General features: G+C 57.8%; 48 protein-coding genes and 1 tRNA gene. 22 read left to right on the top strand and 27 right to left on the bottom strand.

What is annotated here, in order from left to right:
* Window positions 1-76 precede the first annotated feature (76 nt).
* The 4 genes from FJ145_19230 to FJ145_19215 form a co-directional block, all read right to left on the bottom strand.
* Window positions 77-1,198, bottom strand: a complete 1,122-nt coding sequence (locus tag FJ145_19230; protein MBM4263549.1) for a site-specific integrase — start codon at window positions 1,196-1,198, stop codon at window positions 77-79.
* Between the two features lie 7 nt (window positions 1,199-1,205).
* Window positions 1,206-1,724: a helix-turn-helix domain-containing protein gene (locus tag FJ145_19225; protein ID MBM4263548.1), complete on the bottom strand. Its 519-nt coding sequence runs from the start codon at window positions 1,722-1,724 to the stop codon at window positions 1,206-1,208.
* Window positions 1,721-1,915 carry an AlpA family transcriptional regulator gene (locus tag FJ145_19220; protein MBM4263547.1) on the bottom strand — a complete coding sequence of 65 codons (195 nt, stop codon included), beginning with the start codon at window positions 1,913-1,915 and terminating at the stop codon, window positions 1,721-1,723. Before FJ145_19220 ends, FJ145_19225 begins: the two co-directional genes overlap by 4 nt.
* A gap of 163 nt (window positions 1,916-2,078) precedes the next feature.
* Entirely contained in the window at window positions 2,079-3,188 is a 1,110-nt protein-coding gene (locus FJ145_19215; protein ID MBM4263546.1) for a hypothetical protein, read from the bottom strand.
* Window positions 3,189-3,284: 96 nt separating this feature from the next.
* On the opposite strand from FJ145_19215, the gene FJ145_19210 reads away from it, so the two are divergent.
* The 3 genes from FJ145_19210 to FJ145_19200 are packed head-to-tail and all read left to right on the top strand — an operon-like array spanning window position 3,285 to window position 9,248.
* On the top strand, window positions 3,285-6,164 hold the full coding sequence (locus FJ145_19210; GenBank protein ID MBM4263545.1) for a DEAD/DEAH box helicase: 2,880 nt from the start codon (window positions 3,285-3,287) through the stop codon (window positions 6,162-6,164).
* A complete protein-coding gene (locus FJ145_19205) occupies window positions 6,161-7,741 on the top strand; it encodes a type I restriction endonuclease subunit S (GenBank protein MBM4263544.1) in 1,581 nt (526 codons plus the stop codon). Before FJ145_19210 ends, FJ145_19205 begins: the two co-directional genes overlap by 4 nt.
* Window positions 7,742-7,754: 13 nt before the next feature.
* A complete protein-coding gene (locus FJ145_19200) occupies window positions 7,755-9,248 on the top strand; it encodes an SAM-dependent DNA methyltransferase (GenBank protein ID MBM4263543.1) in 1,494 nt (497 codons plus the stop codon).
* Between the two features lie 300 nt (window positions 9,249-9,548).
* On the opposite strand, the gene FJ145_19195 is transcribed toward FJ145_19200, so the two are convergent.
* The gene (locus FJ145_19195; protein ID MBM4263542.1) at window positions 9,549-9,848 is read right to left on the bottom strand and encodes a hypothetical protein; all 300 of its coding nucleotides are present in this window, start codon (window positions 9,846-9,848) and stop codon (window positions 9,549-9,551) included.
* Window positions 9,849-10,083: 235 nt separating this feature from the next.
* Between FJ145_19195 and FJ145_19190 the strand changes: the two genes are divergently transcribed.
* The 3 genes from FJ145_19190 to FJ145_19180 are packed head-to-tail and all read left to right on the top strand — an operon-like array spanning window position 10,084 to window position 14,835.
* Window positions 10,084-10,728 carry an SAM-dependent DNA methyltransferase gene (locus FJ145_19190; protein MBM4263541.1) on the top strand — a complete coding sequence of 215 codons (645 nt, stop codon included), beginning with the start codon at window positions 10,084-10,086 and terminating at the stop codon, window positions 10,726-10,728.
* Window positions 10,725-12,305, top strand: coding sequence for a restriction endonuclease (locus FJ145_19185; protein MBM4263540.1), 1,581 nt, complete (start codon window positions 10,725-10,727; stop codon window positions 12,303-12,305). The genes FJ145_19190 and FJ145_19185 overlap by 4 nt, the downstream gene beginning before the upstream one ends.
* Window positions 12,298-14,835 carry a restriction endonuclease gene (locus FJ145_19180; protein MBM4263539.1) on the top strand — a complete coding sequence of 846 codons (2,538 nt, stop codon included), beginning with the start codon at window positions 12,298-12,300 and terminating at the stop codon, window positions 14,833-14,835. The genes FJ145_19185 and FJ145_19180 overlap by 8 nt, the downstream gene beginning before the upstream one ends.
* A gap of 439 nt (window positions 14,836-15,274) precedes the next feature.
* Here the strand turns inward: FJ145_19180 and FJ145_19175 are convergent, their stop codons facing one another.
* The 10 genes from FJ145_19175 to FJ145_19130 form a co-directional block, all read right to left on the bottom strand.
* Window positions 15,275-16,507, bottom strand: coding sequence for a DUF4102 domain-containing protein (locus FJ145_19175; protein MBM4263538.1), 1,233 nt, complete (start codon window positions 16,505-16,507; stop codon window positions 15,275-15,277).
* A gap of 165 nt (window positions 16,508-16,672) precedes the next feature.
* Window positions 16,673-16,748: transfer RNA gene (locus tag FJ145_19170), tRNA-Ala, on the bottom strand.
* Between the two features lie 211 nt (window positions 16,749-16,959).
* Window positions 16,960-18,657, bottom strand: coding sequence for a DNA repair protein RecN (gene recN, locus FJ145_19165; protein MBM4263537.1), 1,698 nt, complete (start codon window positions 18,655-18,657; stop codon window positions 16,960-16,962).
* Between the two features lie 3 nt (window positions 18,658-18,660).
* Window positions 18,661-19,530: an NAD(+) kinase gene (locus tag FJ145_19160; protein MBM4263536.1), complete on the bottom strand. Its 870-nt coding sequence runs from the start codon at window positions 19,528-19,530 to the stop codon at window positions 18,661-18,663.
* A 135-nt stretch (window positions 19,531-19,665) separates the two neighbouring features.
* A complete protein-coding gene (phnE, locus tag FJ145_19155; protein MBM4263535.1) occupies window positions 19,666-20,607 on the bottom strand; it encodes a phosphonate ABC transporter, permease protein PhnE in 942 nt (313 codons plus the stop codon).
* A gap of 130 nt (window positions 20,608-20,737) precedes the next feature.
* Window positions 20,738-21,517, bottom strand: a complete 780-nt coding sequence (phnC, locus tag FJ145_19150) for a phosphonate ABC transporter ATP-binding protein (GenBank protein ID MBM4263534.1) — start codon at window positions 21,515-21,517, stop codon at window positions 20,738-20,740.
* Window positions 21,514-22,458, bottom strand: coding sequence for a phosphate/phosphite/phosphonate ABC transporter substrate-binding protein (locus FJ145_19145; GenBank protein MBM4263533.1), 945 nt, complete (start codon window positions 22,456-22,458; stop codon window positions 21,514-21,516). The genes phnC and FJ145_19145 overlap by 4 nt, the downstream gene beginning before the upstream one ends.
* Window positions 22,459-22,527: 69 nt before the next feature.
* Window positions 22,528-23,271 (bottom strand): hypothetical protein, encoded by a 744-nt coding sequence (locus FJ145_19140; GenBank protein ID MBM4263532.1) that lies wholly within the window; start codon window positions 23,269-23,271, stop codon window positions 22,528-22,530.
* An 11-nt stretch (window positions 23,272-23,282) separates the two neighbouring features.
* Window positions 23,283-24,764: an MFS transporter gene (locus FJ145_19135; GenBank protein MBM4263531.1), complete on the bottom strand. Its 1,482-nt coding sequence runs from the start codon at window positions 24,762-24,764 to the stop codon at window positions 23,283-23,285.
* Between the two features lie 382 nt (window positions 24,765-25,146).
* Window positions 25,147-25,332 (bottom strand): hypothetical protein, encoded by a 186-nt coding sequence (locus FJ145_19130; protein MBM4263530.1) that lies wholly within the window; start codon window positions 25,330-25,332, stop codon window positions 25,147-25,149.
* Window positions 25,333-25,584: 252 nt separating this feature from the next.
* Here FJ145_19130 and FJ145_19125 point away from each other — a divergent pair, with 252 nt between their 5' ends.
* On the top strand, window positions 25,585-25,869 hold the full coding sequence (locus FJ145_19125; protein ID MBM4263529.1) for an SPOR domain-containing protein: 285 nt from the start codon (window positions 25,585-25,587) through the stop codon (window positions 25,867-25,869).
* Between the two features lie 16 nt (window positions 25,870-25,885).
* On the opposite strand, the gene FJ145_19120 is transcribed toward FJ145_19125, so the two are convergent.
* The 8 genes from FJ145_19120 to FJ145_19085 form a co-directional block, all read right to left on the bottom strand.
* Window positions 25,886-26,905: an LLM class flavin-dependent oxidoreductase gene (locus tag FJ145_19120; GenBank protein MBM4263528.1), complete on the bottom strand. Its 1,020-nt coding sequence runs from the start codon at window positions 26,903-26,905 to the stop codon at window positions 25,886-25,888.
* A gap of 189 nt (window positions 26,906-27,094) precedes the next feature.
* Entirely contained in the window at window positions 27,095-28,165 is a 1,071-nt protein-coding gene (locus FJ145_19115) for a hypothetical protein (protein ID MBM4263527.1), read from the bottom strand.
* 20 nt (window positions 28,166-28,185) lie between these two features.
* On the bottom strand, window positions 28,186-29,205 hold the full coding sequence (locus tag FJ145_19110; GenBank protein ID MBM4263526.1) for a hypothetical protein: 1,020 nt from the start codon (window positions 29,203-29,205) through the stop codon (window positions 28,186-28,188).
* 98 nt (window positions 29,206-29,303) lie between these two features.
* A complete protein-coding gene (locus FJ145_19105; GenBank protein ID MBM4263525.1) occupies window positions 29,304-30,173 on the bottom strand; it encodes an NAD(P)-dependent oxidoreductase in 870 nt (289 codons plus the stop codon).
* Window positions 30,174-30,302: 129 nt separating this feature from the next.
* The gene (locus tag FJ145_19100) at window positions 30,303-30,635 is read right to left on the bottom strand and encodes a redoxin domain-containing protein (GenBank protein ID MBM4263524.1); all 333 of its coding nucleotides are present in this window, start codon (window positions 30,633-30,635) and stop codon (window positions 30,303-30,305) included.
* On the bottom strand, window positions 30,636-30,836 hold the full coding sequence (locus FJ145_19095; protein MBM4263523.1) for a redoxin domain-containing protein: 201 nt from the start codon (window positions 30,834-30,836) through the stop codon (window positions 30,636-30,638). It abuts the gene before it with no gap.
* Window positions 30,837-30,960: 124 nt separating this feature from the next.
* Window positions 30,961-31,983, bottom strand: coding sequence for a hypothetical protein (locus FJ145_19090; protein MBM4263522.1), 1,023 nt, complete (start codon window positions 31,981-31,983; stop codon window positions 30,961-30,963).
* A 151-nt stretch (window positions 31,984-32,134) separates the two neighbouring features.
* The gene (locus FJ145_19085) at window positions 32,135-33,016 is read right to left on the bottom strand and encodes an alpha/beta hydrolase (GenBank protein ID MBM4263521.1); all 882 of its coding nucleotides are present in this window, start codon (window positions 33,014-33,016) and stop codon (window positions 32,135-32,137) included.
* A 637-nt stretch (window positions 33,017-33,653) separates the two neighbouring features.
* On the opposite strand from FJ145_19085, the gene FJ145_19080 reads away from it, so the two are divergent.
* Window positions 33,654-33,935, top strand: coding sequence for a hypothetical protein (locus FJ145_19080; GenBank protein ID MBM4263520.1), 282 nt, complete (start codon window positions 33,654-33,656; stop codon window positions 33,933-33,935).
* Between the two features lie 34 nt (window positions 33,936-33,969).
* Entirely contained in the window at window positions 33,970-34,245 is a 276-nt protein-coding gene (locus FJ145_19075; protein MBM4263519.1) for a hypothetical protein, read from the top strand.
* 265 nt (window positions 34,246-34,510) lie between these two features.
* Here FJ145_19075 and FJ145_19070 read toward each other — a convergent pair whose 3' ends face one another.
* Together FJ145_19070 and FJ145_19065 are read right to left on the bottom strand one after the other, a co-directional pair.
* The gene (locus FJ145_19070) at window positions 34,511-35,404 is read right to left on the bottom strand and encodes a DUF1566 domain-containing protein (protein ID MBM4263518.1); all 894 of its coding nucleotides are present in this window, start codon (window positions 35,402-35,404) and stop codon (window positions 34,511-34,513) included.
* 646 nt (window positions 35,405-36,050) lie between these two features.
* Window positions 36,051-37,274, bottom strand: coding sequence for an epoxyalkane--coenzyme M transferase (locus FJ145_19065; protein ID MBM4263517.1), 1,224 nt, complete (start codon window positions 37,272-37,274; stop codon window positions 36,051-36,053).
* A 370-nt stretch (window positions 37,275-37,644) separates the two neighbouring features.
* On the opposite strand from FJ145_19065, the gene FJ145_19060 reads away from it, so the two are divergent.
* From FJ145_19060 to FJ145_19040, 5 genes are all read left to right on the top strand, one after another.
* Window positions 37,645-38,880, top strand: a complete 1,236-nt coding sequence (locus FJ145_19060; GenBank protein ID MBM4263516.1) for a cupin domain-containing protein — start codon at window positions 37,645-37,647, stop codon at window positions 38,878-38,880.
* A 277-nt stretch (window positions 38,881-39,157) separates the two neighbouring features.
* Window positions 39,158-41,383, top strand: a complete 2,226-nt coding sequence (locus FJ145_19055; protein ID MBM4263515.1) for a xanthine dehydrogenase family protein molybdopterin-binding subunit — start codon at window positions 39,158-39,160, stop codon at window positions 41,381-41,383.
* A 147-nt stretch (window positions 41,384-41,530) separates the two neighbouring features.
* The gene (locus tag FJ145_19050; GenBank protein MBM4263514.1) at window positions 41,531-42,550 is read left to right on the top strand and encodes an amidohydrolase; all 1,020 of its coding nucleotides are present in this window, start codon (window positions 41,531-41,533) and stop codon (window positions 42,548-42,550) included.
* Window positions 42,551-42,594: 44 nt separating this feature from the next.
* The gene (locus FJ145_19045; protein ID MBM4263513.1) at window positions 42,595-43,632 is read left to right on the top strand and encodes a hypothetical protein; all 1,038 of its coding nucleotides are present in this window, start codon (window positions 42,595-42,597) and stop codon (window positions 43,630-43,632) included.
* Between the two features lie 9 nt (window positions 43,633-43,641).
* Complete coding sequence (locus FJ145_19040; protein MBM4263512.1) at window positions 43,642-44,757, top strand: hypothetical protein; 1,116 nt, start codon at window positions 43,642-43,644, stop codon at window positions 44,755-44,757.
* A 79-nt stretch (window positions 44,758-44,836) separates the two neighbouring features.
* Here the strand turns inward: FJ145_19040 and FJ145_19035 are convergent, their stop codons facing one another.
* Window positions 44,837-45,916, bottom strand: coding sequence for an LLM class flavin-dependent oxidoreductase (locus FJ145_19035; GenBank protein MBM4263511.1), 1,080 nt, complete (start codon window positions 45,914-45,916; stop codon window positions 44,837-44,839).
* Between the two features lie 58 nt (window positions 45,917-45,974).
* Window positions 45,975-47,063, bottom strand: coding sequence for a hypothetical protein (locus FJ145_19030; protein ID MBM4263510.1), 1,089 nt, complete (start codon window positions 47,061-47,063; stop codon window positions 45,975-45,977).
* Between the two features lie 127 nt (window positions 47,064-47,190).
* Between FJ145_19030 and FJ145_19025 the strand changes: the two genes are divergently transcribed.
* From FJ145_19025 to FJ145_18990, 8 genes are all read left to right on the top strand, one after another.
* Window positions 47,191-48,273, top strand: a complete 1,083-nt coding sequence (locus FJ145_19025; GenBank protein MBM4263509.1) for an ABC transporter substrate-binding protein — start codon at window positions 47,191-47,193, stop codon at window positions 48,271-48,273.
* Window positions 48,274-48,358: 85 nt separating this feature from the next.
* Window positions 48,359-50,107 (top strand): iron ABC transporter permease, encoded by a 1,749-nt coding sequence (locus FJ145_19020; GenBank protein MBM4263508.1) that lies wholly within the window; start codon window positions 48,359-48,361, stop codon window positions 50,105-50,107.
* Window positions 50,108-50,158: 51 nt separating this feature from the next.
* Window positions 50,159-51,136 (top strand): ABC transporter substrate-binding protein, encoded by a 978-nt coding sequence (locus FJ145_19015; protein MBM4263507.1) that lies wholly within the window; start codon window positions 50,159-50,161, stop codon window positions 51,134-51,136.
* Between the two features lie 62 nt (window positions 51,137-51,198).
* Complete coding sequence (locus tag FJ145_19010; protein ID MBM4263506.1) at window positions 51,199-51,408, top strand: hypothetical protein; 210 nt, start codon at window positions 51,199-51,201, stop codon at window positions 51,406-51,408.
* Between the two features lie 162 nt (window positions 51,409-51,570).
* The gene (locus FJ145_19005) at window positions 51,571-52,980 is read left to right on the top strand and encodes an FAD-dependent oxidoreductase (protein ID MBM4263505.1); all 1,410 of its coding nucleotides are present in this window, start codon (window positions 51,571-51,573) and stop codon (window positions 52,978-52,980) included.
* A gap of 77 nt (window positions 52,981-53,057) precedes the next feature.
* Window positions 53,058-54,170, top strand: coding sequence for a zinc-binding dehydrogenase (locus FJ145_19000; protein MBM4263504.1), 1,113 nt, complete (start codon window positions 53,058-53,060; stop codon window positions 54,168-54,170).
* Window positions 54,171-54,288: 118 nt separating this feature from the next.
* Entirely contained in the window at window positions 54,289-55,431 is a 1,143-nt protein-coding gene (locus tag FJ145_18995; protein MBM4263503.1) for a zinc-binding dehydrogenase, read from the top strand.
* A gap of 18 nt (window positions 55,432-55,449) precedes the next feature.
* Entirely contained in the window at window positions 55,450-56,475 is a 1,026-nt protein-coding gene (locus FJ145_18990; GenBank protein ID MBM4263502.1) for an ABC transporter substrate-binding protein, read from the top strand.
* Window positions 56,476-56,648 lie beyond the last annotated feature (173 nt).

Below are 56,648 nucleotides of genomic sequence, written 5' to 3'. Positions count from 1 at the left end.
AACATCTTAATATCTCATTAGATGTTGAGTTCAAAAAAACAGTACTGCCCCCAAAGTTGCCCCCACACTCTCGGTATCACTCACGATTTGCGCTCACAAGATCGATTTTATGATTCGCCATCTCACGTGCGAGCTCTTTTGCTAATTGCGAAACGTGCGGTGCGTCCAACTGTCGCGGCTTGCCAAGATCACGGATAATCTCACCCTGTCTCGCAGTCGCGACCTGGCCATAGCTGCAAAACGTCGTGAGCACTTTCTCGTGTCCGAGGTTCTGACTCCACGCCTTGAATTCTTCGGGGGTCTTACAAAGTTTCTCACCTAGCTGAACCAAGGTATTACGCAGGCTGTGCGGATGAAAATAAGACAAGCCGACCGCCTCAAACGCCGCACGGAATATTTTGCGGATCGCCGTCGCGTTGCTCCAATGGTTGCGCTTTAGGCCCGCCACCTCGAAGCGATTCCCCTCACCCACGATAACCTTGGTTGCCGGGAACAACGGATCGTCGTTCCCCCATAACTTTTCTTGCCGCAAATGAGTCACCCAGTCCTCGACAATATGCACGATTTCCTCACCAACCGGGAAAAAGGCAGTCGTGAAGGTCTTACTGAATTTGGTTTTCACATCGCGGGCATCCTGATTGACGCTACTGGCTGCTAAATCCACATGCTTCAGGCTCATGGACGCAATGGCGCTGTCCCGTGCACCGGTGAGTAGCGTGAAAGCCACCACAGCCCGATCACGGCGTTGGATTTCCGTGTTGCTTGGCATGGCGGCAATGACGTGCTTGACCTGTTCAATCGTCGGGAATGGTCTTTCGCGGCGTGCCGTTGCGATTCGGGTGTCCTTTTCTGATGGATTGAAAAAGTCAGCGTCCGAATACTTAAGTCGCGACTTGTAGCCGGGCTGTCCAGCAAGCCATTGGAAGAATCGTTTCAGCGCAGTCAACGTGGCGTATATCGTCGCCTTGCTCCATTTCGCGCCCGTGACGCTGCTGGTTTGCTCTGCAAGGTGCCGTTTGAAATTGACCGCTTGCTGATGATGGAAGGCTTTGAAGTCGCGATAGCCCGTATAGCCTTCAAACCGGGCCAAGGCTTGAGCGACGCCGTCAATGCTGGCTTCGGCTTGCCGCTTGGCTTCTTTGAGAAAGGTGAAATACTCCCGCTTAATTCTTTCGTTGGTGGGATTGTGTTTTGACATGCTCATCTTACCCCTTCCTGAAAGCACAATTTACGGAGACTCTACTACTCTCGCTTATGTGCTCTCCTACCTGCGGCACTGTGACGTTCAAATTGCCGCAAACCTGTTGCAACTTCGCCGGATTTATCCGTCGGTAAATCATGGCGTCGCACACTGGGCAGATGGCGACGAGGTTTCCAAGCGAGGGCGTCAACGGCTTGTATTCAGCCATGTCGCCGGCTGGTTTTTGCGGTGCCCGGCACCCTACACAGTAGATTTCGCCGGGCTGGCACTTCCGCTTATTCTTTTGCCGTAGTCCTTGGAGAAATTCGGCAAGCTCACGCCCGAGGATCAACGTCGGTCGCTTGTCATCAACGGTTGGCAAGCCGCGCTTGATCCAATGGCGCACGGTATTCCGATGGCCACCAAACAGTCGAGCGACCTCCTCGACCGTGTAGCTGCGGTGAATCTTGACAAGCCGGTGGTTCGGATGGCGTTTGCGCCTGCGCCGCTGTCCCGCATCGACCGCGGATAGGCTGTGGCTCACGCGCTGGCCTTTCGGCTTGCTTCAATGCGTTGGCGCAACCAGTCTTGGACCTCGGCTTCTAACCAGCCGACGGCGCGCCCGCCTAAACTAACCGGCTTGGGGAATTTGCCTTCGGCAACTCGTAAGTAGATCGTGCTGCGCGAAAGCCCCGTGCTCCGCTTCACTTCGGGAAGTCTTAGAATTGTGTGCATCGTCGTTACACCTCCGTGGATTCTTAGCCTTAATGGCGAAAAATCACGGCAAACGATGTAACTACGGAAAATGAAATGAGAAAAAAACTTTTAGACCTCCGTGAAGATTCACGCGAACGTGTGAATTTTCACGGAAGGATGATTATTCGGACATTAATGCTGGTCAGTCGCCTTCGGCTTTCAGCTTCAGCTTGATGCGATACGCTTTCTCATTCTTGTAAGGGTGGAACGGGTCTTCATTGAGGTGGAAAAAGTCTTTCAGCGATTCCGACAAAAGTTGTTTTTGCTTGCGTATCCTATCGGCGGCTTCTGAATCGTCCCAGCTTATCTGGCCTTTGCGATCAGCCAACAACCGCATTAGTGCCCATTGGGAATTTGGCTGCCGGTTTCGCCCATCTTCAAACCCCATGTCCTTAAAATCCAATGTCGCGGTGGTTGAATTAGCAGAAATCCTAGCTTCATGACCATTCACAAACTGAATCGTGATGTCCTGCCATTTAAGGCCGTTGAGAGCGGCAAATGGATTTGACGGGACTGGAGCAGGTTCATGGTCAGCCGTGTTCGCATCGTGTGCGGAAACATATAACGCGAGCAGTTCATCACGAATTCTGAAAAACTCCTTGATATCGATTTCCACCTCAACGTAACCGCCGTATTGGTGATAGTGAAACTTGAACCTGGTTACCACGTCCTTGTTTTCGAGGAACTCCAACGCGAGCTGAGTTGCGCTATGATCCTTAACAGGGCTAGCCGGAACCCAATGAAGCGTCAGTTTCGGGTTCGACGACAATTCAAACTGTTGGTATATCCCCTCGACAACGTGCCACACCTTTTGACGGCTGGTCTCAGTAAGATTTTTGAGCGAAGAGTTTTGCTTGTGTATTTGCGCCGCACACCAGTTGCTGAAAGCGTCTTGAAACCCAATAAGGATAGGTGTGTCCTCTGGTGCTTCTTGCCATTTCTTCCACCACTGCTTTTCGCTGTGAAATCCTGCGAGCATTGCCTCCGTTTCCTTGGGCGCATCCTGCAAGTCTTCATTCGGAACAATCGCAAAGAGCCCCGGGTTCTTCTCTAAGATGTCTTTGAGCGCCGAGATTACTTCATGGCGATAGAGCTGATTGAGCCAGCGCTCTCCCGTTCGCGTAATTAGTAGAAAAGGAGGCCTCGCAGTTTTTTGAGCATCTACCAAAGCACCTGTAACGAGTTTCAGTGCGGTCTTGGCGTCAACACCACTTCTTTTGATTGGCGGTCCGTGGGGAACAGCTATCGCCACCTTACCTCTTCCTCCATCGCGAAATATCTACGGCGTTGGATTCTATCGGACGTTTCAGTACATAATAGCGCGTTAGTAGCGTATGTAAATTCATTTATGGCCGACACCCCGGAACAGAAAGCCCGCCGCGAGATAGACGCCAAGCTCATAGCTTCCGGCTGGAAGGTCCAGGACCGCGCCGACCTCGACCTTACGGCTGGCCGCGGTGTTGCCGTGCGTGAGTTCCCGATGAAATCCGGGTTCGGTTATGCGGACTATCTGCTCTATCTCGACCGCAAGGCCGTAGGCGCCATCGAAGCCAAGGCCGAAGGGACGCTCGCCGGTGTCGAGGCTCAGTCTGCAAAGTATGCCGCGGGCCTGCCCGACAACCTACCCGCCCATCGCCGGCCGCTACCGTTTCTCTTTGAGTCGAACGGCTCTGTGACGTTTTTCACCAACAGCCTCGACCCCAAGCCACGTAGCCGCAAGGTCTTTAGCTTCCCGCGCCCGGAAACGTTTGCAGATTGGCTGGGCCAGCTCTACCAACTCCGCGCCCGGCTCGCCCAGTTGCCCGCCCTCGATAGCACCGGACTGTGGAGCGTGCAGGCGAGAGCGATTACGAACCTCGAAGCGTCTCTCACCAAAGCCGACCCTCGCGCCCTAGTGCAGATGGCGACCGGCTCGGGTAAAACCTTTACCGCCGTCAGTAGCGCCTACCGGCTGCTTAAGTTTGGCGGTGCCAAGCGCATTCTTTTTCTTGTGGACCGCGGCAATCTCGGCAAACAGACAGAGGACGAGTTCGCTAACTACACACCGCCGGACGATACGCGGAAGTTTCCGACGCTCTACACGGTGCAGCGACTCAAGACCAACTCTATCAATCCCGCGGCTAAGGTCGTTATCACGACCATTCAGCGCCTTTACTCCATGCTCAAAGGCGAAGCCGAATATGATGCGGAGAACGAAGAGGGCTCCGGCTTCGACTCGGCAAGACCTTGGATGGGCGAGCCGCCCGACGTGGTTTACAACGCCGGCATACCGCCCGAGTTCTTCAACTTCATCATCGTAGACGAGTGCCATCGATCTATTTACGAGCTGTGGGCGCAGGTGCTGCTATATTTCGACGCATTCCTCATCGGCCTAACCGCAACGCCAGCGGGCAAGACCATTGGCTTTTTCAATCAGAATCTCGTCATGCAGTACGGCCACGACGAGGCAGTGACCGATGGCGTCAATGTGGACTTCGACGTTTACCGTATCCGCACCCGCATTACTGAGAGCGGCGCGACCATTGCCGCCGAGGCTCCCGCCGACTACGGGAACGCGGCACCCATAGTCGCGCCCACCGGCGTGTACGTGGACAAGCGCCACAAGCTCACCCGCGCCGAGCGGATCGAGCTGCTAACGCAAGACTTCACTTATACGGCAAACCAACTGAACGCCGACGTTGTCGCCGAGAGCCAGATTCGGACGATCATTCGGCAGTTCCGTGACAAAGTGTTGCCGGACGCTTTCCCTGACCGCAAAGAAGTCCCCAAAACGCTTATCTTCGCCAGGGACGATTCACACGCTGAGGACATTGTCCGCATGGTGCGCGACGAGTTCGCGGAGAAAAACGAGTTCTGCGAGAAGATCACCTACCGCACCGGCTTTACCCGAGTCACGAAAAAGGTGAAGAATGACGACGGCAGCGAATCTGAGGTCGTCGAGTGGGTGAAAACGTCGAACCTGTCGCCCGACCAGATACTCGGCAACTTTCGCAATAGCTACTATCCGCGCATCGCCGTCACCGTGGACATGATTTCCACGGCCACCGACGTAAAGCCCATCGAGTGTGTGTTCTTCATGCGCAACGTGAAGTCAGCCGGCTTCTTCGAGCAGATGAAAGGCCGTGGCGTGCGCATCATTTCGCCGGACAAGCTCAAGACCGTCACTCCGAGCGCCAAAACCAAGGACCGCTTTGTCATCGTGGACGCGGTCGGTGTGTGCGAACAGGACAAGACCGACTCCCATACGCTCAACCGCAAGCCATCCGCCACGCTTGCCGAGTTACTCGAATACGTTGCGCAAGGCGGCACCGACCCCGACGCGTTCACTACGCTGGCCGGGCGCCTCGCCCGCATGCAGCGTGAGTTTTCACCCGAGCAATTGACCGAGCTGCGCGAACTCGCTGGCGGCAAGTCCTTCCCCGATCTCGCGGGCGACCTCATGCGCGCCTGCGACGCGGACGCGCAGATCGAAACCGCCAAAGAAATATCCGGCGTTGAAATTCCAACCGAAGCACAGATCAAGCAGGCAACCGACCAACTCGCCCAACAGGCCGTGACACCGTTTCACAAAGCCGCGTGTCGCCGCCGCCTCCTCGAAATTCGCGCTTTGAATGAGCAGACCATCGACCGTCACACCATTGACGACGTGCTCTATTCTGGCTTCGATGCTTCCGCCGTGGACAAAGCACAGGCCAAAGTGAAGGACTTCCGCGCCTGGATCGCCACGCACAAAGACGAACTCACCGCCCTGCAAGTGCTCTACGCCGGCACCAAGCCTTTGAAACTTTCGCTCAAAGACCTGCGCCAGTTGAAAGACGCTCTTTCCACGCCGCCACTTGCAAGTACGCCCACGCAGCTATGGCGCGCCTTTCAGGCTGTCGAGAGCGCAAGGGTTCAAGGTCTCGGTGGATCGCAGCTCGCCGACTTGGTGACGCTCGTACGCCACGCAATTGTTCCAGATAACACGCTCGCACCCTACGCAGACGAAGTGCGAGCACGTTACGAAGCATGGCTCGCCGACCACGATGCCGCGAAAAGCTTCACAACAGAGCAACGCGAATGGCTTGACCGCATGGCCGAGCATATCGCAACTACCCTCGCCATTGAGCCGGACGACTTTCAGGACGGCTGGTTCGGCCAGCATGGAAGCCTTGGCCGCGCTCACGCGCTATTTGGTGATAAGCTCAATCCGCTAATTGCAGAGTTGAATGAACGGTTAGCGGCATGAGTGAAGCTGAAAATGGGTACGCACTATCTAAAGGTTGGACCACCGCGACCCTCGGCGACCTTATCGGATACGATGGCGTCTTTTGCGATGGTGATTGGGTTGAGTCAAAGGATCAAGATCCTGCTGGTGACATTCGCTTGATTCAATTGGCCGACGTGGGAGATGGAAAATACCGCGATAGGTCGAGTCGCTTTCTTACTTCAGCTAAGGCTAGCGAACTCAGATGCACATTCCTACAATCTGGCGATTTGCTTGTGGCGCGTATGCCAGACCCACTTGGCCGTGTCTGTTCGTTTCCGGGTGACTCAAAGCCCTGTGTAACTGTGGTTGACGTGTGTATTCTTCGCGTTACAGACAAGGTCTCATCGCGTTGGTTGATGCATCAATTGAACACACCTCAAATCAGACGCTTGGTCTCGGAACTCCAGAGCGGGACAACGCGAAAGCGCATTTCTAGAGTAAACCTTGCCAAAATTGCGTTTCCCGTTCCTCCTTTTAGCGAACAAGAAATCATCGCACGTACGGTAGACGAACTCCTCTCCGATCTCGACGCCGGAGTCGCTGCCCTAGAACGAGCGCAAGCGAAGCTGAAACACTACCGCGCCGCGGTGCTCAAGGCCGCGGTGGAAGGTGAGTTGACCGCCGAATGGCGTGACCAACATCCGGGCACTGAGCCTGCGTCTGAACTTCTCACCCGCATCCTCGCCGAACGCCGCCGCCGCTGGGAAGAAGCCCAACTCCAGAAGTTCAAAGACGCCGGCAAAGAGCCACCGAAGGATTGGAAAGCGAAGTACAAAGAACCCGTCGCTCCAGTTACCACAAACCTGCCGAAGTTGCCCGAGCGGTGGTGTTGGAGCAGCCTGGGCGAATGTTTCGCTGTTCATGTTGGCGCAACGCCAAGCCGCGTCGTGAAAGCGTTCTGGAACGGGGACATTCCGTGGGTTGCATCAGGAGAGGTCCAATTCTGTCATATCTTTGATACCAGAGAAAAGATAACCGCCGAAGGTTTTTCCAATTCAAGCACTCAGCTCAATCCTGCGGGATCTGTCATCTTAAACATGATTGGTGAAGGCAAGACTCGGGGAAAGGCGGGTATACTGAAGATCGCCGCTTGCAACAATCAGAATTGCGCGGCGGTTTGGGTTTCGGATACCCCTATACCTTCGGAGTTCATCTACTTCTGGCTGCTCTTTCGCTACGAACAGACACGTCAGCTAGGCTCAGGAAATAATCAGCCTGCGATGAACAAGAGCATCGTTGAGCAAATTACATTTCCATTGCCCCCACTCGCCGAGCAAGAAGCCATTGTCGATGCCGTTGAAGACCAAATCTCCATCATAGACCACCTCGAATCGGATCTAGAAGCGAAACTGAAGAGCGCTCAGGGATTGCGTCAATCAATCCTCCGCCACGCCTTTACCGGCCAACTCGTCCCTCAGGACCCGAGCGACGAACCCGCTAGCGAACTGCTAACGCGTATCGCCGTCGAGCGCCAAGAAAGGGCTAAGCAGGCCGTCAAGGATCGAAAACTCAGCAAGCCCAAGTCGTCGCGCAAACGTGCCGCCGCCAATCCTTGAGCGAAAGACTTTCATGATCGACTCATCTCAAATTGGCAAACGGGCATGGAGTTATGCCGGAGTCTTGCAGCAAGCCGGGCTCAGTTGCGTCGAATACGTCGAGCAACTCACGATGTTGCTGTTTCTCAAGATGGCCGACCAGCTAACTGAGGAGCCCTACAAGCAGCCGCCCATCGTGCCCCCCGACCTCGGTTGGAAAGCCTTGCTGCCGCTCGACGGCGCCGCGCTGGAAAAGCAATACAGCGACTCAATCGAAAAACTCGCGCTGAAGCCCGGCATGTTGGGCGTCATCTTCAAAGGCGCCCGCTGCGACATCCATAACCCGGCGTTGCTGAAACAACTCATCGTTAACCTGATCGATAAGGAAGATTGGCTGAGCCTTCCCGTTGACGTGAAGGGCACAATCTACGAAGAATTGCTCCAACGTTCCGCGTCGGAATCAACCAAGGGCGCAGGCCAATACTTCACCACCCGCGCCGTGATCCAGGCGATGGTCGAAGTCATGCAGCCCACACCGCAGGATCGCATCTGCGACCCCGCGGCCGGCACAGGTGGTTTTCTTTTCACGGCTTACAACTACGTGCTCGACAGGTACGACAAGGAACTAAACCGCGACGAGAAGCGATCGCTACGCGAAGAACTTGTCGAAGGCATGGAGCTTTCACCCAAGGTCGCCCGCATGTGCGCGATGAACGTTTACCTGCACGGCATCGGCGGCGACAAGATCGTCGTCCACTCCGGTCATGACAGCTTAGCGGCACCGTGGAGTAAAGAATACACGATGATCCTCGCGAATCCGCCGTTCGGCAAAAGCCAGAGCCTGCTTTTCGTAAACGAGGAAGGCGATACTGAAAAGGACGACCAAGTCATCGTGCGCGAAGACTTCTGGACCTCGACCAGCAACAAACAGCTTAACTTCCTCCAACACATGTTCACACTGCTCAAAATCAACGGCCGTGCCGCCGTCGTGTTGCCGGACAACGTGCTGTTCGAGGGCGGTGCCGGCGAGAAAGTCCGCAAAAACCTGCTGGAGAAATGCAACGTCCACACACTCCTAAGACTGCCAACCGGCATCTGGTATTCCCCCGGCGTGAAAGCCAACGTCCTTTTCTTCGATAAGAAAGAAGGCCGCCCCGATCCGTGGACGGATAAGCTGTGGGTTTACGATCTACGGACCAACAAACATTTCACCCAAAAGCAGTCACCGATCACACGCCAAGACTTCGACGAATTCGTCGAGTGTTACAAGCCCGGCAAAATCCACGACCGCAAACCGACCTGGAGCGAAGCAAACCCCGACGGCCGCTGGCGCTGCTACACCTACGAAGAAATTCTAAAGCGCGACAAACTCAGCCTCGACCTCTTCTGGATCAAAGACCAAAGCCTGACGGACACCGATTCGCTACCACACCCGCAAGTACTCGCAACCGAGATTGCTGACGAGCTGGAAACGGCGTTCGATCTGTTTACGAAGATTGCAGGGAAGTTGGCGCATAGAGGTCCTTGAAAGCTTTGTGGATAGCAACACTGCTTGATTGACGATCAAGTAGGTCCGTTCGCAGGAACGACCCACCGACAAAACTTGGCGATTCCGCGCGCCTGGCTTTTTGTCAGTCCGCCGTCTGGCGCTTTCCCGTAAACCAACGCGTGAGACAAATTGTCTGGCGGTTCAGGATCACGCACGATTTTGCAACCTAAGGAGCGCACATCGCGAACTGTCACTTCTACCAGGAAATGGGATGGGTGCTTTGCGAGAACACCGGCCGCTGTTCCAAGTCACTGTTTACGGAGAGTCTACTGCTCTCGACTAATCGACGAACTGTTGGCGTGCCTCCTTATCGTCGATCAAGTGCCATTCCGCCTCGTCGATTATCGCGCGGAACCCCTTTTCGTCGCTCATGTCCAGGATCTCGCGGAACTCTGCGTCCATCTCGGAGCGCTGACTTTCTGGCAAGGCGATCCATGCGTTGAACAATGCGTCCGGCTTTGTTTCTGTCATCCCCACAAAATCCAGATCACTGAACAGGTTCCGCGCGTGAAAATAGCGGGCAAGCAAACCGTTCGGAATCTGCCGGAAGAAGTCTTTGGTCGAGAAATGTCGAGCCATGTGTGCCCTCCTGGATTGCTCCAATAGAAGTCCTTGGATTATACGGGACCTTGAAGTAGATAGTAGAGGGCGTGAATAAGGCAGGAAGTGGTCGTTTCCACGTCTTGGTTTTCAGAACTAAATTCCGCTACAGGAGCATGTTGCCATAAACAATCCGGGGTTTTGATCGAGGCCGAGGTTCACTGAATAGCCAGCAATCCCCACGAGGAAAGCATCACCCGCAATGCGTCGGTCCATAGGAGTCGTCAAGTCCAAGCAACGAGTTGTTGACCACGGAGAGGTTTTCACCCCGGCGTGGATGGTCGAGGCCATGCTCGACCTAGTGAAAGGTGAGACTGAGCGCATTGACTCGCGCTTCCTGGAGCCAGCGTGCGGCAACGGCAACTTTCTTGTGCCGGTCCTGCGGCGCAAGCTCGCTGCCGTGGAACTCAAATATGGACAGTCCGAGTTCGAGCGACAGCACTACGCGCTGCTCGCGCTGATGTGCATTTACGGCATCGAACTGTTGCCCGACAACATTGCCGATTGCCGCGCCAACCTGCTGGAGGTATTGGCCAAGTATTTGAATCTTGAACCGTCGGAAGACCTGTATCGCGCCGCATTCTACGTCCTGTCCCAAAATCTCATTCATGGTGACGCCATGAAAATGCGCGCATGGGATGGCTCACCCATCACCTTCGCCGAGTGGGGCTATCTTTGGAAGGGCAGGTTCCAGCGGCGAGATTTCCGCTTTGATAGTCTCACCCAGTCGTCGGCTTTCAGCGCCCAGGGGTCGCTCTTCGCCAGCCTCGGCAAGCACGAAATATTCATTCCTGCGAAGACCTACCCGCCCATGACCGTGGGTGAACTAGCCGCAATCGTGGAGCAGGCGACCCTATGAGCTTACAAGCCAGTTTTACTCTGCGCGGGCGCAATCCAGACGTGCTGACGTGCATCGCGAACCTTTCCAACGACGAGGTGTTCACCCCGCCGGAGTTCGCCAACCGGATGCTTGACACGCTGACCGAGGCGTGGGCCGCCAACCACGGCGGCGCGAACCTCTGGGCGGACAAGACCGTGAAGTTCCTCGACCCCTGCACGAAATCCGGCATCTTCCTGCGCGAGATCACCAGTCGCCTCAACCAGGGATTGGAGCACGAGATTCCGAACCTGGAAAAGCGCGTCAATCACATCCTCACCAAACAGGTTTTCGGCATCGGCATCACGCAAATCACCAGCCTACTCGCGCGGCGCAGCGTCTATTGCTCCAAGCACGCCACCGGCAAACACTCCATCGCCCAATCTTTCGCCAGCGACGATGGCAACATCTGGTTCAAGGGTCTCAAACACACTTGGGAGGGCGCCAAGTGCAAATATTGCGGCGCGGGCAAATCCGTTTTCGACCGGGCGGTGGGACTTGAAACTCACGCCTACGCGTTCATTCACACCGACAACATCAAGACTCGGCTCGGCGAGATTTTTGGAGGCAACATGCAATTCGACGTCATCATTGGAAATCCACCGTATCAGATGAAAGGCGGCGCGGGTGGTTCAAGCGATTCATCCATCTACCATCTCTTTGTCGAGCAAGCGCTGAAACTTGACCCGCGCTTCTTGAGCATAGTTATCCCGTCAAGATGGCTGGCTGGTGGGCGTGGCATGGATGATTTCAGAAAGGCGATGCTTACGGGCAAACACATCAGCCACTTTGTTGACTACACGAGGATGGCGACGGCATTTCCCGGCGTCGATTTCGAGGGCGGGATCGGTTACTTCTTGTGGGATAGAAGTCATCAAGGTGACTGCAAATACAGTCTCGTGCTTGGCGACGAACATCAGCCGCCGGTCGTTCGCAAGCTGGATGAGTTCGACATCTTCGTGCGAGACGAGCGCGCGATTAGTATTTTGAAGAAAGTTCAGCGCTCGAATGAACCTTCGGTGGCAGACCTCGTGAGCGGAGACACACCATTTGGCCTAGCAACAAACTTTGACGACTATAAAGACAAACCCTTTCGCGGCTCGGTGGCTCTCTACCTTACTGACCATGGACGCCGCGTGGTTGCTCACACGACTCGCGCCAGCATCCGAAAGAACCTTCACTTGATTGATTCATGGAAGGTGTTGCTCCCAGAGGCTTATGGCGATCGAGGGGTAGTCCCTGCGGTGGTTCTTGGCCCTCCGATGGTTGCTCCACCTGACTCAGTATGCACACAGACGTATTTGGTCGCAGGGCCGCTCGCGAGTAAAAAGGCGGCGATTAGTTTCCAGAGCTATTCCTGGACACGGTTCTTTCGCTTCCTCGTTTCGCTTCGGAAAATCACGCAGCACGCACTTCGATCCACCTATTCATGGATTCCTCAGCAGACCTGGGATCGCACTTGGACGGACGAAGAACTTTACGCGAAATACGGCATCACGAAAAAAGAGCAGGCTTACATCGAGTCTCAAGTCCGTGAGATGAACAACGACGATGAGTAAGACCATCGAAGAAATCCTTGCGCCGAAGCCGGAGGCTCGTCCGCGCATCTACGCCTACTCGATTGACGACCAAGCGCACGCGGGACTGCTCAAGGTGGGGCAGACCACGCGCGACGTGAAGCAGCGCGTCGCCGAGCAGCTCAAGACCGCCAATATCAAGAATTACACCATCGTGCTGGATGAGCCGGCCGAGCGCGACGACGGCACGACCTTCACCGACCATGAAGTGCGCGCCGCCCTCGTCCGGAAAGGTTGCGCGAACACCGAACTGGAATGGGTGCGCTGCAAGCTCGCGGACGTGAAGGCTGTGCTCATCGCGCTCCGCACCGGCCAGCAGATTGCCGGCACGCGCGACCAGAACTTTCCGATGCGCGCCGAGCAGCGCGCCGCGGTGGAGAAGACCCACGCCTATTTCCATTCCATCTGGAAGGAGGACATGCACGCCGTCCCGCGTTTCCTGTGGAACGCGAAGATGCGTTTCGGCAAGACTTTCACCGCCTATCAACTTGCCCGGAAACTTGGGGCGAAGCGCGTGCTCGTGGTCACCTTCAAGCCTGCCGTGGAAGATGCGTGGCAGACGGACCTCGAATCCCACATTGATTTCGACGGCTGGCAATACATGTCGCGCCATTCGGAAAGCGATCCGACGAAGATTTCTGCCAAGAAGCCGCTCGTCTATTTCGGTTCGTTCCAGGATTTGCTGGGCCGCGACGATGCCGGCAACATCAAGGCCAAGAACGAATGGCTGCACAAAGTGAAGTGGGACTTGGTCGTCTTCGACGAATATCACTTCGGCGCGTGGCGCGAGACGGCGAAGGAATTGTTTGAGGGCGAAGAGGAGGCGGTCGCCAAACGCGAGGCGAAGCTCGAATACGCCGCAGGCTTGGAAGGCGTGAACGAAGACCTCACGGTTTTGTCGGAGAAGGAGACCGAGTTCCTACCCATCACCACGAAGGCTTACCTGTATCTCTCCGGCACGCCGTTCAAGGCGCTGGCCACCGGCGAGTTCATCGAAGAACAGATTTTCAACTGGACCTACACCGACGAACAGCGCGCGAAGGAAGAGTTCGCCGCCAAAAATCCCGGCAAATGGAATCCCTACGGCGCGTTGCCACAGATGCGATTACTCACTTATCAGATGCCCGACGAGTTGGTGGCCATCGCCAGCGCCGGAGAGTTTGACGAGTTTGATCTCAACGCGTTTTTTGAGGCATCGGGCATCGGCGGTAAAGCGCAGTTCAAACACAAGAGCGACGTGCAGAAGTGGCTGGACATCATCCGCGGCGGGTATGCGCCCAAGGCGGCGGAGTATCTAAAGACCGGCACGCGCCCGCCGTTTCCGTATTCGGACGTTCGCCTGTTGCCGTACCTGCAACACTCGTTCTGGTTTCTGCCCAACGTCGCGGCCTGTCACGCAATGGCGATCCTGCTGGCCGAGAAGCAAAATGTTTTCTGGCACGACTACGACGCAATCGTCGCCGCGGGCGCGTCGGCGGGCATCGGGCTGGACGCGCTGCCGCCCGTGCGCAACGCCATCGGCAGCGGCTTCGACACCAAGACCATCACACTCTCGTGCGGCAAGCTCACAACCGGCGTCACCGTGCCGCAGTGGTCATCCATCTTGATGCTGCGAAATTTGAAGTCGCCAGAGACGTATTTTCAGTCGGCGTTCCGCGTGCAATCGCCGTGGTCCATCAAGAATCCCAACGGCGACGATCCGAAGGAGGAGGAAATCCTCAAGCCGGTTTGTTTCGTGTTCGACTTCGCGCCGACGCGGGCGTTACGGCAACTCTCTGAGTACGGAATTGGCCTGTCACCGAACGAGCCGAACCCAGAGAACGCCGTAAAAGACCTTGTGTCGTTCCTGCCCGTGCTGGCCTACGACGGCGCGAACATGACGCAGATCGACGCGGGCGGTATCCTCGACATCGCGATGGCCGGAACGTCGGCCACGTTGCTCGCGCGCAAATGGGAAAGCGCGCTGCTCGTGAACGTGGATAACGACACGCTGCGCCGCATTCTCGACAATCCCGAGGCCATGGCCGCCGTGGAACGCATCGAAGGCTGGCGTTCGCTCGGCGACAACATCATCGAAACCATCATCAACAAGAGCCAAAAGATCAAAGACCTAAAACAGAAGGCGAAGGATGACGGCTTGTCAGCAAAGGAGAAGAAAGATCTGACCGCTGAGGAGAAGGAGTTCAAGTCCAAACGCAAGTTGGTGCAGGAAAAACTCATCAAGTTCGCCACGCGCATCCCGGCGTTCATGTATCTGACTGATTTCCGGGAGAACACGCTGCAAGATGTGATCACCAAGATCGAGCCCGACTTGTTAGAGACGGTCACGGGTCTGACGGTAAAGGATTTCCACCTGCTCGTGCGGCTCAGGGTCTTCAACACCGAACAGATGAATCAGGCCGTATTCGCATTCCGGCGTTATGAGGATGCCTCGCTGCGCTACACGGGAATAGAGAGCCATGAGGGGCTAACCCACTACGGGCTGTACGACACCGTCGTGGCGAGGGAGTGACGCTGCGCTCAAGCGACACCGAGGATTCGCGGTCATGTGCTCGAAGCGGGGTTAACTACCGTTGTGGGTCAATTTGTGGCTCTGACAAATCCGTTAAGCGGTAACAAAATTGTCCGGGAAGTTGCTAACACAGCTTGCGGGCGTATTTACCGGCGATTGATTCGAGCATACCGCGGGATGCACCACAGTAGTGTCGGTGCCGCTTACCAACAGCCAGCCCCTTTTGCTAATTTTGCGGCCGGATGCGCGTGGCTACTCACACGGTCTACAACTTCATTCCCGTAGACTTTTAACGCCCCCTCCCCCCCCAAAATACCTGTACCAACTGCTTGCACTTGTGGGAATGCCTACTGGAGGCGCAATTTGCAGCTCGCGCTCACCAACTAGCGGAGCGGCGCTCAGGGCCTTTCCGAATTGCATTCAAAAAGGTCACGTAGAATTACGCCTTTTTAAACAGCGGTATCACTTCCGCACCAGCCTTCAGTGAGTCAAGATAATCCGACCAAGCCTGCATCATCTTGCGCCGTTCCGGCAGGTGCTCGGCGAAGTTATAAGCAGCGCTAACCGCGTTGCGCTCGGCGTGGGCGAGCTGGCGTTCAATGGCTTGGTGGTTCCAGCCCTGTTCGTGCAGCAGCGTTGACGCCATGCTGCGAAAACCGTGACCGGTCATTTCTTCTTTAGTGTAACCCATGCGGCGAAGCGCGGCGAGCACAGCATTTTCACTCATCGGCCGCTCGTACGTCCGCGCGCTCGGGAATACGTATCTGGGCGCGTCAGGCCTTGAGGGAAAGACTTTGTTTGTCAGCGGCTCAAGTTCGCGGAGAATATCGACGGCTTGGCGCGCCAGCGGAACAATATGCTGCTCGCGCATCTTCATGCGTTCGCCAGGAATGCGCCACTCTGCTTTTTCAAGGTCCATCTCCGGCCATTGCGCCTTGCGCAATTCTCCCGGCCGGACAAACACCAGCGGCGCCAGCCGTAACGCGGATTTGGTCACGAACTCACCCTGATAGCTATCGATGGCCCGCAGCAGTTCGGCAATTCGCTTGGGTTCTAAGATCGATGCATGGTGCTTTTCCTTCGGCGACGGTAACGCGCCGCGAAGATCGCCGGTCGGATCGCGCTCCGCTCTACCCGTCGCAACGGCATAACGGAAAACTTGCCCGCAATTTTGCTTGGCCCGGTGGGCAGTCTCCAGCGCGCCCCGGCTTTCAATCCGGCGCAGCACGGATAACAACTCGACCGCTTTGATTTCGGCAATCGGCCGCTTCCCCAACCACGGGAAAACATCCCTTTCGAAGCGTCGCAAAATGCGGTCGCCATGGCTCGCTTCCCATTCTAGCGAGAATTTCGCGTGCCATTCACGAAAGATCGCCTCAAAACTCTCCGCGCCTGACTGCGCGACCTTTTCCGCCTTGCGAGCTTCACCAGGATCGACACCGGCCGCAAGCTGCTGCCGAGCCGAATCTCGCTTTTCCCGTGCCGCTTTCAAAGGTACGTCGGGATAGACACCGAACGAGAGCCGCTTCTCCTTGGCGCCATAGCGATACTTCCAGCGCCACCAACGGCCCCCAGCGGGATTTACTTCGAGATAAAGCCCACCGCTATCGAACAGTTTGAAAGATTTGTCCTTGGGCTTTGCAGAGCGAATCGATACGTCAGTCAACGGCATTTGGGGGCAACTCACTTTCCCGGTCTACCAGTTGCCCCCAGAGTTGCCCCCAAATGGGGGCAGATTTTTCTGGACGGCAAGGGACCATGCCGGACATTATACCCTAAAAAACGTTGTATTTATAGCTGGTTGATGGACTTTACTGTACACTGATGGATTTGAAAATGGTGGAGCCGAAGGGAATCGAACCCTCGACCTCTTGAATGCCATTCAAGCGCTCTCCCAACTGAGCTACGGCCCCACACGTTAAAAGACGGAAGTATGAAAGCGGAAACTGGAAACTGCTCGGATAATATCTTAGTTAGCCGCGCAAAAGTCAATGTCTAGCAGAGTGCTGAAAAAACTCGCAAGAGTGGTTCGACAGGCTCACCATGAACGGATTTTCCTGCCCTCAGATCCATTCGCCCTGAGCTTAGTCGAAGGGCTCCGATGAGTTTTAGCAGCCTGCTTGGCTACTCGTGTCCTTTCACCATCTCGGCGGCGTGCTTGCGGGTTTTTTCGGTGATCGTTAGGCCGCCGAGCATGCGGGCGACTTCTTCGACCCGTTCTTTTTCTTTGAGCTTTTGCACTTTGGTGGTCGTGCGGCCGCGGGCGACTTCTTTGCGCACGACGTGGTGCGAGTCGGCCAGCGCGGCGATCTGCGGCAGATGGGTGACGCAGATCACCTGGTGGGTCTCGGCGACCTGCTGCAATTTCTTGCCGACGATTTCAGCCACGGCGCCGCCGATACCGGCGTCGACCTCGTCGAACAATAACGTCGGAATGTCGCCCGGTGTTAACACCAACGATTTGATCGCCAGCATCAAGCGCGACAGTTCGCCGCCGGAGGCGATTTTCGCAATCGCCTTAGGGGGCTCGCCTGGGTTGGGCGAAAAATAGAACTCGATCTGATCGATGCCGGACTCGGTGATTTTCTTCTTGCTCAAAATATACGGCGGCTCATCGTCGCTTTCGATCGAGTCGAGAAAGCGCACATCGAACACCGTTTCCGGCATGCCGAGGCTCTTCACTTCTTTTTCCAGGGCGCGTTTGAAGCGCTTGCCAACCCGCTCCCGCTCGATGGACAGCGCGCCCGCGGTCTCCCACGCCGCATGACCGGCGGCTTCAAAGGCGCGCTCTAAAGCTGGAACCTCATCTTCGCCCCGCTCCAACGAGCGCAGCTCCGCCTCCGCACGCGCCTGCATTTGTAAAATCTCTTCGACGCTGCCGTTGTATTTGCGCTTGAGACGATGAATTTCCGCCAGCCGATCTTCCAAATGTTCCAGGGCGCCGGGCTCAAAATGAACCCGTTCGGCATAGCGGCGCAGCTCGTTGTTGGCTTCATTTAGCTGCGCCAGCGCTGACTTGACCATCTCGGCCGTTGGCTGCAAGGCAGCATCGATGGCCGCCAGCTCATTGAGCTTGTTGCCGTAGCGCCCGAGCCGGCTCACCAGCGCGGTCTCGCCTTCATAGAGCAGCTCTTCGCCTTCAAGACAGCCCTGGTAAAGTTTTTCGGCATGCAGCAAAATGTTCTTCTTTTCTTGCAGCTCTTGTTCCTCGTCGGGGCGCAGCCGCGCATTGGCGATCTCCTCGGCTTGCGCTTCCAGCAGGCCGCGGTCCTTCTTGCGCTTCTCCAACAAAGCGCGCGCCTGGCTCAGGCTTTCCCAGGCGGCGGACAGGCCGCGATATTTCTCCACCATCGTTGTGGTCCGCTCACCGAGAGCGCCGTAGTTGTCGAGCATATCGATGTGGGTTTCCGGATTGAGCAGCGAATGGTGCTCATGCTGGCCATAGATGTGCACCAGCGCGCCGCCGATTTCTCCGAGCAAGTTGAGCTGGCAGAGAGCGCCGTTGATGTAGATGCGATTTTTGCCGGCTCGACTGATGACCCGTCGGATGATCAACTCATCGACAAAATCGATGCCGGCGCGTTGCAATTTTTCTTTGACCCGCGGCGGCACCGCTTCGAACAGCGCTTCGACGCTGGCTTCATCTTCATTGTGGCGAATCAGATCGGCGCTGACCCGGTTGCCGGAGATCAAACCGAGAGCGTTTAAGATAATCGACTTGCCGGCGCCGGTTTCACCGCTGAGAATATTGAGCCCGCCTTCCAGCTCGAGCTCGACGGCGTCGATGACGGCAAAATTCTTGATGCGCAGCTCACGAAGCATAAACTACCGTTCGCCCCACTTCAGCTTGTTACGCAGGATTTCATAGTAGCTGCGCGACGGCAACCGGATCAGCGACACTGGCAGGCCATAATCGCGCACTTCGACTTTGTCGCCGTTGTTGAGACGCACGCCCTGTTGGCCGTCGGGACTGAGAATGACCGTGTCGCCAAACGACCGCAGCGTTACCCGCACGGCCGCCTTGCTCGACACCACGATCGGCCGATTGGTCAACGTGTGCGGGCAGATGGGGCTTAGAATAATCGCGCCCAGCCCCGGTTCGACAATCGGCCCGCCGGCCGCCAGCGCATAGGCAGTCGATCCGGTGGGTGTAGAAATGATCAAGCCGTCGGCGCGGTAGGTGCACAAATAATCGTCGCCCACCGTGGTTTCTAGATCGATGATCCGGCTGCGCGCGCCTTTGGTGATCACCGCGTCGTTCAGCACCCGGTATTTGTGCGGCTTGCTCCGCTTGCCTTGGCTTTGAACGCGCACCTCCAAGGTCATGCGTTCCTCGACCGTGTAGTCACCGTCGAGGGTCTTGCGCAGCACGGTCTCCAGCTCACCGACCGCCACTTCCGTGATAAAACCCAAGCCGCCCATATTGACGCCCAAGATCGGCACGTCGGGCCGCTCGATCAACGGCGCGATGTTGAGCAGCGTGCCGTCGCCGCCCAGAGAAACAATCAAATCGGCTTTCGCTGCCATCTGTTTTTTGGTGCAGGACATCGCGCCGCCGTGGGTCAACCCATTTTCGACCAGCACGCGCTTACCGCGCTGGCGCAGCCAAGGCACCAGCCAGCGCACCATTTCGGCGGCTTTAGGCTCTTGGTATTTGGCGACTAAACCGACAGTTCGGATCGTGGCAGGACTCATCTTCGAGCGAGACTAGCATGGCAAAGGGCCAAGAGCGAAGGGGTAAGAGCGCAGCGCAAAGAGCTAAGAAGAAAGAGCAAGGCCCGTCAAATTCGCCCGCCGCTTCTTAGCGCTTTGCCCTTTGCGCCAAGCGCTTCAGACGACCCAATTGCGCAGACGTGAACTCAAATAATCCACCAGCATCACCAACGCGATCAGCACCAGCACAATCGCCGCCGCTTCTTGATATTGGAACGTGCGAAAGCTTGTGTTCATTAGATAGCCGATGCCGCCGGCGCCGATCAGGCCGAGCACCGAGGCGGCGCGGATGTTGGTCTCCAGCCGATAGAGCGTAAACGAAATCAAGTCGGGAAGAATCTGCGGCACCACCGCAAAAGACAAGATCTGCGCATAGCCGGCGCCGGTGGCGCGGATCGCCTCGACCACGCCTTCGTCGATGTTTTCGACCGACTCTGACAGCAACTTGCCGAGCACGGTCGCGGTGTGTATCGCCAGCGCCAAAGTGCCGGCAAACGCGCCCAAGCCGACCGCAGCGACAAACAACAGGCCCAGCGCCAAATCGGGAATGGTGCGTAGAAAATTCAGCAGCGTGCGCAGACCGCGATAGACCAAAGGATGCGGCGTCGTGTTGCGCGCCGCGAGAAAGCCGATGGGAAACGCCGCGATGATTGCCAAGAAAGTTCCCGCCAGCGCCATCTGCACGGTCTCCAACGTCGCGCCAATCACCGTCTGCGGAAAAATGTTATCCCACCAGCGCTGTTTGGCGCGCGCCTGCGCATCGCTCAGCGGCGCCGGCAGAAAAAGCTCGGCGAGCGTTAGCTCCGTCGGCATGAAGTAGCTCTTCCAGTCGGTGATCTTGGTAAAATCTGGCGGCAACATGCGCGCAAGCGTGGCGCCGATCTGCGGAATCCCTTCGATCAATTCGCCGGGACGAATCTTGGCGCCCTGGAAGGACCAGACAAGGACAATGAGAAATAACACCAAGTACAAGAAAAAACGCCGGCCGCGCTTGGGCGCCGGCGGCGCTTCACGGAAAATGTCCGCGTTCGCTGATGCTATTCTATCCACAGCGGTCACTCATCTTTCGGATTCGCTGCACCACGAAGACACGAAGTTCACGAAGGAAAGCAAAGAACCCGATATTGCTATTCTTATCCGAACTTCGTGTCCTTCGCGCCTTCGTGGTGCATAACCTCTTTTCTTCAACCTATTCTTTTCGTTGATAAACCGAATCGACCACCTGTTCCGTCAGGTCCTTTGCGGGCCCATCGAAAAATATTTGCCCCTGTTTCAGGCCGATGACGCGGTCGGCGTACTCGCGCGTCAATTCGAGCGTATGCAAACTCACCAGCGCCGTGATGCCGTCTTCGCGGCAGACCCGTTTAAGAATATCGAGCACCACGCGCGATAGCTTCGGATCGAGACTCGACACCGGCTCGTCGGCGAGAATAATCGCCGGCCGCTGCATCAGCGTGCGCGCGATCGCCACCCGCTGCTGCTCGCCGCCGCTCAGCTCGTCGGCGCGCTTGTAGGCATGGCTGAGCAAGCCGACGCGTTTGAGATTCGTGAGCGCTTGGCGTTTTTCCTCACGGGAAAAAAGCCGCAGGGCGCTGCGCAGCCCCGGCTGGTAGCCGAGCCCGCCAGATAGCACGTTATCGATCACCGACAAACGTTTCACGATGTTGAACTGCTGAAACACCATGCCGACTTTGCGGCGCAGGTGGCGCAGCTCCCGACTATTCAATTTGAGAACATCGACCAGCGCGCCGTTGCTGCCGCCGTCCAAGAGCGCGCGCGGAATGCGTATCTCGCCGGCGCTCGCCTCGATCAAGCGATTGATGCAGCGCAAGAGCGTCGATTTGCCCGAGCCGCTGAGCCCGATGACGCCGACAAACTCCCCCTGCTCGATGGCGGCACTGACCCCGCGCAAAACCTGTGTATGCGCGTTGTAGGACTTGTGCAGGTCGCGGATTTCGAGAATGGTCACGACTTCTTTTTTTTCTGCAGCGCTTCTTTGAGTTGGATGCCGGCGATGGTGAAGGCTTCACGCACGGAGTCGTAGTCTTTGTCGGTGGCGGTGACGAAACCATCGATCTGGTAGAGGTCGCGCAGCATTTTCTTACCGGCCGGATCATGGCTTAGGTTGAGAAAGATTTGCTCGACTCTTTTCGCGATCGCTTCGTCGAGCGTCGCGCTGACCACCAGGTTGTCGGCCGGAATCGCCTCGGAAAACGCGATGGCGCGTATCTGTTTGACGTCCTCGGGATTTTTCAGGTAGCGTATCCAAGCGGTGTCTTTGCTGTCGGGTGAGTTGGCATAGGTCGCGCCGGCGTCAACCTTGCGATTGAGCACTGCCAGTACTGTGGCATCATGGCCGCCGGAAAACAGAATCTGTTTAAAGTCGCGCACCGGATCGATGCCCTTTTCCTTAAACATCTTGCGCGGGAAAACATTGCCGGTGGTCGACAGCGAATCGCCAAACGCAAAGGTCTTGCCGCGCAGATCTTCGAGCTTGTTGATACCGCTGTCAGCGCGCGTGATGATCGCCGCATAGTAGGACGGAATGCCCTTGCGCTCGGACTTGAGAATGACGCGCACGTTGGCCTCGTTCTTCGCCAGCACGTAGGACGCCGGCGCCAAGAACGCCACGTCGAGCTTGCCGCCGCGCAGCGCTTCGACAACGCCCGTATAGTCAGTGGCGACAAAGGGCTGCACTTCCATACCCAACTCTTTGCGCAGAATCTCCACCAGCGGCTGGGCATTCTGCATGATCTGCTGCGCCTCTTCGGCCGGCACGAAACCGACCCGCAAGGCTTTTGCGGGGCTCGAGCTCTTGCCGCACGCGCTCGCCCCCAAAAGCACTAGCAAGGCCAGCGAAAGCGTAATGAAAGGCTTCAGCGGCGCACTGGCCAGGCGCCAATCGTTCATATCTCTCTCTAAGTCGTTTGCCACTTTTGCGCTCTCTTTCGTTCTTTTGTTTTTGGTGGCGGGAAAGAATCACTTCCGCGGCGTCAACTCGAGCTGCTGCTTTTGCGCGTCCAACGCGACGTGAAAGTAACGCAGGAAATCAAAACCCAAAAGACCTTCCACCCCGGGGGCACGAGCGAAGTCATGGATGCTCACTTTGAGATTGGCCACCTCGGCCTCCCCCACTCGCACCGATTCCACTTGGGCGGTAGAAACGGACACCGCGCCGCCAATGCCGACCCGCACATCGGAGCCGGATCGAAACAGACGCAGCTCGCCCGCCACTTTCTTCGAGATCATCGTTTGGCCGGCGCCGGTGTCAAGATACATCGGCACTGTTACGCTGCCGTTAAAAGTCACCGGCACGATCACATGCGAGCCCCGGGCGTTGACAGGGACGGTTATTTTGCCGCCGCCGCTTTGCGGTGCATCGCTACCAGGAACGATAGTAACGTTCTCCTTCGGCAGCGCCTGAAAGTAGCGCGCGACTTTGTCCGCCGCTTCAACGGGCCCGGCTTTGATCCAACCGGTGGCGCCGAGCGGCGTCTTGACCAGAAACCATTTGCCGCTACTTGGCACGATCGTCTCCGCCAGCGGTGTCAGCTCGACACCGCTGCCAAGCGTTTCGACCACCAACGACGATTCATCCGGCGCAGAAAACAGTTGAATCAGCGCCGTCTTCGGCTGCGCCGCGGCAAGAGACCAGAAAATTAATATCGCAAGCCAGGACGCGACCACAGAGCCGCGAGTATTGTGTGCCCAAAAGTAGCGCATCGAAACCTTCACTAGGCATGCGCCGGCTGCGGTGTTACCGGCATCGCCGGTTCATCCCGACCGACTCGGCGCAGACTCAGCGCGAGGCAAGCGGCGACTAGCCCCAAGCAGCCGCCAACGAGAAAAGCGTTTTGATAGTCGCCAAAATACATGCGCACCCAGCCGCCGCCAATGGCCGCGGACGCGCCGCCCATTTGATGAAACATAAATGCCAAACCGAAAATCCGCCCGACTTTGTCGGCCCCCCAAACGCGCGCGATGATCGTGGTCGTCGCCGGGCCGGACGCGTACCAGTCCAAACCGTAGAGCACCGCGAAGAAAAACAACCCCACCGACTCTGTGACAAACGGCAACATCAAAAGCGCCAAACCGCGCAGCGCGTAAACCGTTGCCAGTACTTTGCGCGGATCGATGCGGTCGACAAGATAACCGGAAATCGTCGTGCCGACAAAGCTCGCGCCCCCCATGATGCCCACGACCGTTGCCGCGGTTACTTGCGGAATGCCGTGCTCGACGGCATGCGGAATCAGATGCGTGCCGATCAAGCCGTTGGCTGTAACCCCGCAGATAAAAAAACAGCAGCTTAAGATCCAGAACGTGGAAGTCTTGAACACCTCGGAAATCGCCGAAATCGACATGGGCCGGATATCGCCGCGGGCGGACATCCGCGCTTTCTCATTGGCAGCGCTGAGCTTTTCCGAACGATAGGGTTCCAGCCCCACTTCGCCGGGATTGTCGCGCATCCACAGCCAAATGATCGGCACCAGCACCATTGACGCAACGGCCATTGCCAACAAGGCGCTACGCCAACCGCTAGCAATGATCATCGTCATCAGCAGCGGCAAGTAGACAATCTGGCCCGCGGCGTTGGCATTGGTCATGATGCCGATGGCCAGGCCGCGCCGGTGCACAAACCAGCGGCTTGCGATACTGGCGCCGAGCGCCGGCGTGATGCCGGTGGCCACACCCAGGACAATGCCCCAGAGCATGATCAGCTGCCAAAGCTCTTGGATAAATGTCACGCTGACCAGCCCCAGCCCCATGGTCCCCAAACAGCCAAGGATGATACGGCGCGGTCCAAAACGGTCAATCAGCCAGCCGCCTAACGGTGCGCACAGACCCAGCAGCAAAAGATTCAAGCTCGCGGCGCTGGAAATGGCCGCTCGGCTCCAGCCAAACTCCGCTTCCAGGGGATGAATCAGCACCGACGGCGCGGAGCGAATACCCGCCATCGTCAGGTTGCTAAGAAAACTTAAGGCGACAATAAACCAGCCATAATAAAAAGGTAGGAAACTGATGGAGCGGGACGTTGGCGGCGCTGGCCTGTTTTCATCCATGCCACGTCCTAGCATGAAACCCGCTTGGCGCGAAAGCCGCGTCAAAAGATTGTCCTCCAAGTTTAGCTTGAATAGCGATTTGATTCTTGATTTATTGTCGTACGTTATCGACTTGGGGTCGCCGGCACTTTTTGGCACCAATCCGCACCGGGCCATTCGACAATATTGGCTAGCAGACTCAGAGCGACAAGATGCCCTGGTTACGAAACGGCCACTTCTATCAGTTCAGCGAGGAGTCGATCCTCGCTCGCGCGCCGGCAACGTCCGGTGTTTACGGCATCTATAATATTCGCCACCAGCTGATAATCGGCCAAACCGGCAATTTGCGTGAGACGCTGCTCCGGCTGAGAAGCGAGATACGTTTCCGCTTGGAGCGTTTCAAACCCACGGGATTCACCTTCGAAGAGTGTGGCTTGGAGGTTCGTGAGCCACGTGCTCGCGCATTGATTGCGGAGTACCAGCCGGTCCTCAACGACGACTCTGGGCTGCCCTTGGCAAAACTGTGGCGCTCCTGGAACTATCGCGGCGCCAGCGCTTTTCATCCGCCGCCGCCGCGCAAGAAGCCACAGTTGCTGCTACCACCACCTTTACCAAAAGAAGAAACAGCGGGAGCAGCGACGTCGGTGTCCGCGCCGCGTTTCACCTGGCGCGGTCTGGCCGCGGCAACCGCCGTGCTCGCCGTGATGATCGGCGGCTTGTACGCATGGCGTGCCGGAGCGCACATCTTCAAGCGTCATGGCGACGTAACCCATGCTGCCAACACCGCTAAGCCGGAACCGAACAAGTTGCAAGCCGTGCCGGAGGTTCAAGCGAAAGAGCCGGCTGGCAAGCAAAACACGGCGGCCAAGGATCAACTTGTCGTCGCACAGGCGGAACAAAAGTCAGCCGAGCCGGCGAAGCAGGCAACAAAAAAAAGCAACCCGCAGGGGACGCTAAAAATGACGCAGCAGCAAAGAAAACCGCTGCTAAGACCGGTGTGTTGCGCTACAACGGCCAGAGCCCGTGGAACGTACAGGTGCGCGCGACCACCAAGCGCGCCGAAGCCAACAACGTCCTCGGCCGCCTGCGCGCGCGTGGCTACGACGCCTTCCTCACCGAGAGCATGGTCAGAGGGCAAATGTGGTACCGGGTGCGCGTCGGCAACTTAGCCAACCAAAAGCAGGCCGAGGCGTTGCAAAGAAAATTGCAGGCAAGCGGCTACCCTGACGCCTTCGTCGCCAACGGCAACGAGCTGACCGCCGCCAACAAACAGAACCGCTAGAGTTACTTTTCTGTCGTCACAGGCTTTCCAAAGCCGGCATCACGCGTTCGGCGAATAACCGCGTGCTCTTCAGCGCCATCTCCTGCGGCATGCCGCCGAAATGAAACGTGCCGGAGAATACCGTAATGCCAGCCTCCCGCTGCCAGCGCCGGATGGTGTCAGCGCAGCGCTCCGGGTCGCCGACGATGATAAAACCGCGCGCCATGTCCGAGCCGATGTCGCGCTCGGTGATCTTGCGACCCGGATCGACGGCGGTATGGATGTCGGAGTAGTTCTTCATGAACGGCGCCGCTTCGCGCATGCCGCGCTCGAAGCTATCGGAAACGTAGATGTGAAACTTGCCGAGCACGTCGCGGCCGACAAAGTCGTGGCCGTTGTCGGCAAGCTCTTTGCGGTATAACCGCACCAGATCGCGCAGCGCATCGGTGGTCGGGTGCACGAAAGGCACCGTCATCAGGTCGTAGCCGTTTTTGCCCGCCCAACCAAAGGTCTCTTCGCTGCGGGTCGCCCCGACCCACACGCGCGGGTGCGGCCGCTGCACCGGCTTGGGCAGAATGTCGACGTTTTCGTAGTGGTAAAATTCGCCGCGAAACTTGATTGGCCCGTCCGACCAAGCTTGCCGAATAATCTCCATCGCCTCGATAAAGCGCGGTGTCGCCTCATCACGATTCAAACCGAACTTGCGATACTCCACCGGCTCGCTGCCCTTGCCGATACCGAAATCCAATCTACCGTTGGAAATCACATCTGCCATGGCATAGGCCTCGGCGACCTGCAACGGATTGTGCAAGGGCAACACCGCCACCGCAACGCCCAGCCGAATCTTGGTCGTCTTGCACGCCACCGCGGCGAGAAACGTCGGCGGATGCGGCAAAGTCCCGCCGTAGCCGCCAAAGTGGTGTTCGGTCACCCAGGCCTGGTCGAAGCCGAGTTTTTCCACTTCGATAATCTGCGCGTACATCTGCTGGTAAAAGTCCGGCAGCGGCCCCTCGACCTGCGGCATGTAAGTGGGAAGAATGTGAATGCCAAATTTCATCGCGACCTTCGTCTGTTTCGTGGCTCGTCTCGCTCGGAGCGCGGGTCTCAGACCCGCCCCTAGATGCGAATTTTTTTGCGTCTTTTGGGTTTTTTGCGGCGATTCTTTTTCGATTCCGAGCCCGCACCGCGCGCCTTTGCGTTCTCTGCGTTCTTTGCGGTTAAATCATCGGCGCAACCGGCGCGGAATTTACTGCACGAGAATTTTTTTCATCTTCGTTAGCACCGCCGCCGGCGTGTTCATGATCGACTGCACGATCTGTGTGACCTGCTCGCCGCTCGACGGCGTGAACTCCTGTTTTGATCTCTTGGCGTCGGCGAGAAACTCCGCATCAGCAAAGGTCGTCATGAACGCCCGGCGCAGTGCTTCGACCCGCTCTTTAGGCACACCGGGATGAACCATGTACGGGTTGGTAATCTGCGACGGCGCATGCATGGCGCGCAGCAACTGTTTGGCTTCGTCGGTTTTAGCAATCGCTTCAGCCGCAGGAATGTGTTTCAGCCGTGAGTGATCCGGTGTCTTGTCGCCCATGATCAGAATCGGCTTGATCACACCGCCATCCATCAATTGCAAATGCCGGCCGGTTGTGAGCATGGCAAGCCAACTGGCGCAGTAGCCGTCGACCTCTTTGGCTTCGGTGGCGTTGACAATATTCGCAACGCCTTCGAAACCGCGCACTAGTTTCCACTGCAGATTGAACGTCGCGCTGATGATTGCCGGTGTGTCGTAGATCGTGCTGCCCGGCGCCATGGTGCCAACCGTGAACGATTTGCCGTCGATGGCATCCTGAAAAGCTGCAATCGCGCTATCGTTGCGCGCGACACAGGCAATCGCCGTGTTGATGGCGCTGCCGATCCAGTGAAATTTTGCCGAGTCAAACTGTATGCCCGGCGCGCCCATCGCCTGGCGCAGCGGAAAGGTTTCGCCGAAGGAGCCGATCACGGTGCCGTCGCGCGGCTCGGAGTTGTAAATCGTGTTGGCGGCAATCAAACCGCCGGCACCGGCGCGCGATTGCACGAGCATGGCCGGATTGCCAGGAATAAACCGCCCCATGTGCTTGGACAACAACCGCGAGTAGATGTCATAGGTTCCGCCCGGCCCCGAGCCGATGACGATGCGAATCTGCTTGCCGCGGTAAAAGTCCGCGACTTTGTTTTCATCCAAAGGTTTCGGTTGAGCCCACACTTGCGCCGTCGTCAAAACCATCGCGGACGCCAGCAACCGTCCTAGCATTTTTCGCATTCTTCGCATTCCTCCCATTCTTCCCAAGGTCGCACGCCTCAAAACAAGATCGTCTTCAGCCGTGCCAACAACGCCGGATCGAGCTTGAAAATACCATCGATAGTTTTTTTCATTTCGTCGGCGCTGACCGGCGCCAAGCCGAGGCGCGCTTTTTCCGCTTCGGCGATCAGCTCGGGATCTTTGACCGCTTCCTGCAATGCTTTTTGCAAAATCGCCGCGCGATCGTTCGGCGTTCCCGGCGGCGCGGCGAGCGTCTTGGTGATTTTGCTCGGGAAGTGAATGCCGTACTCGATCAATTCTTTGGCTTCGGCAGTCTTGGCGAGATCGATGGCGAGGGGCACTTTCGGCAAATCGGCAAACGGCTTCGGCACCGTCTGCAATACGACGACGACGTTGCCCGACTCCAACCCTTTCTGCCAACCGCTGCGCATGGTGTCCCAGCCCCAAGTTGTGCCGTCGATCTCGCCGCCCTCGGCGGCTAGACGCATATCCGCCGTGCCCTTGTAACCGGAGATGATTTGCATCGGTAAGTTGAGCGCGGCTTTGACGATCTTCAAAACATTGTCGGTGCCGAACGCGCCCGGTCCAGTGGTCCCCATCTTCACGGGTGTTTTCGCCGCGAACCAGCGCTCCATGCTGGTGATGCCGCTCGCCTTCGTAATCGCGATGGCGCTTTCGTCGCGCGCCATCGCGCCGACGTAGACGAACTTTTTCATGTCGAGTTGTATGCCCGGCTGGCGGGTCACTTGGCTGTAGGCAAAGCCACCGCTGAAATGGCCCATGGTTAGGCCATCCGGTTTGGCAATCTTGTAGACGTAGTTGGCTGCCAGCAGGCTCCCCGCGCCGGCCATGTTGTCGACGACAATCGTCGGGTGGCCGGGAATGTATTTGCCCATATGGCGCGACAGCATGCGCGCCAACGCATCGTAACCGCCACCGGGCGAATAGCCGACGATAATGCGGATAGTTTTGCCTTGGTAGAAATCGGTTTGCGCGACGGCGTTGGCAGACAACGTCGACAGAAAGCCGCCAATCAGAAGAAGCGAAATTCTTACCATAGCTCGATTGTCTCCTAGCCGCGGTTGCGGCGGCTCATGGTGGGCTCAAGCTATTTGAAACGACGCGCAGGCGTCAAGCAGAAAAAGTCAAGGCGTGATTAGAACTTGCCGCTGCGCCCTTCGGCAAGATAGTCCTGCCAAACATGCTGCGGTTTGAAGCCGAGCATGCGGGCAGCTTTGCTCGCATCGACGCAGCTCCAGTGCGTGCCGGTGGTTTTGCGGAACTTGGCGCCGCGCGGCAGGTATTGCGCGACCAACTCTTCAGTTGGTTGAATCATGCAGTTCTTCGGCGCCGAGGCGATGAAGACTTCGTGGCCTTTGAACTTGGCCTCCAACGCCAAGCGGCAAGTCATCGCCGCATCGCGCGCGTCGATGTAAGTCCAAAAGCCGCTTGTGCGCGTTGCCGGGTTTTTCCAACGGTCGCGAAAACTTTCATAGGAGAGGTCGAAGTTGACGCCAGGGAAACGCAGACTCGACACGGTCATGTCCTTGTGCACCGAGACGATCGAGTCGGCGATCTGCTCGCCAAGCACCTTGGACAGACCGTAAGAGTCCTGCGGCTTGGAGGGATGTTTTTCATCCAGCGGCAAATAGTCCGGCGCCCAGAGTTTGAAGGCGTAAATAAATCCGAACGCCGCCGTGCTCGACGCCAAAACCACCCGCTTCACGCCCATGTCCGCTGCCGCCCGCAGGACATTGTAAGTTGCCGACACATTATTGCTCAGCGTCTCCGCATCGGGAACCCAATTGGGCGCCTGGTAGGCGCCCAGATGGATCATGCCGTAAGCGCCGCGCAGCGCTTCAAAGATATCCCCCGAGTGGCGCAGGTCGACGAGCCAGGTCATGCACAGCCTTTCGCGCGGCCGCACCCGGTCGAGGTTGAGCACCTGATAGCCGCGCGCCAGCAAATCGCGAATGACGAATTGCCCGAGGTTGCCGCTGCCGCCCGTGACCACCACTTTTTTCATTGTCGTGCCTTAAAGCGCCGTTGCGTTTGTGTCATGCTGAGGTCCGCCGAAGCATCTGCCTTAGTCGCTAGCCAGCAGATGCTTCGCTATCGCTCAGCATGACAACGAAGACCAAGCCGTGTTTCTTCTTCAGTGCCCCTGATTGATCTTTCTAATCTCAGCGACCAACAAATCGTTGGCCACCAACGCTTCGCCGCGCCCCTGAACTTTCTTGTAGCGAATGATCCCTTGCTTATCGACAATAAAATATGAGCGCGTCGCCAACTTGGACTGCGGGTTGAGCACGCCATAGGTCTCAGTGGTTTTCATGTCCGGATAATCGCTCAGCAATGGAAATGTGAGCTTGAGAAAATCGGCGAAGGCTTTCTGCGAAAAACTCAGATTGCCGCTGATGCCGATGACTTCAGCGTCGACTTCTTGGAATTTCGAATAGTCGTCCCGACTGGACGACAGTTCTTGAATTCAAGTCGGTGTGAAGTCGAGCACGTAAAATTCGATCAGGACATTTTTCTTGCCCTGAAAACTGCTGAGTTTGAGTTTGCCGCCCTGCGTGCTGGTCAGTTCAAAATCTGGCGCCTTGTCGCCCACTTCGATGGCATGGGCAGCGCTGGCAAGTGCGAACGCCGCAACAAAAGCTATTAATGCAAATCGGATCTTAGCCATAGCCTGTCTCCAGCTTTCGTCCGTCACCCCGAACTAAGAATGCGTTTGACCGTTTGCCCTGAGCCTGTCGAAGGGCTCCGAAGACCCCAGCGCGCGCTTTTCGCTGCCGGCGAAACTCTTCCGCTTATCTCTTCGGAATCAAAATATCTTTCAACTTGGCAATCAACGCCGGACTTAAATCGTACAAGCTATTAAATGTCTTGGCCGTCGTAACCCCGTCGATCGGTTCAACTTCGAGCTGCGCCTTGTTCGCTTCGGCGACCAGTTCCTTGTCACGAAAAGTATTCACAAAAGCCTGCTGCAAAGCGCGCAGCCGCTCGGGCGGTGTGCCCGGCGCGACCGAAAACGGGAATTGGTAGACATGCACGTTGTCGGCAACTTTCAAAAGCGTTTTTGCCTCTTCAGTCTTGGCGTAGTTGATCGCCAGCGGAACTTTCTTCAAGTCCGGATGCGATGTGAACGTCGCTTGCAGCACGACGTGAATCTTGCCTGCTTCCATCTGACTGCGCCAACTCACTTTGGTTGCCTGCCACGAAGCGCACAGCCCATCGACCTCCCCGCTCTCCACAGCGAGGCGCGCCTCTGAGCCGCCCTTGTAACCCTCGACCATTTCGAGCGGCAAGTTCAGCGCTGCTTTCAACAGCTTCGGCACGTCAGAAAGACTGGTGCCGGGACCGATGGAAGAAATCTTCAACGGCCGCTTCGAGTTGATCCAATCGTTCATCGTGCGAATGCCGCTGTGAGCGCCGAAATGACAAGCGGTATCGTATGGCCCAGGAATGCCGACCCAACCGACTTTGCGTCCGTCGAACTTGATCGCCTCGTTGCCCATGATGTGCTGCAAAATCAACGGCGATGCCCAGGCTGCCACAGTTAAACCATCCGGCTTGACGACATTGTAAAGATGATTCGCCGCAATGATCCCGCCGGCGCCGGTCATGTTCTCGACGATGCGCGCCGGATTGCCCGGCAGATATTTGCCGATGTGACGCGCCATCAGGCGGGTGTATTGATCGTAGGTGCCGCCCGGCGAGTAGCCGACAATGAATTTGAGGGTCCTGTCTTTGAAAGGATCTTCCTGGGCCTTGGCCGGACCGGCGATCCCAAGCGCAAGGGCAAGCGTCAGTAAAATAATATTCAGGATCATTCAGTGACCTTTCTACTAACTGGTTTGAGCCCGCGACGAAGGTACTACAAGTCTTCCGTAGGTTCCAGACGAACCAGTCCCAGGCTTCGTTCAGACAGGGCTATTTAACCGCACGTTATCGGCACGATAACGCCAGACTCACCAGGTCAATCTATTTTGCATGCCGGCCAATAAAATCCAGCACCGCGCGATTAAAAACCTCCGGCTGTTCCCAATAGGGTGAGTGGCCGGATTCCGAAATGATCACCAACTCGTTGTTCGGCACATGGCTGGCGATCATGCGCATGATCGATGGCGGCGTCACCAAATCCGCGGTGCCGGTGACAAGTAAAGTCGGCACCTTCAAGGTTTCCAGCTTCGCGGGCGTGACCTCGTTGGCACGTTTCTGTGGCGCGACTCTTTTGACTACGGAGCGGCGGTTAAGCTCGTTCCATTTTTCCACACCTTCGGGGTTGGCCGCGCGATAGGACGGCCCCAATTCCCAGAACCAACGCGGCAGATCTTTTTCTTGCTCGGGGCGGATGTGCTCGGCAATGTCGGCGATGTAGCCGTTGCGCGCGGCCAGGTTGTTGCTGGACACCGTCAAGCTGAATAACTTTTCTGGGTAGGAAAACGCAAAGTCGGCCGCCACGCTGCCGCCGGCCGCCGAGCTAACAGCGTGAAATTTTCTCACGCCGAGAAATTCCATAAGATTGTTCAGATCGACGGAACCCGTGCCGGGGTCTTCGGCCGTGGTCGGGCTGGAATTGTAATGATCGCGCCGCGAATAGGCGATGACACGATAGCCCGCCTTGGCAAACACCGACTGCTGGTACAGCCAAATCAGCGCGCTGCCGGTGGCGGGATGAAGAAACACCACCGGCGCACCACTGCCGCCAGTGTCCCAATACCAAAGCCGCGCGCCAGGGATATCGGCAAAGCCTTCTTTGGCTGGAACTTGCTCGGGGATAGGCACAGGCGTCAGCGGGTCGGTGATCTTATCGTTCATGGGAGTTCCCCTCGTAGACTTGGTCACAATATCCCGCAGAGGCATGCCGGCGCAAAGGAAATCAGGATAAGGAAATCAGGATGATGGCTGGATGTTTCTCGCACGTATCACACTCAAGCCGGATGTTCTGGTGGGCAAACGGCGATCCGGGATAGCCGAGGCGGAAGAGCATCGCAGGCGGGAATTGGCAAAGCCGCGGGTGGCTTATGCGCCGATCCGCATCGAGTCTCATAGGAAGATGTGTACACAATATTGACTGCTCCAAGCAACCCGCGTACGCTCTGCGAAAGGGAGAAATCATGAAAGTCACCGGTATTAGGGAACTGCGTGCCAACACGGGAGTATTGTTCGCTAGCGGTGAGCCGCTATTAGTGACCCGCCACGGCAGAGTTTCAGGCGTGTACGTTCCGCTAGACGATGCCGGTCGCTTACCTGATGATCTGCGGCGCCAACTAGCAGCCGTACTCGGTAAGCATTTCGCAAAGACTTTATCGGTCGCAGGAGTAACGAAAAAAAAGCTCAAAGAGGACTTCAGTGCCTATCGAAGGCGTCGTCGCTGACGCCAACGTGCTGCTTTCCGCGCGGGTCGGAAAGGCGGTGCTGAGAGTCATCACTGAGTTCAAGCTCGAAGTCCACGTTGCCCAGTTCAACGCCGATCGAAGTGGTTGAGTATATCCCGCTCATGGCACGAAAATACGGCTTGCAAACCGAGCTCGTTCAAATGGAGTGGAACCCGCTACCTCTCACAATTCAGCCTTTAAGCTCCTACCGGGCTCAACTCCCGCGCGCCGTGGATGACATGAAACACCGCGATCCGGAGGACGCGCACGCGCTCGCATTGGCTCGGTCGCTCGACTTACCGTTGTGGTCGAATGATCGCGATTTTGAAAACATTAGTGTCGAGCGCTACGCGACCGCCCAGCTTTTGCGCTTACTTGCCGCACAAGCCAGAGGTTATCACTAATTGGAGTGCTCCACCCTGAATCCGTCTCTAGCCCCTGTCACTTCCACACGGACGTGACCTATGCGGTTATGCCGCTTTCCTGATCGATCACGTCATTTCGCAGCAACGTGGCGGAGCAGATGAAGACAGCAATCTTTGCTTGGGTTGCTTTCGTTGCGACTTCAAACCGGACCCAACATCGCATCGCTCGACCACGCACGCAGATCTGAAAAGAACAACTTCGACTTCGCGAGGAATGGGCACCTCCTCGGTACGGCGCCGTGAGTTCTCCTATTGGTGTCGTAGACAGCCTGTCAGCTGTAAAAGCTAAGAGCGGATTTGACCCCTTTTGGATCTCTCGAGGGAGTATTTGCGATAGCTCCCTCGATACGCGACCTCGGAAGCTCGCTACTCGGGAAATCGGAAACAAACCCGACCATCCCGATTAGGTTCCGAAGCAAGCGTATCGAGGGATGGCCTGCATTTCAGTTGATGAGCCGACTGGGAGGCAAGCCCCCCAGACCCCGGTCAAATATTCAAATAACCCAAGAAGAAAAAAGCCCTCCTGAGTAGGCCCCTGGGCCGTTATCGAAGGATCACCGGCCACCTCGCACAGCGCGCGCAAAGAAACTGAAAAGCTTACTGGTGTCGTTGTTCGCGTTACCATCAACGAAGTTGACGATGAACACTAAAGACGGGACATTGGCCAAGTTAGTAGACGACCAGTGTAAACCCAAAGCTGTCGGTCCGAACACCGGGTCAATGCAGGGCGTAGGGGAACCTGGACATTTAGCCAGCAGGATCCCCCGCAGCTCCGCTATCGTCGGTATCCGCCAGTCCGAAAAGTTCTTGCGGCCCTGCGTCTGTCCGTTGTTCGACGCCCCGTCGGCTCGGTTTATCTGCGTCAGAAAGTCGGTGAACAAATCTCCGTCTGCTTTAAATTCGGTCGCCGACCACACATACTGGTTATTCACGCAGTGAATATCCCGGTTGGCTTGCGTCGCATTCGTACACCGACTGTCCGTCGCCGCCAGCTTCATCTCCCACATCAGTCCCGTCTGCGTGTCGCTGATCGTCCCGTCCCCGTTGTCGACAAACCGCGCCGGGGGCGGCGGCCCTACCGTAAAATTGTTGCTCGTCGCCAACAGCGTGTAGCCGTTGTTGCTAAACAGCCGCAGCTGATACGTCCCGTTGGCTATCGAATTGACGATCGGAAAACCGCACGACCCGTTGGCCAGCACGCTGTTGCCGCCGTTGCGGCTGCATGTGTTGGTATAGATCCAGTCCAGAAACGCCGTGTTCGCGGCTGCCGGTGTGTACAGCCCGATCCAGTCTCGATTGGTCGGCGCCGCGATTCCGCTAAACGTCGCCGTCTCGTTGTTGCCCTGGGCGATATTGGCCGGCGTCGCCGTTATCGTGGCTGCCCAGCCGTTGTCCAACGCAAATAACATCGCCCCTAACAAAACAACTATTAGTCTTTGCATTTTCATCGGTTGTCCCTTTGTGGGTTATTGCTGTTGCTTCTCTACGCCCAAATGCACTTACATCGTGGATTGTCCTCGCTCCGACACTCCCACTGCTCCAACTAATAAATATTTCTCTCCCTTCTCCGGCACGCCGGTCTGCTGGCAATTGTTCTCGCTGTTCTAGCGGCCAAAAAACCACCCACCCTTCTTCCCCCCCCCCCCCGGTCGACTGTCAAGCACCAACAGTGCTACTTTAGTAGTATCTAAGCGCCCGGTGAAAAAGCTTTAACCAAACGCTACTCAGACCCGCGGAGTTGTAAAACTTGCTTACAGTTTTTGAGCGATGGGCAGGTTTTTAGGGGGATTTCGGGTTTCGAGCCTGGGCGTTTGGCGTCGAGCGTCTGGCGTTCGCAATAGTCGAAGTTGTTCGCAAGCTGCGACGAATCTTCTTCAGAAAAAACTCACCACAGAGGGCACAGAGTAGTACAGAGGAAAGATAGAGAGAAAAACTATTTTGAAAAAATCCGAAGCTCTGTCTCCCTCCTCTGTGACCTCTGTGTGCTCTGTGGTAAATCCTCCGAATTCTGTTGGTTGCGGCTCTGCCGCTCTGCGCCTTAGCGCCTCTTCGTCCGCGCTCAGGGCATGCTTTGCGGGAGAAAATCCGGATCTTCTATCTCCACAATTCTTGGCTCGCTAGCCGCGCGCCTTCGGCTAGCGCATAAAGTTTCGCCAATGCGAGATTCGCATCCGGCAAATGGCGCAGGCCGCAGTCGGTGCAACCGATGACGTTTTCTTTGCCGACTAGTTTGGCGAATCGCACCAAGCGCTCGGCGACCAGCTCGGGATGTTCAATCGACAGACTGATATCGTCGATCACGCCGGGAAAAAGAATTTTCCCCTCGGGCAGCTTCACGTCTTGCCAAACTTGCCATTCATGCCCATGGCGCGGGTTGGACGACTCGATCGTAATGCCGGTGACGTTGGCCTTGAGCACGATGTCGATAATATCGATCAGCGCGATGTCGCGGTGGTGCGGCCCGGCGTAGTTGCCCCAACAAACGTGCATGCGCGCTTGCTCTTGCGGAATCGACTTGAGCGCGTAATTGAGACACTCGATATGTTGCTCAATCACCTTGCGGAATTCTCTAACATTCAAATCGGCATAGTCGGTGTTGGCGCCCGAAGCCAGGTCTGGGCAGTCGAGCTGCAAGACAAAACCGGCGTCGACGATCGCCTGGTACTCGTCGCGCATCACGTCAGCAACTGCCTGCATGTAGGTTTCTTCGTTGGGGTAGTGCTCGTTTTTGAAAAACCGCGCAAAGCAACCGGGGGAAAGCGCCGACATGAAGACATCGTGCGGCTGTGCGCTGCGCGCGGCCGCTTGCAGGCGCGCGATGTCGGTTTTGACGGCGGCGAAATCTTTCCAGCCCAGTGGCCCGGCGCAGAAATAGGTCATGCCATCGTTGTCGTGGGCGTCGCTTTGGGTGCGCGCCAAGTCATAGAACTCAGCAATGTCGGTGCGGTAATGGCGCGGCGCGCCGTCAATCTCGCGCCGCACTAGCCCGCTCTCGCGCGGCCGAGTGATGCCTGTCGAGACGCTCCACGGCTCGGCGCTCACCGCGCGCGAGCGCGGCCTTCGCTCAAGGCCGCTGACGCGATGGACGACGTAATCGTTCCAGGAAGTTTTGCTCAACTCGCCGTCGCCAACGACGTCGACGCCGACTTCGACTTGACGGCGGACAATGTCATCAATGGCCGTGGTTAACGTGGAATCGACAACTCTTTGATCGTAAGCCGCACCGCGCTTCTTGGCCCCGTGCGCCTGGCGCACCAGCGCGGGCAGCGGCAAGCTGCCTGTATGAGTGGTGAGGATGCGGTCGGTGCTGCGCTTCATGGCGGCGAAACTATCCGATCGGCGAACGAGCTGTCAATGAACGGAGCTTACTCACCACGAAGGAGGACACGAAGATCAGATTCGTGACTCGTGATCGTTGCTCGTGCTCGTCCGTCCGTTCGAACACGAGCACTAGCCACGACCGGGACTTCGTGGTCAACTCTCTTGTCCGACTCGGTTTCGGTTGTGCCGCGCTGGGTGCTTCGTCGTGAAATCCTAATATGCGAATCTAGGCTGGACAATCGCGTTCACTTGGAGTAATCGGGGCTCAGGTGATCACTCAATAGGCACACAAGCAGCAAGGCGCGGAGGCACAGCCATTCTGGCTCGCGGCTCCATACTCCATGCTTTCAGCCAAACCGGAGGTTTTATGGGCGTCGAACCGAATGCACAATTGTTCGAATGGAACGAGCCGGCCGTCGGCAAGAAAGCCGGCTTCGGCAAGTGGAAAAATCCCAAATCGCCCTACGATCTGTTCATGGAGGCGCAGGGCTTGTCGATTCATCGCGATATCGGGGTGCACAAAATTCAGGACTTGCCGCTCGCGCCGTGGAAGCGCATGGGCGGACGCGGCGTCGCGATCCAACTACTCGGCACCGAGGGTATGTACGGCCTGTACGTTGTCGAAGTGCCGGGTGCCGGTGCGCTCAGTGCGGAGCATCATCTCTATGAAGAAGTTTTCTACGTCGTCGAGGGACGCGGCACCACCGAAGTCTGGCATGAGAACTCGAAGAAGCTGACCTTCGAATGGGGGCCGGGCTCGCTCTTCGCAATTCCACTCAACGCCTGGCATCGCATCGTCAACGCGTCGTCCGCGCCGGCGCTATTGCTCGCCGCAACGACCGCGCCGAACGTTATCAACATTCTTCGCGAAGCCGAGTTCGTGATGAATTGCCCGTACGAATTTACCAGTCGCTTCGATGCCTCGAATGATTATTTCAAACCGGTGGAAGACATTTACGCCGACCCGGTGCGCGGCCTGGCGATGCGCCAGACCAATATTATTCCCGACATTCTGACCTGCGAGCTACCGCGCGACAATCGGCGCTCGTTCGACTATCGGCGCATCGAGCCGCACATGGCGGGTGCTAACTTCTACATGAAGATCGGCCAGTACCGCACTGGCCAATATTCCAAGGCGCACAAACACGCGTCGGGCGCAATTCTCGTCTGCATAAAAGGCAAAGGCTACAGCTACACTTGGCCTGATTCCCTAGGCATGCGGCCGTGGGAAGCCGGCCACGCCGACAAAGTCAAAAAGCAAACCTACGAACCGGTGGGCATGATCAGCGCGGCGCCGATGCGCGGCGACTGGTTCCATCAACACTTCGGCACCCACCCCGACGGTCTGCGCCTGCTGGTTTTCGACGGCCCCTACGGCCCGGGTTTTCGCCGCGGCGGTGCACCGGGCGGCGACGCTGCCGATGTGGGCGCAGTCGACACGCGCGACGGCGGCAACGCGATCTCTTACGTCGATGAAGATCCGCAAATCCGCAAAACCTACGAAGCCGCCCTGGCCGCCGAAGGCATGCGGAGCAGCATGCCGGCGTGGTGCTACACACAGCAGATTCCGCCGCAAGGCGCGCTGGAACCGGGCGGGGTATAGATCGGGAAATTTTCTCGCGCAGAGGACGCAAAGGGCGCAGAGTGCGGAAGGAAGTTTTTCACCGCGACGAACACGAAGGGCACAAACGAAATTTGTAGGGGCAGGCCTTGTGCCTGCCCTCCGAGGGCGACCACAAGGGTCGCCCCTACGACGAACTTCGTGCACTTCGCGTCTTCGTGGTGAGTCTATCTTAGCTATCCTTGCCCTTGACCCTCCCCCACCAACTAACCTATTTATGTAGCGTCTTCAGAACCCTAATAACCCAAACAGGAGAACCATGGCTTACAAAAACGTTGGCAAAGCGGTGCCGCGGATTGAGGGCGCGGATAAAGTTACCGGCAATTTGAAATACGCGGCGGATCTGCCGTTCGCCGGCACATTGGCGGCGAAGATTTTGCGCAGCCCGTATCCCCATGCGCGCATCACAAAGGTCGACCCATCGCGCGCGTTGGCGCTGCGCGGCGTGCGTGCCGTCATCTCCGGCGCGGACGTTGGCCCGGTCTATGTCGGCTTGCGCATGAAGGACATGCCGCTGCTCGCCATCGACAAAGTCCGCTTCGTGGGTGAGCCGGTGGCCGCGGTGGCGGCCGACACCGATGAAATCGCCGAAGCCGCTTTGGATTTGATCGACGTGCAATACGAGCAGCTTCCCTACGTCACCGACCCGGTGGACGCGACGCGCCCCGGCGCGCCGGTGCTGCACGACAACCCGAAGCAATATAAGAACGCGCCAGAGTGCGAGCTCGAGCTGCCCAACGTGCAGTCCTACGGCAAATGGTCCAACGGCGACGTCGAGGCGGCTTTCAAGAACGCCGCGCGCGTCTTCGAGCACACCTTTCGCACACCGCTCGGTTTTCACGGCTACATCGAGCCGCATGCCTGCACGGTCAAGATTCATGACGGCGGCAAGGTGGAAATCTGGGCGTCGAACAAGGCGCCGTTTTCGCTGCGCGATCGTTTCGCCCGCGATTTGAACCTCGACCCGGCCAACGTCAAGGTGCACATCCTGCCCGTGGGCGGCGACTTTGGCGGCAAGACTTCGGTCACCGAAGCGCCGGTCTGCTATTTCCTCGCGCAAAAGACCGGCAAGCCGGTGCGCATGGTGCTCGAATATACCGAAGAGCTGACCGCGGTGTCGCATCGCCATCCGGCGGTGATCACGCTGCGCACCGGGGTTGATAAAGCGGGCAAGCTCTGCGCCCTGCAAGCGCGCGCGGTATTTAGCGGCGGCGGCTATGCCGGGCTTAAAGCCAACGCGGAGGTCACCGTGCAGGGGCCGCGGCGGGTGGCGAGCTACTACAAGATTCCGGCGATTCAAGTCGAGACCCTGTGCGCATACACCAATCAAGTTCCCTGCACGCAGACGCGCACGCCGGGCAGCCCGCAGACGACCTTCGCCATGGAATCGCAAATCGACATCATCGCCCGCGAGCTCGGCAAAGACCCGGTGCAGTATCGCTTGGAAAATCTGCTGCGCGACGGCGAGCCGACACCCTTTGGACAAAAGCTGCAGGGCATCGTCGCGCGGGAAACTCTGCAGAAGGCCGTGCAAGTCTCGGGCTATCACAGAGGCAAAAGCAAAAACGTCGGGCGCGGCGTGGCGGTTTATGAACGGCCGTCGGGTGCCGGCAAGTCCGGCGCAGCGATTACCATCGAAGCCGATGGCAGCGTCTCGGTCAACCTCGGTGTGCCGGACGTCGGCCCGGGCATTCACACGGTCGTGCAGCAGATCGTCAGCGAAGTGCTCGACATCGAGCGCGGCCAGGTAAAAATCAAGGTCATCGACACCGACAATTCGCCCTACGATTCCGGCACCGGCGGCAGCAAATCGACCAACAGCGTCGGCACCGCGGCGTATCAGGCGGTGAGCGAGGTCAAAGCAAAAATACTTTCCTTGGCGGCGGCGCGGGTCGGCTGTAACCCGGACGACATCAAGCCATCCGCAGGACGCTATGCGGTGCCCGGGCGCAAGGCCATGTCCTTTGCTGAAATAAGCAAATTGGCAGCGGAGCAAAACGGCGGCGCGCTCACCCATCTGAGTGTCTACGAACCGTCGCGCGCGCCGATAACTTCGTTTGCGACTCAAGTTGCCGAAGTGGAAGTGGACCCCGGCACGGGGCAAGTCAAAGTAACCAAGCTCGCCACCGTGCACGATTCCGGCACCGTGCTCAATCATCTGAGCTACCAAGGGCAGATCGACGGCGGCGTCGTCAACGGCGTCGGCTTCGCCCTGATGGAAGACAATTCGCTGGTCGACGGCAAAATGCCCACTGCCAACCTGGGCGAATTCAAGATGGCCAGCGTCGCCGACGTGCCGAGGCTCAGGACCGTGTTGATGGAAACCCCGGCAGGTCCGATTCCCTATCAAGGCAAAGCGATCGCCGAAATCCCCAACGTGCCGACGGCGGCGGCAATCGCCAACGCGGTGGCCGATGCCTGCGGCGTGCGCGTGTTGGATTTGCCGATCACGGCGGAAAAGGTTTTCGCAGCACTGAATAAGTGATCGTGAGACGCAAGAAATTATTCACCACGAAGACACGAAGGACACGAAGTTCAGAAAAAGATAATTATTTTTCTTTTTTTACCTTCGTGATCCTCACGCCTTCGTGGTGAATCCCAATCTGCAACACAAACCACGAAGGAGGGTCCCATGGCGAACTACAAAGTCATCGACGCAGACGGCCACGTGCGCGAGTCCAACGCCGGCATGCGCGAGTTTTTAGAGCCGCGCTGGCAGCGGCGCAATCTGTTTCCCAACGACGAGTTCGACCGCGACCTGCGCGGCAAGCTGGGGCAGAAACCTGAAGGACCGGAAGACCAGCTCGCCGCCATGGAGCAGGATGGCATCGACGTCATGGTGCTCTATCCGACCGCCGGCTTGCACGTAAGCGCATTGCACGAGCGCGACTACGCCACGGCGATTTCGCGCGCCTACAACGATTGGCTCCATCATTTTTGCAAGAAGGATCCGGCGCGCTTGAAATACGTCGCGCTCTTGGCGCCGCAGGATCCCAAAGCCGCCGGCGCCGAGCTTGAGCGCGCCGTCAAAGAGCGCGGTGCGGTGGCGGGCGTGCTGCCGACCTATTTGCCGCAGATGCCTGACTTTGGCGATGAGTTCTACGATCCGATCTACGCCGCCGCCGAGCGTTTGAACGTCGGCATCGGCTTTCACACCGGCACCTCCGGCGATTCCCTCGGCGGCCAGCGCTTTCGCAAATTTCTCTCGGCGCACACCATCGATCATCCGGCCGAGCAGATGATGGCGATGATCGCCACCATCGTCGGCGGCGTCTTCGAACGCTTCCCCAAGCTGAGCATCGCCTACTTAGAGTCGGGCATCGGCTGGGTGCCCTACATGATGGATCGTTTGGATGAAGAGGTTGAGAAGCGCGGCAAAGACGAAGCGCCCTACCTCACCAAGCTGCCGAGCGAGTACGTCAAGAGCGGCAAGATCTTTTTCGGCGTCGAGTGCGAGGAAAAAACCATTCCCGACGCCATGCGCTGGGGCTTGGAAGACACGATTCTCTACTCGTCCGATTACCCGCACTGGGACGGCGACTGGCCGCACACGGTGAAGGGCATCCGCAAACGCACCGATCTTTCCGAAGACGTGAAGAAGAAAATGATGCACGACAACGTCGCGCGCTTCTATCATTTGGAATCGGCATAGCGCTCCATCTGGAATTTTGAATTTGTAATCTGGAATCATCTCCGATGTCCACCTACGCCCCCATCGACGCCGACGGCCACGTCATCGAAACCGACGAAGAGCTGCGCAAATATTTGCCGCCGCCCTTCGAAGGCCGGCGTGCCCACACCGCGCTGTTCCCGTCGCTCGATGGCTGGCCGCGCGGCACGCGCAAAGCTTCCGACAAAACTCCTGGCCTGACCAAGTGGCGCATGTTTCTCGACGCTTCGGGCGTTGAAGCTTCGGTGCTCTATCCGACGGTCGGTCTGGCGATGGCGCACGTAAAAGACGTCCGATGGGCCGCCGCCGTGGCGCGCGCCTATAACGATTATCTCTACGGCGAATACTTGCAGCAGGAGCCCCAGCGGCTCCTCGGCGTTGCGCTCTTGCCGATGCAGGACATCGCGGCGGCTTGTGAAGAATTGGAACGCTGCGTCAAAGATTTGCAAATGGTCGGCGGCGTCATCCCCGCGGCGGGGCTACCCAAGGGGCTCGGCCACGAAATCTACGACCCGCTTTACAAAACCGCCGTGCGCTTGAATGTGCCGCTGGCCGTTCACGGCGGTTCGAGCCAAGGATTGGCTCTGGATTTCTACGACAGCTTCGTGAAAGTTCTAGTCATGGAGCACGCGGTGGCGCAGCAGATCCACTTCACCAGCTATCTGCTCGACGGCGCGCCGGCGCGTTTTCCGGCTCTGAAGATGGCGTTCCTCGAAGCCGGCGTCGGCTGGGTGCCTTACCTGATGGAACGCTGCGACGAAAAATGGGAAAAGATTCCGCACCAGGCGCCGCTGCTAAAGAAAGCGCCGAGTGAATACGTCAAAGATTGCCCGATCTATTTTTCCTGCGAGTTGGAAGAAAAGATGATTCCTTACGTTGTCGGGCTCGGCCTGGAAGATCGGCTGTTGTACCCATCGGACTACCCGCATGAGCGGCCGACGCTGGAAGAGTTTCTTAACGACCTACCGCACTTTCAAAAGCGCGGCGATTTGTCGGAGCCGGTCAAGAAAAAAATCCTGCGCGACAACTGCATCGACTTTTACTCTTTGAAAGTTTCAAAGTGAGGTGGCCGCGTGGCTCGAAATGACAATCACCGCAACTGTCATTCAGAGCCGAAGGCGAAGAATCTGCTTGATGTGAACGTGCAAACAAGCCGAGCCTTCGCTGGCGCTCAGGATGACACGGCGGAGAGGTTTTTACGTTACGAGACCGTCTCAGCAAGGACGAAGATTCTTCTCCTCGTCCTTTGCCTCTTTGGCCTTTGCGCTTCGCCCTCTGCCCTTTGGGCCCAAGCCAAGAAGCCCGCCGTCAAATTGATCTACGGCGTGCTGACCGCCGCCAACGGACCCATCTGGCTCGCCGACGATTTAGGTCTGTTCGACAAACACGGCCTCGACGTCCGCGTTGTGCACGCACGGGGCGCCACGCCGGTGCAGGCGACCGTCAGTGGCGCGGTGGAGTTTGGCCATTACGCCGGCGCGCAGGCGGTGGTGGCCAACCTCAATGGTAGTGATCTTACGTTCGTCGCGGCACAGACCAACTACGCGGTGCTGTCGGTATGGACCAAGAAAGATGCGCCGATAAAGAGTATCTCCGATCTGGCGGGCAAGACCATCGCCCTCGGCGCGCCGGCGTCGGCGTCGCATACCACCATGCGCTTGGCGCTGCGCAAAGTCGGCATCACTGACAAGGACGTAAAGTTCATGCACCACGGCTCGCAGCCGGAGCAGTTCGTCTCACTCGACAAAGGCTTGGTCGATGCCGCGGTATCATCGGCGCCGCGGCCGGGCTACAACGAATTGGTAAATCTCGCGGCGCAGAAAATTCCCCTCTTACAAGGCGCCATCGTTGTCCGGCGCGCTTACCTGCAGTCGCAGCGGCCGATCGTAATGAACCTCGTCAAAGCATTCGTCGAAGCCATGAACGTAATCAAACAGAAACCCGAGATCGCCATCGCGTCACTGATGAAACATCTGAAGGTCCGGCAGGATTTTGCCAAGGAAGCCTACCAATCCTTCGCTCCCGTCTGGGAAGAGGTGCCCTACGTGCGCGCCGAGTCCGTGCAAACGATTCTCGATTTGCAGCCGAAAGAGGCGGTCAAAGACATCACACCGGAAAAATACATCGACAACAGTTTAGTGCGCGAGCTCGAAACGAGCGGCTTCATCAAAAACCTGCAAAGAAAATAAGAGAATAGCCGCAAAAAACGCAAAAACAGCAGATCTTTTTTGCGCCTTTCGCGTTTATTGCGGCCATTCTTTTTCGTCTTTAATACGGCTCAAAACCGCGCAGTGCCGGTATCACCGCGGTGCCGAACAGTTCGATCGATCGCATCAAGTCTTCCTCGCCGATGCTAGCGATGTTGAACTCTGCCATTACCGTATTAAACACGCCTTCGCTGGCAGCGGCTTTGATTTGTTCGACCACTGTCTTCGGTGAGCCGATGAACGCCAGATGGCGGTCGCGCATCCATTCGGCATCGATGGCGTGGCGCGCGATCTCGGCGCCGCCTGGGTCGCCGCGTTTCAGATGATTCTCCGCCAAGCGTTGGTAGCCAACGCCGCCTTCGGCGCGGGTGCCGAACACATGGGTGAAGCAATATTCAAACAACGGCTTCGCTTTCGCCATCGCCTTTTCGTCGGTTTCATCGACGTAAACTAAAATCCAATAGCCGATATCCGGCTTGCCGGCGTGGCCGGCTGTTTTCCACAGGCGCAGATACTCGCGATAGCGCGGCGCGACATCTTCGCGTGGCACCAAAAACAAATAGCCCGTGTGCACGCCTTCGCGCGCCAACAGTGCCAGCGTGCTCGCATCGCGCGAGCTGACCCACATGGGCGGATGGGGTTTTTGCAAAGGCTTCACTGCCATTGTGACATTGTTGTATTCGCGGATTGCGCCTTTGAAAGTGAACGGGCCATCACAGGACAACGCCTGCTTGACCGCGACGACCGCCTCTTCCGTCAACGCACGCTTGTTCTGAAAATCAGCGCGATAGGGCCCGAAGAAATCGGGCACGATGCCGGACACAATGCCCAATTCCAAACGACCATGCATGACGTTGTCCAGCACGGCGGCATCTTCGGCGATGCGCAAAGGATCGTAGAGCGGCGCGATGTTGCCCATGGTGCCGATGCGCAGCCGCTCGGTGTGCGCCGCCGCCATGGCGCAGTAGATCGACGGCGACGGCATCCAGCTTTCACGCGGATTGAAATGATGCTCGACACAAAAACTGAAGTCGTAGCCCAGCTCATCGGCCAACGCCAACTCGCGCCACAGTTGATCGTAGCGCTCGGCAGCATTCATGCCGGGCTTGTTCCATACGTGGGAGAAGTGAGCAAATTTCACAAGAACCTCACGGAAATATCTCGCGCAAAGGCGCAAAGTTCAGACAAAGAGGCTGCGTTCACAAGCGAAACAGCCGCGACGGATTTTTGTCCAGTATTTTCTCGATCGTCCTATCGCTCAAATCGCCGCGAGCTTTCAAGCCATTGGCCAGTTGATCCTGCCTGAAGGCATCGCCATGCGGAAAGTCCGTCGCGGTGATTAGAAAGTCCTCGCCGTTCTTGCAGATGATGTAGGGCAGATCGTCGTCCATGGCACAGGAAACGAAAACTCGCTCGGCCAGCCACTGATCGATCTTGCCGCTCTTGCGGCCGCGCAACTGTTTGAGCAGTCGCGGCGTCCACTCCGAGCCGGCTTCGAGAAAGGCCACGCGCAGCTTGGGAAAGTCATCGAGCAGCGTCGAGCCGAGTATTTGCTGAAACGCATAGAGCACGTAGGGCCCGCTGACCAAGCCATTGCCAAGCGGGTGAATGTGCGGCCGGCCGTCGTCGTAGGCCGGACGCGGCACGCTTTGCAGCATCTCACGGATCATCGGACTCGAACCGTTGCCGACGTGGACCGTCACCGGCAAATCCTGCGCGGCGGCTTCGCCAAAGATCGGCCAATGATCCGGGTGTGTAATCGGCCGGTCCCATTCGATGCCGCGCGCGTACACGCCCGCGGCAGAGCCGAGCGATTTGACGCGGCGAATCTCCTGGACTGCCATCTCCGGCCGGCGCCAGGGCACGATGGCGACATAGTAAATGCGACCATCCGACTGCGCGCATTGGGTCGCCATAAATTGGTTGTAGCTGCGTGCCAGCGCCGCTTCGAGCTCGACATTCTCGGCAAGGCAGCCGAGCCAAATCGACGGAAAGACCACCTGCGTGTCGATGCCCAGCTCATCCATGTGACGCAAGCGGGTTTTAACGTCGCGCATCTCCTGCACCGGAATCGAGACATCTTTTTTGGACGCCCGCGCCATGGTGGTCGGGCTGGCGGCAAAGAAACGCAGCTTGTAGTCGATGACCCACGCCGCATTGTGCCAGCCAAAACAGGTGTCCTCGGGAAACGTCACAGGGATCGGCCGGAGCAAATGAAACTCAGGATCGAGATATTGCCAGGTCTCGACACATTCTTCGACGTGGGCATCGCAATCGATCACTCGCATAAAGCCTCCCGCTTGGCGTTAGCTCCTCTGTACTATCAAATTGCTCGCATCGGCAACCGTTGCGGTTCAGATTGACAGGAAACCATTGGGTAGGTATAGACCACGAAGGTTTTTGCCAGGAGCAATCATGAAACGATTACGAATCTTGTCCCTGTCTTTATTCACCCTGCTGCTCTTCGCGGTCAGCGCCAACGCGGCCCAATCCCAATGGTCACCCGCCATGCAGGCACTGATCAAGGACGCCACCAAAGAAGGCGCGCTCAAGCTCAGCTGGGGCGAAGGCACACTCGGCGGCACCAAGCGCATGGCGCTCTACGAGCAGTTGCTCAACAAAACCTACGGCACCAATATCAAAATCGGCTTTACGCCAGGGCCGTCGATGCCCGCCATGGGCAGCCAGATCGCCACCGAGCTCGCCGCCGGACAAACCGCCGTCACCGACCTCTACATCGGCTCGGAGAGTTACCTCGTGCCGCTGGTCAACCGGAAAATTTTCCAGCCGGTGGAATGGCAAAAGCTTTTGCCCGGCCGGATCACCAACCAAATGGTCGAAGGCGACAGCCAGAGCCTGCGGGTCTATTCGGGCCTGCCGGGCACGCCCTACAACAAGGCGCGGGTGCCGAAAAATGAAGCGCCGAAGAGTCTGAAAGATTTCTTGAAACCGTATTGGAAAGGCAAGATCGCGTCGACGCCCTACGTTACCGGTTTGAATCTGCTCGCCGCTAAAGAACTCTGGGGCCGCGACGTGGCCCTCGACTACGTCAGACAATTCTCCAAGCAGATCGCTGGTCTGATCCGTTGCAATGAGATGGAGCGCGTCGTCACCGGCGAGTTTCTCTCCCTGGTAATGGACTGCAACGGCGCCCGAACCTTCGAGCTACAAACCCAAGGCGCACCGCTGGAACATGTCATTCCATCCGACGCCGCCATGGTGCGCCATTTCTATTTGAACGTGCCCAAGAACGCCGAACACCCCAACGCCGCGAAACTGTTTGCCGCCTTCATGCTCACCAAAGAAGGGCAGAAGCTTTTGTGGGAAAGCGATTTTTCCGATTTGTATCACTTCCCTGAATCACAGCTCGGCCAAAAAGTCCGCGCCATGGAAAAACGCGGCGTCAAGTTTTTCGTGCCGACGCTGCAATGGGTCAACGACAATCCGGAGATTGAAAAAGTTTCCGAAGAGATGGTCAAACTCGTCAGCCAGAAATGACGCTGAAAAGCATGGCCGCAAAAGGGTTGTAGGGGCGACCGGTTGGGTCGCCCTTCCGATCGGGTCCGCAGACGCTGATCTCACCGTGTCGAAACATCGCCATCGCATACTTAGCAACTGCCGCGGCACCGCTGATCCCTGGGCCGTGCTCATGGTCGGTATTGCGGCGTTTTTCAGCCTGTTGATCCTCGCGCCCCTTGCCGTGGTCTTCTACCTGAGCTTCTTCGAAGGCTCGCTGCTAGACGCGGTCAATCACTACTCACTGAATAACTACAAAAACGTTTTCGGTGAGCTGTTTACTTATAAGGTCCTTTGGAACACCGCCGGTTTTTCGTTTGTCGCCTTGGTGGTGTCGTTTTTCTTTGGCATTCCGACCGCGTGGCTTGTCGAGCGCACCGACTTCCCTGGCAAGACTATCCTGCTCACGTTCATGACGATCGGGCTGCTCATCCCCGGCTTTGCCGTGGCCATGGGTTGGCTATTCTTGCTCCACCCGCGCATTGGTATCGTCAATCAGTATCTTCAGGATACTTTCGGTTTCATCGACGCGCCGCTAAGTATCACGACGATCACCGGCATGGGCTGGGTGCAGGGACTAAACTTGACGCCAGTGGCGTTCATTATGACCGCCGGCGCGTTTCGCGCCATGGACCCCAAACTGGAAGAAGCCGCCGAAGCCAGCGGCGCGAGCACGGCCCGGATGATTTCCACCGTGACGATTCCTTTGATTTGGCCCGGTGTGCTGGCCGCGGCCATTTACATTTTTACCGTCGGCCTTTCCGCCTTCGACGTGCCAGCGATCATCGGCTGGTCCAACCGCATTTTCACCTTCAGTACCTACATGTATTTGATGGTCAGCCCGCAGGAAGGGCTGCCCAAATATGGCGCCAGCGCAACCTTCAGCATCATCGGTATTATTCTCGCCGCCATCCTCGGCTGGTGGTACGCGCGCGTGCAGAAGCGCAGCCATCAGTACGAAGTCATCACCGGCAAAGCCTATCAGCCCAAAATCGTCCGGCTCGGCAAGCGCGCCATTGTCGCCTGGCTCTTCATTGGCGTTTATCTGATTCTCAGCAAGCTGATTCCATTGGCCATGCTGCTCTGGGCTTCGCTATTGAGATACTTTGAGATGCCGTCGGTTGACGCCATCGCGCGGACCTCTTTACAAAATTATGTCGGCCTCCCCTGGGAGCTAGTCATGCGCGGCGCGGGCAACACGTCGATTCTGATGCTCTTAACGCCGACCATCACCATGGTCGTGAGCCTGGTCTTCGCCTGGGTCGTGCTGCGCTCGAAGATACGCGGCCGCTTTCTCTTCGATTTCTTCGCTTTCTTGCCCCATGCCGTGCCCAACATTATTTTCGCGATGGGCGCCGTGTTGCTGGCGCTCTTTGTGCTGAAGGGCTTCATCCCGATTTACGGAACGATTTGGCTGCTGCTTTTGCTCTATGTCATCGTGCGCATGAGCTACGGCACGCGCATGATGAACAGCTCGCTGATTCAAATCCATCGTGAGCTCGAAGAAGCGGCCTACGTCAGCGGCGGCAGCACCTGGAGCGTCGTGCGCCGCATCCTGGTGCCGATTCTGACACCGCCGATTCTCTACGGCTGGCTGTGGATCGCGCTGCTCACCTATCGCGAGCTCACCCTCGCGGTGCTACTCTCACGCGCCGAGAACACGACCCTCCCGGTGGTTGTGTGGAGCATCTGGTTGAGCGGCGGCTTTGGCCAGGCAGCCGCCCTAACCACGGTGATGCTGTGCGTGCTGGTGCCGATCATCGCGCTCTACTGGTACGTCGCGCACCGTACAGGAATAGGCACACGAGCCATGTAAAAAAGTTTTTAGGGGCGCAATTCATTGCGCCCAAACCTCCGGATCAGCGAAATGATCAAGAAAAAGACGCCGTTAATCGTCCTTGCAGCATGCGTTGCGTTGCTGTGCGCAGCCACAACCTCCGCCCAAGAAAAGCGCAAGCTGCGCATCACCAATGCCGGCTTCACCATGACCGCGCTGCCGCTGCTGGCGGCCAAGGACTGGCGCATCTTCGACGCCAACGGCTTGGACATGGAAGTGATCTTGATGCAGTCGCAGCTCGTGCCGCCGGCATTAACGCAGGGTGACATCGACTATCAGGCCGGCGTCGGACCGGCGTCCGTGAATGCGACCATGAGCGGCTTCGCCACCCACGCGATCTGGTTTTCCACCGACCGGATTTCCTATTGGTTGATGGCCAAGCCGCAATACAAGACGCTCGAAAGTTTGAAGGGCAAAAAAGTCGCCCTCACCGGTCTCGGCGGCCCCGTGCATGTGGCATTTAATATGGCGCTGGAAAAGATGGGCGCCAACCCGCGCGACTACGTGTTGGTTTCCATCGCCGGACAGCAGATACAGCAGTTGATTTCGCTTGAAGCCGGTTACGTCGACGCCGCCGTGCTGTCGCCGCCGGTCACCCTCGGCGCGCTGAAAAAGGGCTTTGCAAAAGTTCTCGACGTCGGCTCCATGGTGGAGATGCCGGGCGGCGGATTGACGACGCTCGCAAAAACAATTCAAGAACGGCCGGCCGACACCAAACGCGTCATCCGCGCCTTGCAGATGGCCAAGGAAGAAATTCGCAAGAACAAACCGCGCAGCATCGACCTGATCGTCAAGCTGCTCAAGATGGACAAGGAAGCGGCGGCTGACACCTACGAACAGTTTCTCGCCACAGTCAGTCCTTCCGGCGTGCCGACGCGCGTTGGCATGGACATCTTAGTTAAAGCCGTGCAGTCGCAAGGCCGCCACGTCGACAAGAAACCGGCCTTCAGCGACATCGCCGATGACCGCTTGGCGGCCGAAGTGGCCAAGGAGATGGGCTACAAATAAAACTGCAGCGATCTGCGATCAGACTGATCCGACGGATCGGTGCGATCAGTCTGATCCTCAAGATGGACGCCGAATCGGCAGCGGCGACTTATGAAGTATTTGCGAAAACTCTCAGCCCCGACGGCATGCCCACCCGCGCCGGCATGGAAAACCTGGTGAAATCGATCCAGCCCCAAGGCCGCTTCACCGACAAGAAGCCCGCCTTCAGCGAGCTGGCCGACGATCGGTTGGCCAAAGAAGTCGCCAAAGAGTTAGGCTACAAGATTCCCTGACGGAAAATTTCTTTGCTGCTGGTGGAATAATCACTAACGATGGCGAGCCTACTGTGCTATTCTCGCCCAGCTATCTGCTGGACATCTCTAGTTCCGCCATAGGGCGCGAGCCGGGCGCCAGTTAGCGCGTGCAACTGAGTATGAGCTTCGTAGTGGTGATGCATGGATGAAATCACGTCGGATGTTCTTGTCGTCGGCGGCGGTCTGGCGGGGTTCACCAGCGCCGTGCGCGCCGCTGAATCCGGCGCCAAAGTAGTCTTAATCGACAAGAGCGACAAGCCCCTGGGTGACGGCAATAGCCTGATGACATCGGGCAGCTTGGGCGCCGGCGGGAAGAGTCCGAAAACTTTGGTGGTAGATCTATACCGCTGCGCCATGGCAGAAGGCATTGCCATTCCCGATCTGGCAAAGTCCTGGGCCGAAAGCTGCGGCAGAGCGGTCGACTGGCTGCACAACGTCGGCGTGGCTCTCGCGGAAACTGCGCCGGGCCGCCTGTGGTTGGATCAACAGAGCGAGATTTCCCTTGCGCCGGTTTACAAGAAAGACGTCGGACGGCGCGCGTTGGCGCAGCTGCGCTCACGTTTGCTCACCCTGGGCGGGCGCCACTGCGCCGGCGTCGAGGCACAGGAGCTAATCCGCGAGCAGTTTCAGGTGCGCGGCGTCATGGCGCGGCGAAACGGTGCGGCGATCGCGCTGCGCAGCCGCGCCACGGTGCTCTGCACCGGCGGCTTTAGCGCCAACCCGGCGATGCTGCGCCGCTACATCGGCGCCCACGCCGACCAATGCAAACTGCGCGGCTCACCCCAGTGCAGCGGCGACGGCTTGCGTCTGGCGTTGGCCACCGGCGCGAAAACAGTTAACTTGCCATACTTCTACGGCCATTTGATTGCGCGCAACGCGCTCGACGACGACCGCTTCTGGCCCTATCCGCGTTTGGACAATCTGCTCGAAGAAGGTTTACTGGTCGATCGGACGGCTCGCCGCTTTGTCGATGAAGGGCGCGGCGACGTGGCCGTCGCCAACGAACTGGCGCGCACCGACGATGTCACCGGCGCGACGCTGATTTTCGATCACGCGACCTGGAGCGCTGCACGCGACAAGCCGGCGTCGACTTCACGCGCCATTCCCAGCGCCAACCCCTGGCTGTGGGAAAACCAAGCCGATATTTTCTGTCACAACCAGATCGCCGGACTTGCGAAGATTCTCGGCGTCGAGGGCTCGACACTCACGACCACCGTGGAGCAGTACAATCGCGCGGTGGCGATGCACGATACTTTGGCGCTACCGGTCGTGCGCACTGGCAACCCGAAACCTCTGCAGGCGCCCTACTATGGTTTGCGCGTCGTGCCCGGCATCACATTCACCATGGGCGGCGCCGCTATCAATGGCCGCGGCCAAGTGCTCAACCTTCACGATCATCCGATCCCAGGACTTTACGCCGCCGGCGACGCCATCGGCGGGCTCATGGGCGGCTACAAGGGAGGCTACTTGGGCGGATTGATGCAAGCGATCGTGACCGGACTGTTGGCCGGCGAAACCGCCGCGCAGCAGGCCCGCGGCATTCCTGGCTGAAACTTGCAGGCACCCTGCAAGCTCAGGCTTCACTGCTTCATTTTTCATTTTGTGCTCTTCGCACCCTTTGTGCTTAAATGCAGCTCATGGCTGACACTCAATCGCTCACTGCGGTGATGACCGACATCCGGCGCATCGAAATGCGCCACTACCCGGTGCCGAAACCGGGGCGCTCCGACGCAATTCTCAAAGTCGAGCTGTGCGGCATTTGCGGCAGCGACTATCACTACTATACGGAAGGCCATCACTGGCCCTATCAAGCGCCGCCGCAGATCATGGGTCACGAAGTGGTCGGCCGCATCAGCGATATCAGCGCCGATGCTGCGCGCCACTGGAATGTCAAAGCAGGCGATCTCGTCATCGTCGAGTCGGCGGTCACCTGCCGGCGCTGCCGCTATTGTATCACCGGCAATTCCTCGCTCTGCTCGACCAAACGCAGCTACGGCATGAGCGCGAGCATGCACGAGCCGCCTTATCTCTGGGGCGGCTACTCGCAATATATGTATCTGCATCCGGACGCGCTCGTCCACGTCGTGCCGCCGCCGGTCACCGAACACGAAGCGGTGCTGTTCAGCCCGCTCGCCAACGGCGTCAAGTGGGCCGCGCGCGTGCCCAATTTGGGGCTGGGCGATTCGATCGTCATTCTCGGTCCGGGCCAGCAAGGTTTGGGCTGCGTATTGGCAGCGTCAATGGCTGGCGCTAACCCAATCGTCGTCGCCGGCCTTGAGCGCGACGCCAAGCGTTTAGCGGTAGCCAAGGAGTTGGGCGCCACACATACGATCGTTTCCGAGCAGGCACCTTTGGCCGAGCAAGTCAAAAATATCCTCGGGCCGGAAATGGCCGACGTCGTCGTCGACGTCACCGGCAGCACGGCGGCGCAGGCCGTGGCCGTCGATCTTGCGCGCCGCGGCGGCACGGTGGTGCTCGGCGGCCGCACGCCCGGCAAAACCGTTCCCTTCGTCATGGATAAATTGACCGCCCGCGGCATCAAGTTGATCGGTGTGCGCGCCCACGAGTCGGAAGATTGCCGCAAAGCCCTGGCGGTGATCGCCGCGCGGCGTGAGTTGTTGTCGAAATTGCTGACCCACGAAGTGCCGCTAACTCAAGCCGATCTGGCGCTGCGCCTGATCGGCCAAGAGATCCCCGGCGAAGAGGCGATCCATGTGGCGCTGAACCCGTGGAAGGAATGAAAGAGTCCACCACCGAGACGCGGAGAGCACAGAGATCGGAAAGACTGAAAAGAATAGTTCACCACGAAGACACGAAGGACACGAAGCGCGGAAAAAGTAATTTTCTCCTCTTATCTTCATGACTTCGCGTCTTCGTGGTGAGGCTTTTATCCCACAACGTATGAACAAAACTTCAATCGCAGCCGTGGTCGTCGGCAAGCGCCGCATCGAGATGCGCGAGTTCCCCGTGCCGGAGCCGGCCAAGGATGATGCTGTCCTAAAAGTCGAGGCCTGCGGCATTTGCGGCAGCGACTGGCACTACTACACCGAGCTTAACCATTGGCCCTATCTCGATCCGCCGCACATCATGGGCCACGAAGTGGTCGGCCGCATTGGCGCCATCAGCGCCGGCGCGGCGGCGCGTTGGCGGCTCAAAGAAGGCGATCTCGTCGCCGTGGAAGCACCGGTGACTTGCCACCGCTGCCGCTATTGTGTGACCGGACAAGCGACGTTGTGCGCCAACAAACGGAGTTACGGCATCAGCGCCAGCATGCAGGACCCGCCGCAACTTTGGGGCGGCTACGCGCAATACATGTATCTCCATCCCGACACCCATCTGCATCCCGTGCCGTCGGGCGTGACGCCGCACGCGGCGGCGCTCTACACCTGCGTCTCCAATGGCGTCAAATGGGCGCAGCGGATTCCCAATCTAGGTCTCGGCGATTCGGTCGTCATCCTCGGTCCGGGACAACAAGGGTTAGGCTGTGTGCTCGCCGCGGCGATGGCCGGCGCCAATCCGGTGATCGTCGCCGGTCTCGAAGCCGATCGTGCCAGACTCGCGGTGGCAAAACAGCTCGGCGCAACCCACACGATCGTCTCCGAGCACGCGCCGCTCGACGAACAGGTGAAAAAATTTCTCGGACCCGAGATGGCCGACGTCGTTGTCGACGTCACCGGCAACCCGGCGGCGCAGATGGCCACCGTAGATCTAGTGCGGCGCGGCGGCACCATCGTGCTGGCCGGCAGAACGCCCGGGCATCAGGTTGATTTGATCATGGACAAAATCGCCGCCCGCGGCATCACCATGGTCGGCGTGCGCGGCCACGAGTCCGACGATATCCGCCGCGCCTTGGCGATCGTCGCCGCGCGCCCCGATGCGGCGGAAAAACTAAGCACCCACGAGGTGCCGCTGCGCGATGCCGACCGCGCGCTGCGGCTGATCGGTCAGGAAGTGCCGGGGGAAAATGCGATCCATGTGTCGCTCAATCCTTGGACAGATTGAGGCGCTGACAGAGAAGCCATGTCGATAACGAAAAAACTTGCGCACTGGGTTACCCATCCGTTTTTTCTCCGCCTTTGGCTCGCAGCGCTGCTCACTTTGTTGTGCTCTCAAGCCAGCGTCGACGCCGCCGTCCCACGGCTGCGCGCCGGCTTTGCCTCGCCGTCGATTAACGTGGCGATACTTTGGGTCACCAACGACGGCAAGTTGTTCGAGAAAAACGGTGTCGAAGTTGAGGCGCTCTATCTGGAGAGCACGCTATCGCAGAAGGCGCTGATCGCCGGCAACATCGACTTCGCCATGATGACCGCCAACAACATGGCGGCACCGCGCTTTGCCGGCGCGGATTTGATCATGCTGGCCGGCTTCATCAATAGGTTTGTCTATCGCCTCGTGGTGCGCCCCGAGATCAACACCGCCGCCGATCTCAAAGGCAAGCGCGTCGGCATCTTTCGCTTCGGCTCGGTGGCCGATCGCGCCAGCCGCATACTGCTCGCGCGACTTGGCTTGGACCCTGAAAAAGACGTCACGTTTATCCAAACTCCGGGCGCCGACTCGGCCCGGGTCCAGGGCTTGGTCGGCAACACGCTCGACGCTGCGCTGCTCAATCCGCCTTTCTACAAGCAAGCGGTGGCCAGCGGCATGAAGATTCTCGCCAACATGGAAGAGATGAACATCCCGTTTCAGCACATCGGCTACGTCACTTCCCAGCGGTTTGTCGCCAAGCAGCCCGATATCGTACGGCGCATCGTCAAATCGTTCGTCGAAGGCATTCATCTGATGCGCACCAATGCCGATTTCACCAAGCGCGTGTTGAGCAAGTACATGCGCGTCAACGACCCGCGCGACCTGCAGGAGAGCTACCAACTCATGCGTGACTTGATACCGGTGAAACCCTACCCAGTTTTGGAAGGTTTTAAGATCGTCTTTTCCGAGCTAGCGGAAAAGGTTCCTGCGGCGAAGACCGCCAATGCCAAAGACTTCGTCGACACGCGCTTCCTCGAAGAGCTCGACCGCTCGGGCTACATCGACGGGCTTTACAAGTGAACAACCACCGCCTAAAAGGCGGTGGCATCGGATAACGGACTGAAAGTCCTGGTTCCGGCTAAGAGCCGGCTCAAAGTCTCCGCCCTCAGGGGCGTTTGTAGACGGCCTTAACCGTCTACTTTGAAGTCATCATCTCGATCATGAATCTGATTCGCTATATATTCTGCTATGAC

It is taken from the genome of Deltaproteobacteria bacterium (assembly GCA_016874755.1).
Lineage (GTDB): Bacteria > Desulfobacterota > Binatia > UBA9968 > UBA9968 > DP-20.
Note: the sequence above shows the minus strand (reverse complement) of the source record. Positions and strands in the feature narration are given on the sequence as shown.

Excerpts from the sequence above, each read along its gene's own strand:
- FJ145_19200 (MBM4263543.1), top strand. The coding sequence starts at position 7,755 with ATGATCGACTCATCTCAAATTGGCAAACGGGCATGGAGTTATGCCGGA.
- FJ145_19175 (MBM4263538.1), bottom strand. The coding sequence starts at position 16,507 with ATGCCGTTGACTGACGTATCGATTCGCTCTGCAAAGCCCAAGGACAAA.
- FJ145_19010 (MBM4263506.1), top strand. The coding sequence starts at position 51,199 with ATGGACGCCGAATCGGCAGCGGCGACTTATGAAGTATTTGCGAAAACT.
- FJ145_19115 (MBM4263527.1), bottom strand. The coding sequence starts at position 28,165 with ATGGGAGGAATGCGAAGAATGCGAAAAATGCTAGGACGGTTGCTGGCG.
- FJ145_19015 (MBM4263507.1), top strand. The coding sequence starts at position 50,159 with ATGATCAAGAAAAAGACGCCGTTAATCGTCCTTGCAGCATGCGTTGCG.
- FJ145_19085 (MBM4263521.1), bottom strand. The coding sequence starts at position 33,016 with ATGCCTCTGCGGGATATTGTGACCAAGTCTACGAGGGGAACTCCCATG.
- FJ145_19045 (MBM4263513.1), top strand. The coding sequence starts at position 42,595 with ATGTCCACCTACGCCCCCATCGACGCCGACGGCCACGTCATCGAAACC.
- FJ145_19090 (MBM4263522.1), bottom strand. The coding sequence starts at position 31,983 with ATGATCCTGAATATTATTTTACTGACGCTTGCCCTTGCGCTTGGGATC.
- FJ145_19140 (MBM4263532.1), bottom strand. The coding sequence starts at position 23,271 with ATGCGCTACTTTTGGGCACACAATACTCGCGGCTCTGTGGTCGCGTCC.
- FJ145_19205 (MBM4263544.1), top strand. The coding sequence starts at position 6,161 with ATGAGTGAAGCTGAAAATGGGTACGCACTATCTAAAGGTTGGACCACC.
- FJ145_19105 (MBM4263525.1), bottom strand. The coding sequence starts at position 30,173 with ATGAAAAAAGTGGTGGTCACGGGCGGCAGCGGCAACCTCGGGCAATTC.
- FJ145_19210 (MBM4263545.1), top strand. The coding sequence starts at position 3,285 with ATGGCCGACACCCCGGAACAGAAAGCCCGCCGCGAGATAGACGCCAAG.
- FJ145_18995 (MBM4263503.1), top strand. The coding sequence starts at position 54,289 with ATGACTTCGCGTCTTCGTGGTGAGGCTTTTATCCCACAACGTATGAAC.
- FJ145_19220 (MBM4263547.1), bottom strand. The coding sequence starts at position 1,915 with ATGCACACAATTCTAAGACTTCCCGAAGTGAAGCGGAGCACGGGGCTT.
- FJ145_19120 (MBM4263528.1), bottom strand. The coding sequence starts at position 26,905 with ATGAAATTTGGCATTCACATTCTTCCCACTTACATGCCGCAGGTCGAG.
- FJ145_19135 (MBM4263531.1), bottom strand. The coding sequence starts at position 24,764 with ATGGCCCGGTGCGGATTGGTGCCAAAAAGTGCCGGCGACCCCAAGTCG.
- FJ145_19005 (MBM4263505.1), top strand. The coding sequence starts at position 51,571 with ATGGATGAAATCACGTCGGATGTTCTTGTCGTCGGCGGCGGTCTGGCG.
- FJ145_19145 (MBM4263533.1), bottom strand. The coding sequence starts at position 22,458 with ATGAACGATTGGCGCCTGGCCAGTGCGCCGCTGAAGCCTTTCATTACG.
- FJ145_19230 (MBM4263549.1), bottom strand. The coding sequence starts at position 1,198 with ATGTCAAAACACAATCCCACCAACGAAAGAATTAAGCGGGAGTATTTC.
- FJ145_19195 (MBM4263542.1), bottom strand. The coding sequence starts at position 9,848 with ATGGCTCGACATTTCTCGACCAAAGACTTCTTCCGGCAGATTCCGAAC.
- FJ145_19055 (MBM4263515.1), top strand. The coding sequence starts at position 39,158 with ATGGCTTACAAAAACGTTGGCAAAGCGGTGCCGCGGATTGAGGGCGCG.
- recN (MBM4263537.1), bottom strand. The coding sequence starts at position 18,657 with ATGCTTCGTGAGCTGCGCATCAAGAATTTTGCCGTCATCGACGCCGTC.
- FJ145_19110 (MBM4263526.1), bottom strand. The coding sequence starts at position 29,205 with ATGGTAAGAATTTCGCTTCTTCTGATTGGCGGCTTTCTGTCGACGTTG.
- FJ145_19095 (MBM4263523.1), bottom strand. The coding sequence starts at position 30,836 with ATGGCTAAGATCCGATTTGCATTAATAGCTTTTGTTGCGGCGTTCGCA.
- FJ145_19050 (MBM4263514.1), top strand. The coding sequence starts at position 41,531 with ATGGCGAACTACAAAGTCATCGACGCAGACGGCCACGTGCGCGAGTCC.
- FJ145_19185 (MBM4263540.1), top strand. The coding sequence starts at position 10,725 with ATGAGCTTACAAGCCAGTTTTACTCTGCGCGGGCGCAATCCAGACGTG.
- FJ145_18990 (MBM4263502.1), top strand. The coding sequence starts at position 55,450 with ATGTCGATAACGAAAAAACTTGCGCACTGGGTTACCCATCCGTTTTTT.
- FJ145_19030 (MBM4263510.1), bottom strand. The coding sequence starts at position 47,063 with ATGCGAGTGATCGATTGCGATGCCCACGTCGAAGAATGTGTCGAGACC.
- FJ145_19080 (MBM4263520.1), top strand. The coding sequence starts at position 33,654 with ATGGCACGAAAATACGGCTTGCAAACCGAGCTCGTTCAAATGGAGTGG.
- FJ145_19025 (MBM4263509.1), top strand. The coding sequence starts at position 47,191 with ATGAAACGATTACGAATCTTGTCCCTGTCTTTATTCACCCTGCTGCTC.
- FJ145_19065 (MBM4263517.1), bottom strand. The coding sequence starts at position 37,274 with ATGAAGCGCAGCACCGACCGCATCCTCACCACTCATACAGGCAGCTTG.
- FJ145_19180 (MBM4263539.1), top strand. The coding sequence starts at position 12,298 with ATGAGTAAGACCATCGAAGAAATCCTTGCGCCGAAGCCGGAGGCTCGT.
- FJ145_19130 (MBM4263530.1), bottom strand. The coding sequence starts at position 25,332 with ATGTGCGCTCCGGCACGCCATGCGTACAAGCCGCCGATCATCACGGCG.
- FJ145_19070 (MBM4263518.1), bottom strand. The coding sequence starts at position 35,404 with ATGAAAATGCAAAGACTAATAGTTGTTTTGTTAGGGGCGATGTTATTT.
- FJ145_19060 (MBM4263516.1), top strand. The coding sequence starts at position 37,645 with ATGGGCGTCGAACCGAATGCACAATTGTTCGAATGGAACGAGCCGGCC.
- FJ145_19160 (MBM4263536.1), bottom strand. The coding sequence starts at position 19,530 with ATGAGTCCTGCCACGATCCGAACTGTCGGTTTAGTCGCCAAATACCAA.
- FJ145_19000 (MBM4263504.1), top strand. The coding sequence starts at position 53,058 with ATGCAGCTCATGGCTGACACTCAATCGCTCACTGCGGTGATGACCGAC.